Genomic DNA, 57,671 nt, shown 5'->3' with positions numbered 1-57,671 from the left:
GATTATCTTATATACCCGGCTACATGAACGCGTTCATGCTGTCCAGCTTGTTGATCGACCGGCAGCCGAAGGCGAAGCATTCGAATCCGTACGACGCGATAACGGTTCTGATCGCTTGCTACAACGAAGAGGAGGGCATCGCGGAGACGTTGGGTTACATCGCTAAGCAAGATTACGACGGACAGATTCGCGTAATCGTCGTCGACAACCAGTCGACCGATCGCACCGCCGAAGCCGCTCAGGCAGCGGGCAAGCGTCTCGGGTTGCGGTTGAACGTGCTGCGCGAGCCGAGACCGGGGAAGAATCATGCGCTCAACGCCGCGCTGCGGCATGTCGGAACACCGCTCATGCTGACGTTGGACGCGGACACGGCCATGCATCGGTCGGCGCTTCGGCACATCGTCGCAAGAATGAAGTCGGCTCCGTCCGACGTATGCGCGGTGGCCGGTGCCGTATTGGTGCGCAACAGCCGGAGGGAGCTGCTCGGGAGAATTCAGGAATGGGACTATTTTCTGGGTATCGCCAGCATTAAGAGGTTGCAGGGGCTGTTCCAGGGGACGCTCGTCGCGCAAGGGGCGTTCTCGCTCTATCGCACGGAAGCCGTCAAGCAAGTCGGGGGGTGGCCGGATGCGATCGGGGAAGACATCGTGCTCACCTGGCGGTTTCTCTCGAATGGATGGAAAGTGTACTTCGAGCCGCTTGCCGTCGCTTTCACGGTCGTTCCCGTCAGCCTGAAGCACTTCATGAGGCAGCGCAGCCGGTGGGCGAGAGGCATGATCGAGGCTCTTAAGGTCGTGAAGCCTTGGCAACAGCCTTCTCCTTATGCGAGGTATCTGACGTTCTGCAATCTCGTCATGCCTTACTTGGACTTCGCTTACACGTTCTTCTGGATCCCCGGTCTAGTCGCGGCGATGTGCGGCTACTATTACATCGTCGGGATAACGACGTTGCTCGTGCTGCCGTTGACGATCGGCGTCAATCTCGTGCTGTACCAATACCAGAAGCGGGTGTTCAGGTCGCTCGGCCTGCGCATCCGCCGCAATTATATCGGTTTCGTCGCTTACGTGTTCTTCTACCAAATGCTCATGAGCCCCGTCTCCGTATGGGGGTACGTCCAAGAGGCGTTCAAGCTGAGGCGCGTCTGGAAGTAACGGATTTACGGCTAATGAGGAAAAGGGTTCGCGGCGGATGGACTTGGTTACAATGGTAAGGCATTCGATCAAGACTATCCGGGAGGAACGCCCATGTCCGAGCATAACCATGTCGTCGAGAAGGACGGAGATATACACCCCGACCGGGTCGAGCGCGCGATCGCGAGCATCGACGCGGACGAGAGGGAGCGGATTCTGCGGAACTTCGAGGCGTTCAAAGGCTACCTGAACGAGCGGATCAAGATGGCGCGGAGCATCGGCTTGACCGAGGAGCAGATCGCCGTCATCGCGCAGGAGGTCGCCGAATATCTAGCCGATCACGAGGAGGCGCGCAACAGCGAGGAGAAGCTGCTGAAGGAGCTATGGCGGAGCGGCACGGAGGACGAGCGCCATATGCTCGCCCATATGCTCGTCCGCATGGCTCAGTCGCGTAGTTCGCATTGAAAGAGAAGGGCGTTCCGGGCCGGTACGATCGGCGGAGGGCGCCCTTCTTCGCGTTTGAAGTGCGGTTCGCAAGGTGAATAGAACGTAAATCGCATCGTTGGAGGAGGATGGACATGAATCGTCTGAATCGATGGTTGAACGTACTCGGGCTCGCGTTCGCGCTAGGGGTGAACGGGCTCGCGGTCATGGGCAGGCTCGGGGGCGCGACGACGGAGGAGCTGTCGGAGAAGCATCCGTCGATGGTCGCTCCGGCGGATTACGCGTTCTCGATCTGGTCGTTGATCTATGCGCTCTCGATCGGCTTCGTCGTCTATTCGTTCACGGACGCGGGCAAACGAAGCAACGCCGTGCAAGCGATCGGAAGCTGCTTCTTCTTGAGCTGCCTGTTGAACGGCAGTTGGCTCGTCGCTTGGCATTACGAAGAGTTGTACGTCAGCCTCGCGATCATGCTTGCGCTGCTGTTGGCCGTCGGGACGACGTACGCGATCGCGAAGTCGCGGGACAACGGGGCGCTGACGACGGGGGAACGATGGTGGGTCGTGCTGCCGTTCAGCGTCTACCTCGGTTGGTTGTGCGTCGCGGCGACCGTGAACTTGGATATCGTGCTCCGGGCCGCGGAATGGGATAGATTCGGTTTGTACGAGACGTCTTGGTCGATCGTTCTGCTAATCGCGGCGGCGTTGGCGGGCTTGCAGATCGGCAGAAGGTATGCCGACGCGCCGCTTCTGCTCGCCGTCGTCTGGGCGCTCGCGGCCGTCTATGTCAGCCAACGGGAGCTCGAGGCGACGGTGTCGAATACGGCGCTCGCCTGCGCGGCGGTGCTGTTCCTGTGCGCGGTGTTGCTCCTGCTTCGTACGGGACGGAAGAGACATTCGGTTCACATAGCGTGAATCCGAGCTAGTCTGCGGGCGAGTGAACATGGACCTAAGCGAATCGCCGGATTCGACGGCAAACTCCCGTCCCTGCGCCGCATTGACCGCGCTTGGAACGACCTCTCATAATGATAAGCGTGTTACAAGAATTTACAGTTAGGAGCGTGTTCGATGTCCAAGCGGGTGCTGATTGTTACGGGAGACGGAGCGGAGGTACTGGAGGTCTATTATCCGCTGTTCCGTGTGAAGGAAGAGGGCTACGAGGCGGTCATCGCCGCGCCGAGGCTGAAGACGCTCTATACGGTGTGCCACGACTTCGTCGACGGATGGGATACGTATACGGAGAAGCCAGCACACCAACTGGCAGCGGACATCGCGTTCGCGGACGTCGCGCCGGGCGACTATGACGCTCTGATCATCCCGGGCGGCAGAGCGCCGGAATTCATTCGCAACGATCCGGACTTGCCTCGCATCGTCCAGCATTTTCTCGACGCGGATAAGCCCGTCGGCGTCATCTGCCATGGGGCGCAAGTATTCCTGGCGCTGCCGAACCGCTCCTACTTTGCCGGCAAGACGGTCAGCGCGTACAACGCGTGCAAGCTGGACGTCGAATCGCTCGGCGCGCGCTACGCGGACGGGACGCTGCAGGTGGACGGCAAGCTTGTCAGCGGCCATGCGTGGCCCGATCTGCCCGGCTTCATGCGCGAGTTCTTGAATTTGCTGGGGCGCGCGTCGCACAAAGAAGTGTCCGCTGCCGCAAACTGATTCATAGGGCGATTATGCAAGGGCTGTCCCAGGGTCGATTGACGACCGGAGGGACAGCCCTTCGTGCGTGTGTTATTGGTCTTGGTTCGGCGGCCTGTTGCGGGTGCAATAACGGCCCCTCGCTCCGCTAACTCGGTCGTAGCTTAGGGATTGCTCGCAATAACGTCCTCACGCTCCACTAACTCGGTCGCAGCTTAGAGATTGCTCGCAATAACGGCCCCGCGCTCCACTAACTCGGTCTCAGCTCAGAGATTGCTCGCAATAACGGCCCCTCGCTCCGCTAACTCGGTCGTAGCTTAGGGATTGCTCGCAATAACGTCCCCACGCTCCACTAACTCGGTCGCAGCTTAGAGATTGCTCGCAATAACGGCCCCGCGCTCCACTAACTCGGTCTCAGCTCAGAGATTGCTCGCAATAACGTCCCCACGCTCCACTAACTCCGTCGCAACTCAGAGATTGCTAACGTCCCCACGCATACTACGTCGCAGACGCCTCGGGCAGCACCGCTTTAGCCTCCTGCCTTGGGAACATCGTGAGCGCCAGATGCAGGCTGCGCGAGATGAGGTCGGCCATTCGCGTCACAAGATAGAGTCGCGTGCTCTGGAGCAGGACGAGCTCCATGAAGCCGCCGAGGTTGACGACGCCGGACAGGTGGATGTCCCCGACCGGCGTCAGCTTCTTGCCCACGCCGGAGCCTGGACGCAGCGGCCCTTCGGCGACGATGACCGAGCCGACGCTGCCGCTCATGCCGAGGCAAGCGTCGATGGCGATGACGAACGGTCGCTCGGTCGAAGCGTACAGCCGGTCCAACGTAACGTCGAGGTTCATCGCGTGCACCGGCTCTTCGAGCGTGCCGTACACGTCGAAGTCGGGACTGCGGAATTTGCGAAGCGAAGAGCCGACGAGCGGACCTAGAGAGTCGCCTGTCGATCGGTCGGTGCCGACGCAGACGATCGCGATCCGATTGCCCGGCGGAAGTCGCTTCATATAGTCTCGAAGCTGCGTGGCGAGCCGGATCGTAGCTCCAGGGTCGGTCACTGCGATGCGGTAAGGCCATGCAAAATAATGTTCCATCGTATCACTTCCCGAATATGGAGCATAACTGTGCGCGGAAGCTCCTTTTCCTCAATGATACGAAATGTATCTCAAAAACGTTGTCGGAATTTAGGCTGCACCGCAAAAAAAAAGAAAACACCGCTTCGGACCTCTGCTCTGTTCAGAGAATGTCCAACGAGAGATGTTACTCTCTTAAAAGAATAAACTTACACCGAAGAGGTCGAAAACGTGAAGACGCAAATCTTAATCGTGAGAGATAGAGAGTCGTGCGCGTCCGAGACTCTCGAGTCGATTCAAGCCGAGCAGGATATGGAAGTCGTCGCCGTCGTGGACCATGCACTCAAAGCCGTCGAATACATGTGGCAGCGGCACCCGGTTCATCTGATCTTGCTGGATCATGTGATGCCGGAGCAGAAGGGCGTCTCGTTCATTCAGTCCATCCGAAGAATCCGTCCGGGCATGCCCGTGTTGGTTATGTCGACGTTCGAAGACGAGGATACGATCGTCCGATATCTCGCCCATGGCGCGAACGGGTATTTGGTGAAGAATCGGAACTTCTCCAACCTGGCGCAGACAATTCGGGACATTCTCAAGGGACAGCACGTATACCCCGATAATGTGGCAGCCCTGCTGTCGCAGTATTTGTTGCGCCAACTGAGCGGCACTCCCGGCAGCAATCAACTTCCGTCCGAGATGGCCGATCGATTCACGGTCAGAGAGAAGCAGATCATCGATCTGTTGGTACAGCGGATAAGCAATCAGGAGATTGCGGAAACCCTGTTCCTGTCGGAGGGCACGGTCAAAAACCATTTAACGCAAATTTTCGCCAAAATTCCGGCTAAAAACCGCCGGGAAGCGATCAGAATATTGTCGCAATCCGTTGAACATCCTCCGCTTAAACGGGGTGGATTGTAAAATCATGACGAAAAGTCACTTCTGATTCTGGTTCTTTTCGCTTATATTGGAGCTTGAGTATGCTGGGGCGATATTACTATTTTATGGAGATTAATCTAGGTATTAAGTTCTAGATAATCTAATCGTCCGAGTAGATTCAATTACATTCCAGGACGGTGATCGTAACAGATGAAGAAGAAAAATTGGCTGATCTTGTTCGTGGCATTCTTGCTGCTGACCACGCAAGCGCAGCTGGTATCCGCGCTCGCGCCTGTTGCCGAGGTGTACTACAATCCCGGAGCGAGTACTTACAACTCCAGCAATTTCGAAGCGAAGCTGACCGCAGCGATCAAGACGAAGCTGACTGCCGCGGGCATTAATCCGAAATATGCGTCGATCATGGACGCAAGTGCCAACAAGGCTAGCGTTACGGATGCGACTTACGTGCATCAAGGTAACGATAGCTGGTATGGCTTTGGTTTCACGCCGGAGGTAGTGACGGCCGACGAAAGCCACGTTCAACTGCTGAACGAAGGAAAAACGGTCGCGTTTTACGGCTACACTAAGCCCGGCTATAACGATTTCATGCTGACGAGCGGCAACCCGACCGGCAAGAAGATCATTACATTCGATATGGACGAGTCCAAAGTCGATTATCATAGTATGGAGGGCGGAGGATTCCTCTTCAACTCCAAGATCGATGCTACGGGAAAATTGAGCGGTAATGCGATTTTGTACGTGTCTAACGGTATCAGGGTTTTTAGGATCGATAACGTGGACGCAAACATGTTCCATAATGAAACAAATTATGCTTCATTGGACCTGATTCCAGGCGTAAAGTTATTAAAATCTTTTACCAAAAGCGATAATGCCCAACAACATGCGATTAAAATCATCGCAACTTATGAGGAATTAAACATGTGGGACAATGGGGCCCATATTATTGAAAATTTGGATCTAAAAAAAGATGTAACTAATGCACCTGTAACACCTATTACCGGAGAAGAATTCGGACCGATTGTCAGTCATATAAACCATGGTTGCCAGATCATCTCGATCTTCACGTACGACAACATGAAGCTGTACTCGACTTCCAGCAAGGAGATCGGCGAAGCTGCGGAAGAAATCATCTGGGAATCTACGTCTCCTTATCGCTATGTGGTAGACTTCAACGATGACCAAGACGATTACTTGGACGGCGGAACGAACCAAGAGGATTTGACGGAATCGCTCAATGATAATTCCGCGTACTATTTCGGGGTAACGGACTCGGTGTATAATGCCGTTTATAATCCCAATACCATTCCATTCCTCGGCGGATTGAACCCAGGCGGTATTCTCGTCAATTCGAGCCAATCCGAGGACGATATTATTAATCAAATTGCTACCAAAATCGCAGATGATATCATCAGCAAGAAGCCTGCCATCGATGCCATCGAAGCGGCAGAAGCGATTACGGAAATCGAGTATACACCCGGCGACACCAAGAACTCGGTTAAGAACAATGTTATCTTGAAAAATAGCGATAACGTAACGACCGTATGGTCCTCCGATCAACCGACCATAATCAAGCCAGACGGTACGGTGACTAGGCCGTTCAACTCGCAAGGCGGCACTTATGTGACGCTGAAAGCGACCATTACGCAAGATGCACTCGTCAGCGAGAAGACCTTTACGGTGTTCGTACCCGCTGTCGCTTTGTCGGCAGAGGCCGGGGACGAGAAAGTGACATTGAACTTCCCGGCTAAGACGGGGGCTAGCAGCGTTGTTGTTGAAGTCTCGACGGACGGCATCACGTTCGTACCTGCTACAACGACTGAGACGCTGGATGCAACTTCCACGAGCGCAACGGTAACCGGCTTGACGAATGGAACAACATACTATTTCCAATTAAAAGTCGTAGGTGGAACGTCCGCAGGAACTTCGGATGAGGTTCAAGCAACCCCGTCCAAACCTGTATCCGATCTAACCGCAACCGCGGGCAACAGCAAAGTTACCTTGAACTTCCCGGCGCTGACGGGCGCCGACGACGAAGATATCGTCGTCGAAGTATCGACGGACGGTACTACGTTCACGCCTGCCACGACGACGGCAGCGCTGGACGCGACGTCCACGAGCGCGACGGTTGACAACTTGACGAACGGCACGACCTACTACTTCCGCTTGAACGTCGATTCGGGCGCGCGCGCCGGCTTGTCCAACGTGGTAGAAGTCAAACCGAGGGCTCCTTCGGCTCCGCCGGTTGAGACCATGGACACGAAGGTTACCGTAACGCACAAGTCGAACGGCGAAGAGGTCGTTCAGGATAAGATCACCAAGATCGTCGGAGAAGACCTCAAGGTATCCGGCAAAATCTTATCGGCCGACGGCAAGGTGCTGGATCTGCCGGCAATCGAAATGAACGCGGACGGCTCCTTCAAGCTACCGAAGCTGCCGACGGGCGAATACACCGTGTCCTTGAACGTCTTCGCTCCGAACGGAGAGAAGCTCGCGGGACCGGTAGGCAAGCTTAAGGTAGACGGCAGCGGAGTCGCCAGCATGGAAGTCGAATTGGTCGACCCGTACGGAACCATCGTGGATACGTTGACGGGGCAACCGTTGAAGGACGCAACGATGAAGCTGTACTGGGCGGACACGGAGCTGAACCGCTCCAAAGGCAAAGTACCGGGAACGCTGGTCGAGCTCCCTGAGCTGCCGAAGTTCCCGCCGAACAAAAACCATAATCCGCAAATCAGCACGGAAACGGGCGAGTACGGGTGGATGGTATTCGCGGACGGAGATTACTACTTCACGTCCGAGAAAGACGGATACGTCATCTTCGACAGCCGCAACGATACCCGCGAAGAGAAATTCGGACCGGACAGCTACATTCGCAACGGCGTGATCCACGTCGGTCAGACCATCGTGCAGTTCAGCTTCCCGCTGCAGGCGAAGGTCGTTTCATCCGGCGAGCACAGCCCGTACATGTTGGGATATCCGGACGGCAACTTCCATCCGGAGTACGGCATTACCCGCGCGGAAGTCGCGGCGATTCTCCAACGGTTGTACGCGGCAGGCAAGACCGCTACGGCGTCCTATGCCGACGTGAACGCGAAGCATTGGGCTTCCGAAGCCATCGCGGTAGCGACCCGCAACGGTTGGATGATCGGAACCGGCAACGACAAGTTCGAGCCTAGCCGCAAAGTGACTCGCGCGGAATTCGCGCAGATCTTGCTCAACTTGAACAAGTGGAAGACCGCAGGCGCAAGCGGATATTCCGACACCGCGGGACACTGGGCGGACAAAGCGATCGGCGCGGCTAAGCAAGAAGGTCTCCTGTTCGACTTCACGGAAGATACCTTCAGCCCGAACCAAGCGCAAACCCGTCTGGAAGCGATCCGCATCTTCAACAAAATGCTGAATCGCCAACCGTGGGAAGTATCCGTCGCGCAGCGTTGGAAAGACGTGGCGGGCGGCAACGAACACTACGCGGATATTATGGAAGCTTCGGTACCGCACGCATACGACCTGTATACGAACGGATACGAAGCTTGGAAAGACGCTCCGCAAGGTCAATAACCTTCGAGCAGCAAGGGCCGGGAGGTCGCCGATAAGGCGACTGTCCCGGTCTTTTTTTTGCGATCCTAGGTGCGGTAAAACGAATATCGAGGGACAAAATCCGCATCGATTGCCCGCCCCCCGTATCCAACGCGAGGAGCGTTCCTATACACTGGAATCAGGCATAGACGGGAGGACGACGAGTTGAGACACGCACTGTATAAGCGCTCCTTCGGCACGAGAATCTGGCTGTCGTTCCTGTTGCTCATCTCGATCTCGATTCTGGCGACGGGCTGGGCATCCTATCGGATCGCCGCGGACACGCTGAAGAAGAACGCGCTGCAGATGAGCCAGGAATCGGTCAACAAATCCGCGCAGATCCTCGACGAGAAGCTGCAGAAAATCGCGGTGTCGATGATGTCGCTCATGATGAGCGATTCGTTCCACGACGCGATGGACGACGCGAACGCGCGGGACGCGAGCCAATATTACTTGCATCTGTCGAATCTGCAACCGGTATTCTCCCAGCTGCTGTTCAACGAGCCGATCATCCGCAGCTTGCTGCTGTCGACGAGAATCGGCGATTTCTATCCGACGAACAACGTGCGAGTGCCTGGCTATTCGTTCTACGATACGCCGATCTATAAGGAAATGAAGCAGAATCGACGAGCGATATGGCTGGAGGCGCACCAGGACCCGTTCTTCACGGGCAAGGACCGGGTGCTGTCGCTCGTCATGGAAGGCGTCATGAACTACCCGCTGAACGACGTCTACATCATGGTGAACATCAAGGAGAAGGATCTCGTCTCGCTGCTCGAATCGAACCTGTCCCGAGACTCCGGCCCGATCTTCATGCTGAATTCGTCAGGGCAACCGGTCATGAACGCTTCCGTGCCCGGCGGCATCCATTACGCAGACGTGCAGGACGCGCTTGCCCGAACCGATCCGTCCGGCAAAAGCGAGAGCGGCGCGTTCGAATACGACGTCGACGGCGCGACTTACTTGGTCAATTATTACCGATCGCAGCTCGTGCCGGATTGGGTCGTCTACCGGATGCAGTCCGAAGGCGCGCTGTTGTCGCAAGCGACCGCCATCAAGTGGGCGGCGATCACGATCGTGAGCGTGTTCGGCGTCGTGGCGCTCGTGTTCTCCAACGTGCTCGCCCGGTTGCTCACGAGACCGCTCGCCAAGCTGGCGAAGCTCATGACGCGCGTCGAGACGGAGGACGACCTGGGAACGCGTTACCGAAGCCACTCCGACGACGAAGTCGGGATGGCCGGAGTCGCGTTCAACCGGATGCTCGACCGGATCGAGAAGCTGATCGGCGACATGCGGGAAGCCGAGCAATCGAAGCGCAAGGCGGAGATGAAGGCGCTCACCGCCCATATCGATCCGCACTTCTTCTATAACGCGCTGCACACCGTCTATTGCAAGTCGGTGCTCGGGGAGAACGAGCAAGTGAACCGGATGATCATCGCGCTGTCCGACATGTTCCGGCTCGGATTGAACAACGGGGAGGACATGACGACGCTGGAGGCGGAGCTCGAACACGTTCGGCAATATTTGACGATCCAGCAGGGCTGTTACGAAGAGTTGTTCGAATACGAGATCGAGGCCGCTCCGAACGTACCGCTGCAGCATCCGGTGCTGAAGCTCGTGCTTCAACCGCTCGTGGAGAATAGCATTCTGCACGGCTTCCGCGAGCGCACCGAAGGCGGATTCATCCGCGTCGAGGCGACGGCGGACGAGCGCTTCCTCTATCTCATCGTCGCGGATAATGGAGACGGCTTCGATCCGGCGGCGAAGGCGCAAGAGAGCTCGGAGCAGGAGCCCAAGCGCAGCGGCGGCTACGCGCTCCGGAACATCGCCGAGCGGCTAGCGCTGTACGAGGACAAGCAAGCCGGCCTGCTCGTGGAGAGCACGCCGGGACGAGGGACGACGGTTACCGTTACGATACCGCGAGAGGGAGGCGTATGGGCATGACTGCGACAGCCACCATGGTCGTCATCGACGACATCCGCAGCGTCGTGGAGATGATCGCGACGAAGATCGATTGGGAGAGCCACGGCATCGAGGTCGTCGGCCGAGCGGGGGACGGCGAACAAGGCTTCGCGCTCGTCGAGAGTCTGCGGCCGAACATCGTGCTGACGGATATTCGGATGCCGAAGCTGGACGGCTTGCGGATGACGGAGCGCATTATGCAGGTCTTACCCGACTGCAAAGTCATCATACTTAGCGGGTATACCGACTTCGAATACGCGAGGCAGGCAGTGCGGCTCGGCGCGCTCGACTTCGTCAAGAAGCCGTTCACCGTTCGGGAGATCGAGGGCGCCGTCCTGAAGGCGAAAGAAGCGTGGATGGAGGAGGAACGGCAGCGGGCATCGGTCGACCGGCTGAACCGGCAAGTCAAGGAGAGCATGCCGGCGCTGCGGCAGGAGCATCTGAACATGCTCGTGCAATCGCAATCGTCGCCCGCGAAGGCGAGCGAGCTATGGCGGTTCCTCGAGCTCGGATTCGAACCGGAAGGCGTCGCGGTCGCGGTCGCCGAGATCGACGACTACGAGCGCAAGTACGCCGGCCAATCGGCGCACGTCATCGAGCTCGTCCGCTTCTCGCTGCAGAACGTGCTCGAGGAGACGATCGGCGGACGCGCGCGGGGGACGCTGTTCCGGGAGTCCCGGAGCCGGTTCGTGTTGCTGCTGAGCGCCGGCTCCGCGGAGGAGGCGCTGTCGATCGCGGAAGCCTGCTGCGCCAACATCGAGCGGTTCACGAAGTTTACGGTGTCGATCGGCGTAGGCGGGGCGACGGAGACAATCGGGGATTTGCCGGACCGGTATCGCCAAGCATGCGCGGCGCTGTCCTACCACTTCTACACCGGCGGCAACGCCGTATTCCACTACGAGGCGATCGAGCGCAAGGAAATCGCGCGACCAGCCTATTCGTTCAAGACGGAGGAGAAGCTCGTGTTTGCGCTTCAATCGGGCAACGCCGCGATGGTGTTAGACACGCTCGACGGCCTGATCGGCGAGCTGAAGGAACAGCGGCCGCTGCCCGATCCGGGGCAGGTGAGCGGCTTGTTCCAGCTATGGGCGTCGGTCGTCTACCGGACGCTGCTCGAGATCGTTCCTTCCGGGCTGCTCTCGCCGGTCGAAGAGCGGCTGTTGCCGATCCGCACGCGGTCCGACTTGCCGTTGCACGAGCTGCGGTCGCTTATCCGGGAGGCGGCGTCCGAAGGGTGCCGGCTCGTGCTGGAGGAGCGGCGCAACGAATCCGGGAAGCAGATCGGGAAGGCGATCGCCTACATCCGGGGCCATCTCGGCGAGGAGCTGACCGTCGACCGCTGCGCGAAGGTCGTTAACCTAAGCGGAGGCTACTTCGCGAACTTGTTCAAGAAGGAGACCGGCATGACCGTCGTTCAGTTCGTGACGCAGGAGCGAATCGAGCAAGCGAAGAAGTTGCTCGCCCTGGACGTGCCCGTCCAGAACATCGCACAGCAGCTCGGCTACGAGCACCGGCGATACTTCAGCGACGTGTTCAAGAAGCACACGGGCATGACGCCGAGCGAATTCAAGGACCACTACCGGTTCGGATGAACGGATGCCGCAATCGATTCGGATTTCTGCCCTAGTCGTCGGGATCGCCACATTATGTAGCGGCGCGATGCCTTATATACTGAACTTGCAAGCGAATCCTGACGGACCAGACAAGGGGAGGAAGACGACAATGAATCGCAATCGCAAAGTAATCGGACTCGCGCTCGGACTCGCGCTTACGCTGCCGCTCGCGGCGTGCGGCAACAACAACGGCAACAACGGAGAAGCAGGGGCATCCAGTCCCGCAAGCTCGTCGGCCGCTCCTTCGGCAAGCGCGCCGGCATCCCAGCCGAGCGGCGAGAAGACGAAGCTGACGTACATGACCGGCGACCGCCACGACGCGGATTACATCAAGGGCGTCATCGAGAAGTTCAACCAGACGAACCAAGACAACATCGAGGTCGAGCTCGTCGTGAAGACGGAAGAATACGACCAGGCGATCGACATCTCGTTCGTGAGCAACCAGGCTCCGGATATTTTCCGCGCTAAGGAGAACACGATCCAGACTTACTATAAGAAAAACTATATCGAGCCGCTCGACGCGTACTTGACCGACGACCTGAAGGGCAAGTTCCCGCAGTTGGACCAGTTCAACACCTTCGACGGCAAAATGTACAGCCTGCCGAACTACGGCTCGACGATGCGCCTCGTATACAACAAAGACCTGTTCGCCAAGGCGGGCATCGCGGAACCGCCGAAGACGATCCAAGAGATGGTCGACGCGGCCAAGGCGATCACGGCCGTCGGCAAGGCAGACGGTGCGTACGGCTTCGCGCTTAACTTCAAGAGCCCGGGCAGCGCGCTCGGCCGTTCCGCCCGCGTCATCGCGGAAGTGAGCGGCATCGGCGGCTTCGGCTACGACTTCAAGACGGGACGCTACGACTTCTCCGGCTTCAAGCCGATCATGGACGCGTTCAAGCAGATGAAAGACGACGGCAGCATGCTGCCGGGCGTCGAATCGCTCGACATTGATCCGCTTCGCGCCCAATTCGCGGAAGGCAAGATCGGCATGTACCTGAGCTTCTCGTCCGAGCCGGGCGTGTACAAGAACCAGTTCCCTGCGAAGATGGAATGGGCGGCGGCGCCGGCTCCGACGATCGACGGCACGGTCAAGGGCGCTTCCGGCTTCCTCGGCGGCCAATGGCTCGTCATGAGCGCGCAATCGAAGAATAAGGACGCGGCGTGGAAGTTCATGCAGTACATGTACAGCGACGAAGTGCTGACCGGGTACCACGAAGGCGGCTTCGGCATCTCGATGGTACCGCATATCGCCAAAGTCGCGAAGGCTCCGGAGATTAACGGCATCGAAGGCTTCCTGCCGACGAAGATCGACGGCATCTGGCCGCTCTACCCGGCGGTTACGGTCGAGGGTGCGACCCACAACGACGAGTTCTTCAAGTACATGATGCAAGGCGGTGACTTCGACGCGCTCGCCAAGAAGCTGAACGACCTGTACAACGCGGCGCTCGACAAGGCGAAGGCGAACGGCGAAGTGAAAGCCGAGCCGATGCCGGACTTCGATCCTGCCCAACTGCTAGGCCAATTCGGCGAATAAGCTTCACCGGAAGAGGAGGGACCGGCAAGGTCCCTTCTTCCGTCTCATCGCACGACAGCATGTCAGCATGACAACCGTCTGAAGGAGTGAACCGGAATGAATCGCATGCAACGGCTTACGAACGGATACGGCTTCATCCTGCCGAGTCTGATTCTCACCCTTGCGCTGGGCGTCTACCCGATCTTGTGGGCGTTCCGGTATATGTTCTTCGATTACAAAGGATACGGCGTCGCCCGCTACGTCGGACTGGACAACTTCGAGCGGCTGTGGCGCGACGAGCAGTTCTGGAACGCGGTGCAGAATACGTTCGTCTACGCCGGCGGCAAGCTGCTGATCACGATTCCGCTCGCGCTCGTGCTCGCCGTCGTGCTCAATCGCAAGTTGCCTGGACGAGGCCTGCTGCGGGCGATCTACTTCATGCCGACCGTCATCAGCACGGCCGTCATCGCGGTCGTCTTCTTCCTCATTTTCAACTCGTATAACGGCATCCTTAACCAGATGCTGCTCAAGTCGGGCATCGTCTCGGAGTCCGTCGACTGGCTCGGCGTCGATCTCGCGATGCCGACGATGATCCTGATCGCCGCTTGGGGCGCGTTCGGCAACTATATGCTGCTGTTCCTCGCGGGGCTGCAGAGCATCCCGGAAGATATGTACGAAAGCGCCTCGCTGGACGGCGCGACCGCCGTTCAGCAGTTCCGATACATTACGGTGCCGATGCTCGGTCCCGTCATGCAGATGATCGTCATGCTCGCCATCATCAACTCTCTCAAAGGCTACGAGAGCATCATGGTTCTCACCGAGGGAGGGCCGATCGGCAAGACGGACGTCATGTTCCTGTACGTCTACAAGCTGCTGTTCCCGGTATCGACCGGCTCGGTCGTCGAGCAGCAGATCGGCTACGGCAGCGCGGTCGGCTTCGCCAGCGCCATTATCGTCGGGCTGATCACGATCGTCTACTTCCGGCTGTCGAAGCGGCTTCAACAAGTTTACTAGGAGGTTGACCGATGTCCTACCCAACAACAGCGACCGTTCCATCGACCGCGCGGGCGACAAGCGCCGTCGCCTCCGTCAGGCGGGCCGTCTCTAGAGTCGTCATCTGGGCGCTGCTGATCGCGACCGCGCTGCTCGTGCTGTTCCCCGTCGTCATCGCGCTGCTCGGCTCGTTCAAGACGAACGCGGAGCTGACGGCGGGCGCCACGCTGCTGCCTTCCGATTGGCAACTCGAGAACTACGCGCACGCGTGGAAGGAAGCGAACTTCGCCCGCTATACGTGGAACAGCACGTTCGTCTCCGTCGCGACGACCGTCATGACGCTGCTCGTCGCCTCGATGGCGGCGGTCGCGGTGGACCGATTGCATTTTCCCGGCAAAAAAATATTCGTCGCGATCCAGGCGGCCACGATGTTCGTGTCCGTTGGAGCCGTCGTGCTTCGTCCGCAGTTCGAGCTGATGGTCGACTTGAAGCTTCACACGTCGCTATGGGGCGTCATTCTCATTCTCATCAGCGCGCACGCGGCGGCCTTCTTCATGCTGCTGAGCTTCATGAAGGCGATCCCGCGCGACCTCGACGAGGCGGCGATGATCGACGGCGCCAGCTTCGCGCGCACGTACCGGTCGGTATTGCTGCCGTTGCTGCTGCCGGGCCTCGGCGTCGCCGGACTGTTCGCGTTCCGCGGCGCTTGGAACGAGTTCATCCTGCCGCAGGTGTTCACGCTGAACTCTCCGGAGCTGCAGACGCTGACGGTCGGCCTGGCCGCGCTTCGCTACGGCTCGTCCGCCGCGACCCAGACCCATCTCATGATGGCGGGAGCCAGCTTGTCGATGCTTCCGCTGCTGCTGCTCTACGCGCTCGCCAATCGCACGTTCATGCAAGTTACCGCAGGTTCAGTCAAAGGATAGGAGAGATCGTACATGAGTCAACTTCCATCGCGAGTCGGGCCGCTATCTTCCAGTCCCGTCGTTCATCGTCACCCCGCCAATCCGATTCTGACGCCTTCCCAAGTGCCGTACAATCCGGCGCTCGTCTTCAACGCAGGCGTCTGCAAGTTCCAAGGCCGCTACGTTATGGTGTTCCGCAACGATTACGGCGACGCGGGTGCGTATACGCTCGAACCGCATCATACGACCGACCTCGGCCTCGCGTTTAGCGACGACGGCATCCATTGGAATGTCGAGCCGGAGCCGTGCTTGAAGCTGCGCGACGAGGAGATCGTGCGCGTGTACGACCCGCGTCTTACGGTCATCGACGGGCGCTGTTACCTGTGCTTCGCGGTAGATACGAAGCACGGCATCCGCGGAGGCATCGCCGTCACGGACGACTTCCGCAGCTTCGAGGTGCTCAGCTTGTCGCTGCCGGATAACCGCAACATGGTGCTGCTGCCGGAGAAGGTGAACGGCAACTTCGTCCGTCTGGAGCGTCCGTTCACCGTCTATAGCCGGGGCGGCGTCGACCGGTTCGACATGTGGCTGTCCGAATCGCCCGACCTCGTCTACTGGGGCAAATCCCGTCTCGTGCTCGCGGTCGAGCAAGTGCCGTTCGCGAACGACAAGATCGGCCCGGCCGCGCCGCCCGTCAAGACGAAGCACGGCTGGCTGACGACGTTCCACGCGGTCGACCGCGACGAGACGCGGGGCAAGAACGGCTGGGAAGACAGCTGGAAGAAACGGTATACGGCAGGCATCATGCTGCTGGATTTGCACGAACCGCATAAGGTGATCGGCATGTGCGAGACGCCGCTGTTGGCGCCTGAGGCTCCGTACGAAGTGGATGGCGGCTTCCGGGACCACGTGATTTTCCCGGGCGGCATGGTACTCGAGGAGAACGGCGAGGTCAAGCTATACTACGGGGCCGGCGATGCGGTCGAATGCTTGGCGACGGCTCACGTGGACGAACTGGTCGCCCTCTGCCTGAAGGGCGAATAGGGGGCTTGGCCGATATGGGATCGCGATTGGAGTTGGAGCAAGCGTTCCGCGAGCCGCCGGCTTCTCACCGGCCGCCCGCGTTCTGGGTATGGAACGACGACATGAACGAAGCGCTCATTCGGGAGCAACTGGAGCAGTTGAAGTCTCACGGCTTCGGCGGCGCGTTCGTTCATCCGCGGCCGGGACTCGTCACCGAGTATCTCGGCGACGAATGGTTCGCCTTATGGCGGTTCGCGCTGGAGGAGGCCGAGCGGATCGGCATGCCGCTATACATCTACGACGAGAACTCGTATCCGTCCGGCTTCGCCGGCGGGCACGTGCCCGCGGAGCTGCCGGATTGCCTCGCGAACGCCGTGATCATGAAGGAACTGTCGCTCTCGGAGCTTGCGGCGTCGTTGCCGGCGGCTTCCGGGACGCTCAACCGGCCGGGCCATCCGATTCGCGCTTTCGCGATTACAAGGGATGGCGGGGGCGTAGGTGGCGTTGGCGGCGCGACGACGGTCGTCCGAGACGTGACCGACTTGCCGTTCGCTGAGTGGAGCGCCTATTCGGACAGGTTCCTGCTGTACGAGATCGGGTTCCCGGAGACGAACTCGTGGCTCGGCGGGTTCGCCTATACGGACCTGCTGCGTCCGGAAGTGGCGGAGCTGTTCCTGAAGACGACGTACGACGCGTACCGGGAGCGGTTCGGCGACAAGTTCGGCGATCGAATCCCTGCGATCTTCACGGACGAACCGGAGATCTCTCCGGGGAACCTGTTCCAGATGGCGGGGGCGAACTTCCTGCCTTTCAGCTATTGGTTCGGAGGGGAATTCCAGGCTCGCAACGGGTACGATGTGAAGGATTACTTCCCATGCCTGTTCGTCGACGTGACGGAAGGCTCGTTCGACCGCGATCCGCGCAAAGTCCGCTACGACTTCTACGATACGGTGCGCGAGCTGTGGACGAACAACTTCCTGCGGCCGATCTCGGCCTGGTGCGACAAGCACGGCATCGCGTGGACCGGCCATTACCTGGAGCACAACTGGCCATACCCGTGGGGCCGGACGTCGCCGTCGGTCATGTCGCTGTACGAGTACATGCAATGGCCCGCGATCGATATCCTGCGTTCGAACATGTTGCGGCAGCCGGGCTTCGAAGGGACGGAGATGCTGACGCTCGCCGTTCGCGAGGCGCATAGCGCCGCCAACCAGTTCGGACGGGAGCGGGTGCTGTGCGAGGCGTACGGCGCGGGCGGCTGGGACTCGGACTTCCGCGACTACAAGCGGATGGGCGACTGGCTGTTCGCGCACGGCATCAACTGCCTGACGCCGCACCTGACGCTCGGCACGATCGTCGGCGCGCGCAAGCGGGACCATCCGCAGTCGTTCGATTGGCGCCAGCCGTGGTGGGACGAGTATGCGCGGCTGAACGGCTACTTCGGACGGCTGTCCGCCACGCTGTCGCAAGGGAAGACGAATAACGCGGTGCTGCTGCTGAATCCGAGCACGAGCGGCTATTTGGAGACGCCGTCCTCGCAGAGCGGAGAGCTGCGGACGAACGATCCGCCGAAGCATCCGGACATGGGGCGGTACTTGCATACCGCGCTGGCGTTGTGCGACGGCCTGGTTAATTACGACTTGGGCGACGAGTTCATCATGGAGCGGCACGGCGACGTCGAAGGGCGCCTTATGGTCGTCGGCGAAGGCCGCTACGACGTGGTTATCTATCCGGATCGGATGGATACGATGAAGGCGTCTACGCTGCGGCTGCTGGAGCGGTTCCTGCAAGCCGGCGGCACGGTACTGGCGATGGGCGAGCCGAGCGTGCGCGTGGACGGCGAGAAGAGCTTGGCAGGCGCGGCGCTAACCGACTATGCGGGCTGGGAGCGCATCGCGGACGCGGAGACGCTGATCGGCCGCGTGCGCGAGCTCGTGCCTTCGCGGCTTGCTTGGCGGGACGGCGCGGCGGTGCCGCGGGGCGTCCATTACTTGCGGCGCGATCTGCCGGAAGGCGGCGCGATGGTGTTCGTCGCCAACAGCGCGCCGAGCCCGGTCCGCGAGAAGCTCCTCGTGCGCGGTTCTCGCCTCGAGCTGTGGGATCCGTGGACGGGCTCGGCGAGGGAGACGGCGTGCCGGGTAAACGGAGAGTGGCTAGAGCTGGACGTCGATCTGTCGGAGGAGGGCTCGTTGCTGCTTCGGGTGTACGAAGACGGGGAAGCGGCGGTCGAGAGCGTTCCGGCGGTTGTTATAACTGATTCTGTTCGCCGCCAACTCCCGCTGACCGGACCGACCGTCGCTACCGCCGAGCAAGACAACATGCTCGTCATCGATTATTGCGACGTATCCGTAGGCGGCAAGCGGTACGAAGGCATTCACGTGCTCCAAGCCCAACACAAAATCTACGAAGCCCACGGCTTCGACAACAACCCGTGGGACAACGCCATCCAGTTCAAGCGCCGATTGGTCGATCGCAACCGGTTTGCCGCGGGAAGCGGGTTCGAAGCGACGTTCCGGTTCGCGGTCGACGCAGACGCGGCGCCGGAGCGGCTCGTGCTGTGGGTGGAGCGGGGCGACCTTTACCGGCTCGAGGTGAACGGCCAGCAGGCGGAGTGGTCCGCCGGGCTGCGTTCGTCGCTCGACCACCATCTCGTCGGCGCGGATATCGCGAAGTTCGCCGTTCCCGGGGACAATGAAGTCACGTTGCGCGCGCAACCTTTCGACCTCTTCATGGAGCTGGAGGAAGTGCGGCTCGAGGGTTCTTTCTCCGTCAACGCGCGGGCGGGGCGGTGGACGATCGGGCGCGAACAGCCGCTCGCCATAGGCTCATGGTTGGCGCAAGGCCGGCCGTTCTACGGCGGCGGCGCGACATTCGAGGCGCGGGTGCGCATCGAGGATGTCGCGGCGGGCGGTTATGCGGTCCGGCTACCGAGCTGGGCAGGAACGGTCGCCTCGCTGCACGTCAACGGCGCGTACGTTGGACTGTTCGGAGCCGGCCAAGGAGACGAGCTAGACTTCACGAGGTTCGCCATCGCGGGCGATAATGGCATTCGGGTGCGGCTCAGTGGGAGCTTCCGCAACGTGCTCGGGCCGTTCCACGATCCGCTCCGCACGCGCAAGACGGCATGGCCGAGCAACTGGAAGAAGGGGCCGGCGTTCGGGCCGCCTCCGGCGGAAGCGTATGACTTGCTGGACTATGGGTTGTTCGGCGAGATCGAGGTTATCGCGAGGAATCGGGAATAGCATATAGGCACGAATGAGGCCGGCCGTCGAGAGACGGGCCGGCCCTGTTGTCTTCCCGCCCCGGGATGTCTTATGATTAGACCATTATGGCGGAGGAGGAATCGCGCGATGCAACAGATTGATAGGGAAGAACTGGCGAAGGCGCTGGCCGAGTATCGCGGGCAGGACGCCTATATTCATAGCGAAGCGACGTCGTTCGTGTTCGTGCGCAACTTCCGCATCCGGATCTCGGATACCGCGGTCGCGGGAGAGGGCCCGTACCGGGTCGCGATTCGATTCGACGGCCATGGTTGGCTGCGCACGGAGGCGCTAACCCATTTCGAGATCGACGCGCAGGGCCGGCTATTGCTAGCCGGATTCGACGAGCAAGGCCGAATGCATGTCGCCTTGGAGCTCGGAAGGGAGTCGTTCCCGGAATGAGTACAACGACGACTAGAAAAATATTGGCGGTATTCGCGCACCCCGACGACGAGTCGTTCATCTGCGGCGGTACGCTGGCGAAGTACGCGAGCGAAGGCGTGGACATTACGCTCGTCAGCGCGACGAGAGGCGAGATGGGGCGCCGGATGGGCAATCCCCCGTACGTGAACCGGGAGACGATGCCGGCGGTGCGGGAGCAGGAGCTTCTCGCCGCTTGCGAGGCGCTCGGCGTGAATCGGCTTCTCTTCTTCGACATTCGCGACAAGACGGTCGAGTTCGTCGACCAAGAGGCGCTGACGGACAGAGTCGTCGCGCTTATCGAAGAGACGAAGCCCGACGTCATCTTGACGTTCCACGAAGTGCTCGGCGGCCATCCCGACCATTGCGCCATCGGCAAAGTCACGACCGCCGCGCACGAGCGGACGAAAGCGAGCAGCGGCGCGGAGCTGTTCTTCATCACGTTCGGAGACCGATTGGCGGATGCCGAAGCGAGGTTCGGTTACGCATACCCGAACCCGATCGTGAAGGTCGACATCTCGAAGCATCATCGGGAGAAGCTGGCGTCGTTCCGCGCGCATCGGTGCCAGACCGAGATCGATCCGTGGGTATGGCTACCGGATGACCAGGCCCTCTCGCGATTCGGCAAGCACGAATACTTCATCGCGGGAGACAAGGCGAAGCGGCCTGCCCCGGGTGACGATCTGTTCCCGCCGGCCAAACGCAAATAAGCCCCGATCAAGGAGCCTTCACAACGAAAACATTCAGAAAATGTAGTTGATTATTCGAATAGAATTTTCTGTAACTGGCGTCATTCGCGATATCTGTATGAAATATAGAATATAAATTCAGGAAATAGACTTTCATCGCGAATTCTGTATGAATTATCGAATAGAATCGATTGTTCTGGTGTATATGCCTCTCATGTATATGAAAAATCGTATATGTTAAAACAGCGTCCTCGCCGCCCCGATCAATCCGGGCAGCGAGGACGCTGTCTGTTTACCCCTGCTCCCGAAGCGCTTCGCCCGCGAGCATCTGCAACACCGTATTGTCCATCGGCGGATTGTGCAAGCCGGCGCGCACGTCGCGGTAGTAGCGCTCGAGCGGCGAGCTCTTCGCCAGGCTGGCGCCGCCGACGATGCGCATTGCCTGGTCGACGATCGCGATGGCGTTGTTCGTCGCGACGTACTTGGCGAGCCCCAACTCGGCCTTCAGGCTCGGCCGCTCTTCCTCCCCCATGCGATCCCAACGGTCCGCGGCCGAGTACAGCAGGCTGCGGGCCGTTCGTATGTCCGCTTCCATCTTGCCGAGCGATTGCTGAACCGTCGCCAGCTCCCCGATCGGCCCCTGCAAATGATTCGGGCGATACGTCTTCGCGAACTTCGCCGCATAATCCCGTGCCGCGATGGCGATGCCGATATAGCAAGCCGGAATATGAAGCAGCCAGCCGCCGCCGTCATCGATTCCCTTAGCCGCGATACGGGCGTCCGCCGCCGCGAACGCTCCGCTCAGCACGACGTCGTGGCTGCCGGTCGCGCGCATGCCGAGCGTGTCCCACGTCTCGACGATCGATACGCCGTCCCCCGACCGCACGAGAAATTCGCTGACGCCATCTTCCTCCGGCACGTAAGCCGACACGACGAACCGGTCGAGAATCGGCGATAGCGTGCTGAACGTCTTGCGGCCGGTCAGCCGCCAACCGCCGTCCGCGCGGACCGCCGTCGTCTCGGGCTTGCCGCCGCGGCTCGGACTGCCCGACGTCGCCTCGCTGGCGAAAGTGTTAATCATCGCGCCGTCCCGGACGACTTCGCGGCATAGCTCGGCGAATAGCGCCTCGGGCCACTTGCCGCACGTCCGGAGATGCAGCAATTGGCCGATATGCCAGCCGGCGGCGAGCCCGGTCGAACCGTCTCCGTAAGCGATCCGCTCCTGCACGGCGACCATCTCGTACAGCGAGATTTCGTCTCCTCCGAACTCCCGCGGCGCCGTGAGCTTCATGTAGCCGGCGTCCCGCAGATCGGCGAAGTTATCGAACGGGAACGAGCCTTCCCGGTCGTGCTTGGCGGCGCGCTCCGCGAAGCGCCCGGCCAGCTCCTCGAACCGGACTGCCCTCTCGCGCTCCGCTTTGTTGCGTATATATTGGTCGATCATTCGCGACATGAGTCATCACTCTCCTTATTCGAGAGTATAGGAGATAAGGCAAACTTTCAACTCGCGAAGCGAAGTGGATTCGGCCAACCGAAAGGTTTACAATGTCGATAGTTACATATGCGCGTTAATCGCAAGGGAGGAATGGCCGATGCCGATGCCGATATCGTCCATCGGGCTCGTATTGGAAGGCGGGGGCATGCGCGGCGTATATACCGCGGGCGTGCTGGAATATTTCTCGGAGCAGAATTTGTATTTTCCGTATACGGTCGGCGTGTCGGCGGGCGCCTGCATGGCGGCCAGCTACTTGTCCCGGCAACGCGGGCGTAACCGAACCGTCAACGTCGAATGGGTGAGCGATCCCCGCTACATTTCTTGGAGCAATTTTTGGCGGCGAAGAGAGCTGTTCGGCATGGACTTTATTTTCGACGAAATCCCGAACGTGCACGTGCCCTTCGACTACGACGCGTTCTTCGCTTCCAAAGAGGAATTCGTCATCGGGACGACCGACTGCCATACCGGCCAGCCGGTCTACTATAAGAAGAGCGAAATCGGACGTGACGTGCTGCAGGTGCTTCGCGCCTCGAGCTCGCTGCCGTTCATCGCGCCGATCGTGCCGTACGGCGGCCGCGAGCTGCTCGACGGCGGCATCTCGGATCCGATACCGCTCCGACAGGCGGAGAGCGACGGCTATAAGCGCAACGTTCTCATCCTGACCCGCAACGCGGACTACCGCAAATCGCGCAACCGGTTCTCTTGGATCGTCCGGAAGGCGTACGGCCGGTATCCGGCGTTCGTGGACACGATGATGCGGCGGCACGATATCTACAACGGTACGCTGCGTTATATCGAGGAGCAGGAGAGAAGCGGCAACGCGTTCGTCATCCGCCCTACCCGGCCGATCGACGTCGGACGGATGGAGCGCAAGCCCGAGAAGCTGGACGCCCTATACATGCAGGGGTACGAGGACGCGAAGGCGAGCATGGCCGCGCTCAGGAACTGGGCGGAAGCGGGGGCTGGCCGATGAGTACGCTGTACGTGTCGGACTTGGACGGGACGCTGCTGAACGACGAGCAGCGGATTAACCCGTTGTCCGTCCAACTATTGAACGCTTTGATCGGCCGAGGATTGAACTTCACGATCGCGACAGCCAGATCCTACGAATCGACCCGGGCGCTGTTGGAAGGCTTGAACTTGAAGTTGCCGGGCGTGTTCATGAACGGCGTGTTCACGACGGAATTGGGAACCGGAAGGCCGTTGGAGTCGCATTTCTTGGATAACGGGCTGGGAAGGGAGATCGTGTCGTTATACGCGGGCGAGGGATTGAATCCCGTCGTGTACACGATCGACCGGCAAGGGAGTCCGCGCGTCTACTACCGCGGAGTGTTCAACCCGAGCGAGGAGCATTATTTCGGGGCGAGGCTGAAGCACGAATCCGATCGGTTCCGTCGCATCGATGCCTTCGATGCTTGCTTGGACGAGCAACTCATCGCCGTCAACGCGATCGAGGTGCCGGAGCGGCTGGAAGCCGTATACGGGGAACTATCTAAGCGGGTAGGCTGCGTCTGCCATTACGGCCCGGACATCTACGCGCCGGGTTACCATTGGCTCGAGGTGTCGAGCGATCTGGCGACGAAGCGCCAAGGCGTGGAGAGGCTGAAGGAGCGGTTCGGCTTCGAGAAACTCGTCTGCTTCGGGGACAACCTCAACGATCTGTCGATGTTCGGCGCGGCCGACGAATGCTACGCGGTGGAGAACGCGCACGAAGCGGTCAAGCTAGCCGCCACGGGCGTTATCGGCGGCAACGACGACGACGGGGTTGCGAGGTTCATCGCGGAGCACGCGGGCAAGAACGGATTGGGAGGGATCGCGATATGGCTACCGGAGAAGGCAAAGGAATAGAGGAGTTCTCGATCAACGCGTGGCCGTCTCTGCAGACGGTGCTGCTGGACGGCTGGCTGCTGCGGTTCGCGGACGGCTACACGAAGCGTTCGAACTCGATCAGCGCGCTGTACGAGGGCGGCCTCCAAGAGCTAGGCGACAAAATCTCGATCAGCGAGGAAGTATATGCCCAAGCGGGACAGCCCGCGATTTTCAAAATCACGCCGTTCATCCATCCCGAGCTTGAGCGTCTGTTGGAGGAGCGGGGGTACGCGTCGATCGAGCCTTCGCTCGTCATGGAATTGGACGACCTGTCCGCGGTGCCGGAGCCGACCCGTTACGAGATCCGGATGGAGCCGTCGGTTACCCGGGAATGGGTCGAACGGCTTGGCACGATCGGCGGATTGTCCGCGCGCGACCGCTACACGACGATGAAGCTGTTCGAGAGGCCGCTCATGCGGACGGGCTTCTTCACGCTGTACGACGGCAACGACGCGGTCGCTTGCGGGCTCGGCGTGGCGAACGAAGAATACGTCGGCCTGTTCGATATCGCGACTCGTCCGGACCGTCGCGGTCAAGGCTGCGGGGAGCAATTGCTTCGAGCGATTCTAGGGTGGGCGAGAGAAGGCGGCACGAAGAAGAGCTGCCTGATGGTGCTGCGGGACAATCCGCCGGCCCGTCGGCTCTATGAGAAGCTCGGCTATCGCGTCGCCTATGCATACAGCTATCGTAAACGGAATTAATGGTTAACGATCATAACGAAGTTACGGCGTAAATAAACAAGCGCATGGCCGGGATCCCGCGAAGGGTTCGGGCCATGCGCTTTGCTTTTCCTTACAGCTTCTTGTTCAGCGCGAAGTTCCATCCGCCTTTGACCGGCGTATTCAAGCTTCCGTCCGGCTTCTGCGACGCGTAGCCGATGACGATCGAATCGTAGTAAAGCTCGATCGTCTCGTAGCCGTTGCCGGCGCTGTACGAAGAGATGAGAACGTTGGCGAGTTCGTAGGAGAGCACCGTCGCCGGAGGCTGGCCCGGTCTGACGAAGGCGATCGTGCCTTTGGGGATGTGCTTTCCGGATGCGGCCGCAATGAACAGCGGCACGGTCGCCGCGTCGGCGCTTTTCGTGATGACGATGGGAGAAGGTGTGATTCTGCCGGCCGCGATGCCTCCGCCGGCGGTGGTGGTCCTGCTCACGACATCGTTCGCGATGCCGAATTGCACGCTGGAGAGGGCGATCCATTTCTCGTACCCTCTGACGGTGGAATCGCCTTCGATCCCGTCGAGCTTTAAGTAGACGTCGAAGTTGTGCTCGACCGGCGCCGCCGAGCCGCCGAGCGAGCCGAAGCCGAGCGCGAATGCACAGGCGATGATGAGCGCGAATAACTGCTTTTTACGGTTTCTGATAGAATATCACTCCTTGGATAGATAGCATCGTAGAAGTATATTCGGTGTTTGGGCGGAGTAGAACCGTTCGTTTAAAATATTTGTTTACGCAGCCGCGCGGGAATCTATCATTCGATTCGGCAGGGCGCGCAGAACGATCGCGGCGAGCGCCTGCATCGCGATCTTCGCGACGATCTGCCCGGCGATCGCGTAGCCGACCAGGTCCCAAGGCAAGAAGCCCGCGCCGAGCGGAGACAAGCCGACGATGACGAAAATAACGCTGTCGACGGCGCCCCCGAAGATGCCGCTATAGAGCACTTTGTAGGTCATCGGCAGCCTGAGCCGCGTGTAAATCTCGGTGTCCGTCGTTTCCGAGAAGAGGAAGGCGATTGCCGAAGCCGCGACGATCCACAGCGTGTCTCCGAGCATCGACGAGGACGCCGCCGAGACAATCATCGCTACGGCGATCGTCGCGTACGTAAGACGGCGGCCGACCGCGTTCTGCACGAGATCGCGGAAGACGAACGTGGCTCCGATCAGGAACGAGCCGGCCGGAATCAAGAGCGAGCCGAGCTGGATCGGCATGTAGGAAGCGGTCAACACGTTGGCCGCGACGATGGACAGCAGGTACAGCGCGATGCAGAGAATTTTCCTATTCATGTTCCGGTCGTCCCCCTTATCGATTGTCGACTTTCTCGGGATACAGATCATGGTTCAGGAGTCGGTGCTCCGCCATCCGCTCGTACTTGGTTCCGGGCTTGCCCCAATTGCAATAAGGGTCGATGGAGATGCCGCCGCGCGGCGTGAACTTGCCCCACACCTCGATATAACGCGGCTCCATAAGCGAGATCAGGTCGTTCATGATGATGTTCATGCAGTCCTCGTGGAAGTCGCCGTGGTTGCGGAAGCTGAACAAGTACAGCTTGAGCGACTTGCTCTCGACCATTCGCTTGTCGGGGATATAGGAGATGTACAGCGTGGCGAAATCCGGCTGTCCCGTCATCGGGCATAGGCTGGTGAACTCCGGACAGTTGAACTTGACGAAGTAATCGCGGCCGGGATGGAGATTGTCGAACGCCTCCAGAACCCCCGGATTGTACGCGGTATCGTACTTCGTGCCTTGGCTTCCGAGCTGCGTGACGTCTTGCATTTGATCTTTGGTGCGCATGGCGAATAACCCCTTTCCGAATGGAAGAAGGAGGCGGCGGAACTGCTGCTCTATCCACTAAAGAGCGCCCGAAGGCAGAAAAAACGCGACCTGCTCCCAGGCCGATCGAAGGTCGAATGGCAAGCTTCGGCTCCGGCGACGAGAGACGCGTGCGTTTTCCTTAGTTTTTTATAGAGGGAGTTCGCGAACCTCTCCCGAGACGGCCCTATCGGCTTCGCTCGGACTTTTCTTCTTTAGTTACATGCGTACTATAGCACAATAAACCCGGGCAGCCAATGCCCGGGTTTAACGTTCATCAGCGGAAGCGCGCGCCGAGACCGGATTGACGCCGGGCGATTCGTCCGCGACGCCGTCTGCCCGCGGCCGTCTTCAACCCTCGCCTGCTCCTTCTCTTCAGGCCGCGCCTTAACCGGCGCCGCCTGCGACGACGCTTCGGCTTCGCCGCCGTCGGTGCCTCTTGAGGAGGAGGTGCCGCCCCGGTCGTTAACCGCGTCAGCTCTTGCTTGAGCGCGTTCTTCGCTTCCAAGTAAGCGGGCGACTGCGGAGAGTCGACGAACAGCCGCGCCACGCGGGCGATGTCGGCCGTCAGCCTCGCCGCGAGAGCGCGGCCTGCGGCGCTCGTGCTGCCTCTGAGGGCGTGAAGCAGCCGCAGCGAGTTTTTATATACGAAGATGTCCTCGGCAGGAGAGCAGACCGCGAACATGGACAGCTCCGGATCGTCTACTCCGTGCATGCGGAAGCCCATCCGCAGGTTATCCCCGTTCACGTCGGTGTTCCGGAACGCCGAAGGATGCTGCTGGTGATAGCCGATCTCCTCGTCGATGCAGACGTACGGGCAGCCCATGCGATGAAGGCGGTAGCCGAGCTCCCAGTCTTCGAAGCCGTACATCTTGAACGGTTCGTGGAAGCCGCCGGCGCGCGCGAACATCTCCCTGGTCATCGACATCGAACGGGTCACGCAGAGCAGCCACGGCGCGACGTCGGTCGTCGTGTATTGATGAAGCACCTCGGCGGAAGCTTCTTGAGGTCTGATCATGCGGGCGATCGTATCCGACTGCCGGCGCACGTCGTCCTGCGTGACGATCTCGACGATGCGGCCTTGTTCTTGAATCGCTTCGCTCCATAATCCGTTATGCCGCATGACGTCCGACACGGCCCCGCGTTCTTCTTCCGAGAAGTCGGGGAAGTACTGCGCGTAGATGTTCTTCCACATATGCGGGACGCCGCTGATAACCGTATTCGGGAACCGTGCCAAGTAGTCGGCGTGCACTTTGAGGAAGCGGGGGGTCACGAGATAGTCCGGATCGCAGAAAATCAGGTTGTCCCCTTGCGCCGCGGCGACTCCGGCATTGCGCGCCGCGGATCTTCCCTGGGTACCGTGCAGCGAGACGATGACGAGGCGGTAAGGCTTGCGGCATTGGAGCAGTTGCTCCAACGTATCGTCCGTGGAGCCGTCATTCACGACGACGACTTCGAAGGCGTCCATCGGGAACGACTGCATCTCGAACGCGGTCAACGTTAACAGCGCTTGAACGGAGCGGTTGTACGTCGGTATGATGACGCTATATCTCATGGGGAATCACCTCGCGGAATTAGATGTTCGTACACTCTATGCTTGGACGGGCACCGGGCGAAAGGGACAATAATCCAGAGCTTGCGAACGCGAGCGCGGAGCGTGAATTCACGCATAATTAATTAGTTATATGAATGAGGCGCATGTCGGGAGGAATCGACCTTGACATCTCCATTGATTATGTCATAATGACAATATAAAAACGGAAGGCAGGTGCTCCTTGTGATCGCATCAACGGACGAAGCGGCGGGCTACTCTCCTAAGCGGTACCGAACGCCGGACGGCGCGCCGGCGGACATCGTAATCTTCACGATCACGTCCGCCTCCCGTAACACTCCGAAGAAGTCGCTCCCGGAGAGGCGGCTCGAGGTGCTGCTCATTCAGCGCAAAGGCTGGCCCTACGAAGGGCAGTGGGCATTGCCTGGCGGATTCTCGAAGGATTCGGAGACGATTCTCGAGAGCGCGAAGCGGGAGCTCGAGGAAGAGACGGCCGTCGCCGACGTTCACATCGAATACTACAACGTGTACAGCGAACCGGGACGGGATCCCCGCGGGTGGATTATCTCCCATGCGTTCCTGGCTCTCGTGAACGAGCGCTACCTGGCGAATCGCAAGGCGGCGGACGATGCGGCGGACGTGCGGCTGTTCCCGGTCGAAGAAGCGCTGCGCATGAACTTGGCGTTCGATCATAACGTCATGCTGTCCGACGCGCTCGAGAGGATTCGCGAGAAGATGCTGACGACGACGATCGCGAAGGAATTTCTGCCCGAGACGTTCACGATCGGCGAATTGTACCAGGTCATTCAAGCGGTCGTGCCATCGTTCGAGGAGAAGAACTTCATCCGCAAGATCACGTCGACGCAAAGCCGCAAAGGCATTATCGAAGAGGCGACGGACCGGCTGGGCGAGCCGATCGTGTCCAATCGCTACTCCCAGCGGGCGGCGCAGCTATACCGGTTCACGGATTACGTGCCCCGGCTTTCCATCTACGGCTAGGCAACAATTGGGAGGTTGATTCTAATGGCAAAACGCGCATTGATCGTCATCGATTACACCGTAGACTTCGTCGTCGGCAAGCTGCCATGCGGACAGCCGGCGATCGATATCGAGGACCGGATCGCGGAATTGGCCGCCGGGTTCGCCGAAGCCGGGGACTTCGTGGTCATGGCCGTCGACTTGCACGACGAGACGGATACGCTGCACCCCGAGCATAAGCTGTTCCCGCCGCACAATATCAGGGATACGGACGGCCGCAAGCTGTACGGCAAGCTGGAAGAAGCGTACGAGGCTCATAAGGATGCCATCCATTGGATGGACAAAACGAGGTACAGCGCGTTCTGCGGAACGGATCTGGAGCTGCGGCTTCGGACGAGAGGCATCGAAGAGCTGCATCTGGTCGGCGTATGCACCGACATCTGCGTGTTGCATACGGCGGTAGACGCGTACAACAAAGGTTATCGGATTACGGTCCATGCCGACGCCGTGGCTAGCTTCAATCCACAAGGACACGAGTGGGCGTTGGAACATTATCGCAACACGCTAGGCGCGCAAGTGATAACCGGCGGACGATAAAAAACAGATAGAGGAGAGAAACGTTATGACAACCGTACTGCAAAACCGTATTATCGAGGAATTGCGCGTGAAGCCCGTAATCGATGTACAGGAGGAAATTCGGCGCCGCGTCGACTTTCTGAAGGAATACTTGGCGTTCACCGGCGCGCGCGGGTACGTGCTCGGCCTGTCGGGAGGGCAAGACTCGACGCTGACGGGCAAGCTGGCGCAGCTCGCCGTGAACGAATGGAACGCGGAGCATGCGGACGATCGGCAAGTCGCGTTCGTCGGCGTCCGGCTGCCGTACGGCGTGCAAGCGGACGAAGCCGATTGTCAGGACGCGATCGCGTTCATCGAGCCTTCGCGCGTCATTACGGTGAACATCAAGCCGGCGGTGGACGCGGCGGTCGCTTCGTTCGAGGCGGCGACCGGCGAGCGGCTGGGCGACTTCCACAAAGGGAACGTCAAGGCGCGGGAGCGGATGAAGGCGCAGTACGATCTCGGCGCGCATTACGGTATGCTCGTCATCGGTACCGACCACGCGGCCGAGGCGATCACGGGGTTCTTCACGAAGCACGGGGACGGCGCGTGCGACCTGACGCCGATCTACGGGCTGAACAAGCGGCAAGGCAAAGCGCTGCTACAGGCATTAGGCTGTCCCGCGCACCTATACTTGAAGAAGCCGACCGCCGATCTAGAGGATAACAAGCCGGGCTTGCCGGACGAGGTGGCGCTCGGATTAACCTACGAACAATTGGACGATTACTTGGAAGGGAAGGATGTGCCGGCCGATAAGGCCGCGCTCATCGAGAAGCGGTTCATCGCGACGGAGCACAAGCGCCGCGGGCCGGTAACGATCTACGATGCGTGGTGGAAGGAGCGGTAGGCATGAGCTACGACAATCTGACGCTGCATACGGACAAATATCAGATCAACATGATGTACGCGCATTGGGTCCAAGGCTCGAAGGACGACAAAGCGGTGTTCGAGGTGTTCTTCCGCAAGCTGCCGTTCGGCAACGGGTACGCGGTGTTCGCGGGGTTGGAGCGGGTCGCGAATTATATTCGCGGCTTGCGGTTCTCCGAGGAGGAGATCGCCTACTTGCGGACGCAAGAAGAGAATTACGAAGAAGCCTTCCTCGATGAGCTGCGCGCGTTCCGGTTCACCGGACGGCTGGACGCGGTGCCGGAAGGGACGATCGTCTTCCCTAACGTAGCGCTCATCCGCGTGGAAGCGAGAGTGTTCGAAGCGCAGCTCGTCGAGACGGCGATGCTGAATTTCGTCAACTACCAGACGCTGATCGCGACGAAGGCTTCGCGGATCAAGCAGGTCGCGGGCGAGGACGGCTTGCTGGAGTTCGGCACGCGCCGTGCGCAAGAAGCGGATGCCGCCGTATGGGGCGCGCGGGCCGCGTACATCTCGGGCTTCCACGCGACGTCGAACTTGCGTGCGGGCATGCTGTTCGGGATCCCGACCAAAGGAACGCACGCCCACGCTTGGGTGCAAGGGCACGACACCGAGGAGGAGGCGTTCCGCAAGTACGCCGAGGCGCTGCCGGATCAGGTGACGCTGCTCGTCGACACGTACGACACGCTGAAGAGCGGCGTGCCGGCGGCGATCCGGGTCGCGAAGCTGCTCGAGAGCAAGGGCAAGCGGATGCAGGGCATTCGTCTCGACAGCGGAGATTTGACCTACTTGTCGCGGGAAGCGCGCAGGATGCTCGACGACGCCGGCTTGCCGTACGTGGGGATCGTCGCGTCGAACGACTTGGACGAGAACATTATTTTCAACCTGAAGGCGCAAGGGGCCAAGATCGATACGTGGGGCGTCGGCACGCAGCTGATCACGGCCGGCGACCAGCCGTCGCTCGGCGGCGTCTACAAGCTGGTCGCCCGCGAGAAGGACGGCGCCTACGTGCCGGTCATCAAGATCTCGGGCAACCCGGAGAAGGTGACGACGCCCGGCTTCAAGACGGTATACCGCATCGTGAGCCGCGAGACGGGGAAGGCGGCGGGCGATTACGTCGCGTTGCAGCACGAGCAGTTGGATACGGCCGAACCGCTGAAGCTGTTCGATCCGGTTCACCCGTACATCAACAAGACGATCGAGCGTTATGACGCCGTACCGCTGCTGCGGCCGGTGTTCGAGAACGGGACGCTCGTCTACGAGCTGCCCGGGCTGGAGGCGATCCAGCACTATCATCGGGAGCAACTGGCATTGTTCTGGCCGGAGCAGCTGCGCAAGCTGAATCCGGAGCCGTACCGCGTCAGTCTGAGCGCCGAGGCTTGGCAGTTGAAGATGGATCTGATCGCGAAGATGCGGGGATAGGACGGCGCAGGCAGAGAAACATGGGGGACGGAACGGGGGCTGCAGGCCGATGAAAGTCATTCACTACGACGCGTTCGCGGACGTGCCGAATCTAGGGAATCCGGCAGGTATCGTGCTTGACGCCGACGAGCTTGGCCATGAAGAGATGCAAGCGATCGCGCGGCGGGTCGGCTTCAACGAGACGGTGTTCGTTCGTCGCTCCGGAGTTGCGGAAGCGAAGCTGACTTATTACACGCCGGGACACGAGATCAACCTATGCGGCCACGCGACGATCGCTTCGCTATCTTGTCTGAGGGATCGCGGCATGATCGATACGAGCAGGTCGCTGACGATAGAGACGAACGTCGGCATTCTGCCGATCTCGTTCGAAGGGGAGCGCGGGGAGTTCGTCCGAATGAAGCAGGATGTTCCTCGGTTCGTTCCGTTCTCCGGCGATGCCGATCGGCTCATGCGCGCGATGGGCTTGCGACCGGAGGAACGGGACGACCGGTATCCGATCGTCTACGGAAGCACGGGGACATGGACATTGCTCGTTCCGGTGAGAAGTCTGGAAGCGTTCGCTCGAATGAAGCCGGCCAATCGGGATTTTCCCGATATTCTGGTCGAGAATCCCAAGGCGTCGGTGCATCCGTTCGGCATGGAGACGTTGAACGCGGAGGCGCTTATGCACGCCAGACACTTCTCGTCGCCGTACTCGGGGACGGTAGAAGATCCGGTGACGGGCACGGCATCCGGCGTCATGGGCGCGTATTATCTGACCTACATGCAGCCGGATCTCGCGTCCGCGGCCTTCGTCGTGGAGCAAGGCCAGGAGATCGGCCGGGACGGCCGCGTTCGCGTCGAAGCGTACAAGCGCGAGGGGCAGGGGATGGACGTTTACGTTGCCGGAACGGCCGTGTTCGTCAAGGAGATGGAAGTTTAAGCGAGGGAGCCGCGTAATGAGCGGCTTTTTTCATGCCGAAATTAAGGTTGACGATGGGTGCCGGGTGCGTGCTATGATGACAACCATATGAGAAATTTTTCCATACATTGGACTGGGGGATAGGCATGACGGCGAGAGTTTTGAAGGCGTGCGTCTGGGTTCTTTTCCTCCTCTACCTGCTCGTATTATTTCAATACCTGGTGATGGATCGGTATCAGTACACGCGGATGAGAAGCTACAACTTGATTCCGTTCGATTCCATTCGTTCGTATATTGAACATAAGGAAAGCTATAACTACCGCACCTGGTGGATGAACCTGTTCGGCAATCTGGTCATGCTCGTACCGTTCGGCGTGCTTCTGCCGCTCGTAATCGCCAAGCTGCGCAAGACCTGGGCGTTCGTAGTCGCGCTGCTCGCGTTCAACCTCGGCATCGAGATCATGCAATTTGGCTTCCGGTTAGGCAGCTTCGACGTGGACGATCTCCTGCTGAATAGCTCGGGGGCATTGATCGCGTACGCGTTCATACGGGTCGTGTTGACTGTAGCGCGAAAACCATCTACTTGATCGGAGGCGCAAGCGATGGAGAGAAGGCGCAAGGTCTTGTTCGGCGCGGTACTGGTCGCACTGGCCGTGTCGGTTGCCGGGTTGTTGCATGGCCGGCTGGAAGCGGCTCGACCGGTCTATGAGCAGATCGAGTCGGCGGTGCGGGATTCCGATCGCGATTACAAGCAACTGTTGCACGTCCACGTGGATGCCGAGCATACGCTCGTATTTTACGAGACGCTTAAGGAAGAGTTGTCGGTCGTCACGCTCGACAAGAGCGCGACGGGATTCAAGTTGCGCGAATATATTAATAAGCAACCGATGTATACGGATAAGGATATCAGTTGGACTGGCACGCAGAGACCGGACGACATCTACTTGCTGTTCGGCACCGTCCTTAATCCGCTGGTGACGCAAGTGATCGTCGTCAGCGAGGGCGGGCAACCGGCTCGCATTGCGGAGCAGGGCGGCCGCAAGATCTGGTATTACAAGGCGGACGGTCATCTTCAGGCTCCGATTACGCTGAGGGCATTCGACAAGGACGGCAATAGGCTATACGAGTGGGGAGATCCGGCGTATTGGGAAGACGCCGGGAACTAGGAGAAGCATAGAGTAAGGCTTACGACCGTCAGGGATATCCTGGCGGTTTTATTGCGTTCGGCCGGAGAGGCCGGTCGCGGCGCCGAGATTTCACGTTCCGCGGACGATCCTCGAAGACGGCGTTGATCCGGGATTGCGCCGCTTCGGAGATAAGTACACGCGGGCGGTGTTATTTCCTCTTGAGGAGAGATTGCCGCGCTTCCATACTGTAGGGTGTGAAACGAATGCCTGGCACGATACGAGCCAACACAAGGGGGAACCGCCATGGCGGCATTTGACGGACTACATGTGCATTTGGGCAATTTATCGCGGTTATCGTCGGCGCGCACTCGCTCCATCAGCGCGGAGAACAAGGACGGAGCCAAGGGCAAGGGCGGCATGGCGACGACGGGAACGGGCGAGGGACCGGCCAGGGAGCTGGGCATCGGTTGGAAAGTATCCCCTTCCGTCATCGTCCCCAAAGGCGGTACGATCACGCTTGCCGAGATCGAGGGGCCGGGGGCGATCCAGCATATTTGGTTGACTTGTCATCCCGGTCTGTGGCGCAAGCTCGTGCTTCGCATGTATTGGGACGGCGAGGAGACGCCCTCCGTGGAGGCGCCGCTCGGCGACTTCTTCTGCAACGGCTGGTGCGAACGGGCGGACGTCAACTCGATTCCGGTATCCGTCAATCCGGCGGGGGGCTTCAATAGCTACTGGCTGATGCCGTTCCAAAGATCGGCGCGCATCACGGTGGAGAGCTTGGCGAACGAAGACGAGGTGCTGTTCTATCAGATCGATTATACGCTTACGGACGTCGGGGAAGACGAAGCTTACTTCCACGCGCAATTCCGTCGGAGCAACCCGCTCGCTTACCAGGACGTGCACACGATTCTCGACGGGGTCGCGGGACGCGGGCACTACGTTGGCATCTACTTGGCATGGCAGTCCAATAACGCCGGCTGGTGGGGAGAAGGCGAGATTAAGTTCTACATGGACGGCGACGGCGAGTTCCCGACGATCTGCGGCACGGGAACGGAGGATTACGTCGGCGGAGCCTGGTGCTTCGAACAGCCGCAGGGCCGCTACGCCACGTACTCGACGCCGTACCTCGGCTTCCATCAGGTACTGCAGCCCGACGGATTCTACCGCAGCCAAACCCGGTTCGGGATGTACCGCTGGCACGTGCAGGACCCGATCCGGTTCGAAAGCGATCTGCGGGTGACCATTCAGGCGCTCGGCTGGCGTTCGGAAGGCAGGTACTTGCCGCTGCAGGACGATATCGCGTCTACCGCGTTCTGGTACCAGGCGGAGCCGCACGCGCGGTTCCCGGCGTTACCTGGCCGCAACGGCCTTGAAGTGATATGAGCCTAACGGAGGAGAGATCGAACATGAGCAACGCTTATACGTTGGAGGCGGGACGTCTCCTGCTCGAGGCGAATTCGAATACGGGAATCTTGACGCTGCGCGACGCGGCGAGCGGCGAGCGGCTGCTCGTCGTGCCGGACAAGGGCGTGTTCGTGCCCTCGTTCGAGGGCAGGCGTCCGGACGTCCGGCTGACCGGCATCGGGCGGACAGAGAACGGCAACGGTCTCGTGCTGTCCTACGCGGGAGACGGACTGGAGCGGCTGGACGTCATCTGGGAGGCGCGAATCGAAGGGCTGACGGTGCGCTGCGCCTTCGCGCCGTCGTCGGAATCGTCCTTGGGCGCAATCGAACTGTTCCCGGCCGGTACGAAGATCAACATGTACGACCTGATCAATTTCCGCAACCGCCATCATACGCCGCATACGTGGCCGGAGCTCAACTTCGGCATGACGATCGATACGACCACGTACTCGAACGATTGGCAATTCGCGCCGCATCCTTCGATGTTCGTGCTCCGCAAGGACCGGATCGCGCTCGTCTTCGGGGCGCTGAGCTTGTCCGAGACGTTCGGCATGTCCCTGTCGGCGGAGGATTTCCTGCTTCGAGACTGGCGTCTCGACTACGGCGGGGAGCAATGGGGCTTGCAGGTCGCGGCCGGGCAGACGTTCGAATCGCCGGTATTCTGCTTGTTCTCGGCCGACGCGGGCGGCGGCGACGTATACTCCGCAGTGAAGGAGTACGCCGACGCGCTCGTGCGCGGGCGGTGGATTCCGGATCCCGCGGACAAGCCTCGGATCGCTTGGCATAGGGACAACCTGTACTGCACGTGGCACGACCAAGGCTACCGTTCCTCCGTCTACATGCCGACCAGCCTCGAGGAGCAGAGCGTGGCCGGTTCGCTCGACGAAGGCGCGGCTGCATTGAACGAGCGGCTCGTGCTGGACGCGGTGGAGACGATCGAGCGGGAACGGCTGCCGTTCCGCACGATATTGATCGACGCGGGATGGGCCAAGGTGTCCGGGGAGTGGGTACCGCATCCCGAGCGATTCCCCGACTTCAGAGGATTGGTCGATCGCTTGCATGCCAAGGGGTTCAAGGTCATCGTCTGGTGGAATTGGGCCGAGCTATACGACGAAGCGTTCGCCGAGACGCGCCATCTGATCGCCGGCGGCAAGAAGAACCGCCACGGCCGCCGGATGCGCGACTATTCGCACCCGGCGACTCAATCGGAATACTTGCTGCCGCTGCTGGAGAAGATGCTGTCTTCCGCGCCCGGTTGCTATGACGTCGACGGCGTCAAGACCGATTTTCTCGCGGACAAGGTGCATGCCGACATGCCGATACACGATCCGGCGTGGCGCGGAGAGGAGAACTACTTCTACCGCGTCTACAAGCTGTTCTACGGCGAGATGAAACGGATCAAGCCCGATTCGTGCCATATCGGCTGCGCGGGCCACCCGTACTTAGCCGAATTCACCGACATTAACCGGACGTACGACATCTTCAGCTCCGATCCCCGCGAGCATCTGGAGCGGGCGCGGATGCTTCAATGCACGTCGCCGGGAACGCCGGTGGCGTTCGACTTCCATTGTTACGCCGAGCGGCACGAGCGTTACTTCGACCTGGCGCTGGAGGCGGATTGCTCCGTGCAGATCGGCAACGTCCTCGCGATGAGACGAGACTACTTCTCGCCATGGGAGCCGGCGGACGCCGCCTATTACGGCATGCTGCGCGCCGGGCTCGAACGTCACGCGGGCAGGTTCGGCGGAGCGGAAGAGCGTTGAGAGAGGAGCGGATTCGGTTGACGACGGGAGAACGCTGGGCCGAGAGCCTGCGAACGAAGCTGAACGCCGCGTTCAGACTAGAGCTGCGAAGCTACGAGGGTAGCCGGCCGACCGCGTCGTTGCCGCTGTCGGCATGGGGCTCCGCCGACGCATCAGAGGAGCCGATCGCGTTCGCGGGAGCGACATGGCGAACGCGGGTCGAGGTCCTCCCCGTGCCGGGGGAGGAGGCGACGGACGTGCGCGTCGCGGTGCGCGCGGAAGCCGGCTCTGCCGGGCAGGTGGCCGTGGCCGCCGGATTCGAGCTGTCGGGCTGGACGAGAGACGCGTACGTGCTGATCCCGGGGGCCGTCTACAACGGCAACCGGTACCGCTCGCGCGAGGCGGGCTACCCGCCGATCTTCGAGCTGCCGGAGGATCTCTCGCCGGATATTCCGGTAACGATCACGGACGTGCCCCGGCTGAACGACGGAGCCGGTCCTTCGCGGCTGGAGCAGACGTCGGAGGACGCGGCGACGCCCGGCATCGGCGCTTACTTGCCGGAGCTCGGCCAGGGGCTGTGGCTGCTGACCGGCCAGCAGACCGAAGCCGGCCCGATCGGATTGACGGTAGAGGAGGACGAATCGCGGTCCCAGGGCCGGATCATGCTGTCGCTGCCTTCCATGCGCGAAGACGGACGGAAGGGAGACAGGGCGCCGGATTGGGGGCCGGGCGACGAGGCCGAGCTGCGGTTCCGCGTCTACGCGTTCCCTTGCGCCGAGCCGCAAGGACTGTTCAATCGGCTGGCGGATATCCGCAAGGCCGTCGTCGGCAGTCCGGAAGAGGCCGGCCGCGCGGGCGATCTGCCGATGTCGGCGGCCTGCGACATTCTGGAGCGAAAGTTCAATCGGGACAACTGGGAGCCGGGAAGAGGCTATTACGCCGTCGGCGTCCGGGACAACCGGTACCAGGATTGGCAGCCCGGATGGGTAGGCGGCGGCATGTCGACGCTGCCGTTGTCGATGCTCGGCTCCGCGCTTTCGCGCGAGCGCGCGCGGAGCACGCTCGATTACTTATTCTCCCGGCAAGCGCCGTCCGGCCTGTTCCACGGCGTCGAGCATGAAGGCGTCTCTTACGGAGACGGGTTCCACCGGGTCGATTCGCCGCGGTGGCATCTAGTGCGCAAGAGCGCGGACGCCCTCTACTTCGCGATGAAGCAGATCGAGCTGGCGGAGCGGCAGGACGGCAGGGAGGCGCCGGCGCATTGGCTGGCGGGAGCACGGGCCGCTGCCGACGCCTTCGTCCGGCTGTGGCGGACGTACGGCCAATTCGGCCAGTTCGCGGACGTCGATACGGGGGAGCTGCTCGTCGGCGGATCGACCGGTCCGGCCATCGCTTCGGCCGGCTTGGCGCTGGCGGCCGTCCGGTTCCGTGAGCCCGCGTACTTGCGAATCGCGGAGGAGGCGGCCGTCCGTTACGACGAAGGGGACGCGCGCCGCTGCGTGACGACCGGCGGTCCGGGCGAGATTCTGCAGTGCCCGGACAGCGAGTCCGCGTTCGGCTTGCTGGAGTCGTTCGTCGCGCTGTACGAGGCGACGGGCGGCTCGGGCTGGGCGGAGCGCGCGGCCCGCTTGGCGAAGCAATGCATGTCGTGGGTCGTCTCGTACGACTATCGCTGGCCGCCGGGCTCGGAATTCGGACGTCTCGGCATCCGCTCGAAAGGCTCGGTCATCGCCAACGTCCAGAACAAGCATAGCGCGCCCGGCATCTGCACGCTGTCCGGCGACGCGCTGCTGAAGCTGTACCGGGCGACGGGAGACGAATCGTTCCTGGAGCTGCTGGAGGACATCGCGCGCGGCTTGCCGCAGTACTTGTCCCGCGCGGACCGGCCGGTCCGCTCCTGGGATCCCGGCAAGCCGGAGTTGCCGGAGGGCTGGATGTGCGAACGGGTCAACCTAAGCGACTGGGAAGGTCGAGACAAGATCGGCGAGGTGTTCCGCGGCACGTGCTGGTGCGAGACGTCGCTCATGCTGACGATCGCCGAAGTGCCGGGGTTGTACGTGCAGCCGGATACCGGAGTGTACCGCGTCTTCGACGCGCTCGAAGCGGAGGTGCTAGCGCACGATGCGGAAAGCGGCGCGTTGACGCTCCAGCTTCGCAACCCGACCGCGTACGCCGCGCGAACGACCGTGCTGGCCGAGACGAGCTCCCGCGCCGGAACGCAGCCTCTCGGTCCGCTGCCCCTGTGGGGATGCGGGACGATCGCGCTCGCGCCGGGCGAGACGACCGTCATGACCTGGCAAGCGTAGCGCGAATAACAACGAATCGACAGTTATTATGCTGAAGAAAGGAGCGGTCCTATGTTCTGGGAAATCGAGAAGCTGGCGGCAAGAATCAAAGAGCTGGGGCCGTTGCGTTACCGGGAGGAGCGGTCGCTTCTTCCGCTGCGCGCGATGGAGGACGCCGCCGGAGAGAACGGCGCTCGGCCGCCGGAGGGCTGGGCTTCGTGGCCGGCCGTCGGCGAAGGCTTCCGCTGGAAGGCGCGCGATCGCTATCTGTGGTTGTGCCGCGAGATCGCCGTTCCCGAGGAATGGCCGGAAGGGCGCGAGGCGCTCGTCCGGTTCAACTTCGGCCGGCTGACGCCGCTCACCGAGGAAGGCTTCGAATCGCTGCTGTACGTCGACGGCAAGCCATATCAAGGCGTGGACGCGAACCACGAGGAAATCTTCCTCCCCGCCGGCCCTCCTGGCCGCAGGCACCTGCTGCAATTCCGGCTATGGTCGGGCTTGGAGTTCGGGGGTCGGCCGGAGGAGCAGGAGCGGGAGCTGCGGCTGTTCTCCCTCTGCTGGCTGGACCCGGCCGCGGACGATCTGTACTACACGGCGACCGCCGCGCTGGACGCCGTGCGCGTGCTGGAGGAGCGGGATCCTCGGAGGAGGGAGCTGTTGACGGCGCTCGACCGCGCGTTCCGTCTGTTAGATTGGTCGCGTCCGGGCAGCGAGGCGTTCTACGCCTCCGTCCGGGAGGCGGCGGAACGGCTGCGGACCGGCGTGGAGGCGATCGCCGAAGGCGAGAATTCGTCCGTCGTCGTGCGAGCCATCGGTCATACGCATATCGACGTTGCCTGGCTATGGCGTCTGCGGCATACCCGGGAGAAGGCGGCGCGGTCGTTCTCGACGGTGCTGCGGCTCATGGAGAAGTATCCGGATTACGTGTTCCTCCAGTCGATGCCCCAGCTCTACGCTTACGTGCGGGAAGATTATCCGGACGTGTATGCCCAGATCCGCGAACGGGTCCGCGAAGGGCGCTGGGAAGCGGGCGGGGCAATGTGGCTCGAGGCCGACTGCAATCTGCCGTCCGGCGAATCGCTCGTGCGGCAGATCGCGGCGGGCACCCGCTTCTTCCGCGATGAGTTCGGGACGGAATGCGAGTATCTGTGGCTGCCGGACGTGTTCGGCTATTGCGCGCAGCTGCCGCAAATTCTGAGCAAGTCCGGCATCCGCGTCATGATGACGACCAAGATCAGCTGGAACCAGTACAACCGGATTCCGCACGATACGTTCCTATGGCGCGCGCCGGACGGCACGGACATCGTCGCGCACTTCATGACGACGCCGATGAAGGAGGAGGAGAGCGGCGACTACTACACGTACAACGGGCATCTGACGCCGCGCACGGTCGACGGAGCCTGGCGGAACTATCGCGACAAGGACGTCAATCAAGAGCTGATCCTGGCCTACGGTTACGGAGACGGCGGCGGGGGAGTCAACCGGGATATGCTGGAGCTTCGCCGGAGACTCGCGCGCATGCCGGGTCTGCCCCGGGTCGAGACCGGACGGGCGGACGACTACTTCCGCGGGCTTGAGCGGCGCGTGCGGGAATCCGACAGGTACGTTCACGAGTGGATCGGAGAGCTGTACTTGGAATACCACCGGGGAACCTATACGAGCCAAGCGGCCCTGAAGAGGGAGAACAGGCGGCTGGAGCTGAGGCTGCGCCGCGCGGAGTGGCTGCTGTCCTGGCTGTCGTGCTCCGGCAAGGCGGCGGCGACCGAGGAAGCGGCCGAGCGGATCGGGTCGTCTTGGACGATCTTGCTGCGCAACCAGTTCCACGACATTCTGCCCGGCTCCTGCACGGCGGAAGTCGCGGTCGACGCGATGGCCGAGTATGCCGAAGCCCGAGGCTATCTGGATCACGCGGAAAAGCTGTTGCTCGGCGGACTCGTCGGCTCCGCGAACGACGGCGCGGCGGCTGCGTCCGGAGGCGGCACGCCTTACATCCTGTTCAACGCGGCGGCTTGGCCGAACCGGGAACCGGTCCTCTTGCCGGGGAACGGACCGGACGGCGGGCGCCTCGCGTTCCGCGATGCCGGCGGCGAGACGTTGGCTTCGCAGCGGACCGCGGACGGATGGCTCGTCGTTCCGCCGGAGGTTCCGGCGTTCGGAACGGCGGAATTCGAAGCCGTCGTCGATGCATCGCGGACCGATGAACGCCGAGAGGACCCGTTCCGCTACGCTGAAGGGTCGTTGGACACGCCGTTCTACGACATCCGGTGGAACGAGCACGGCCAGCTGACTCGGCTGTACGACAAGACGTTCCGCCGGGAAGCGCTCCTTCCCGGCGAGAGAGGCAACGTTCTGCAAGCGTTCGAGGACAAGCCGCTTCAATTCGACGCGTGGGACATCGACATTTTCTATGGGGAGAAGCGTTCGGAGATTCGCGACCTGAAGGGTGTTCGCCTGGAGGAGTCGGGGCCGGTGCGCGCGGTCGTCCGGTTCGAATGGACGTACGGGGATTCCGTCATCGCGCAGAGGTTGATCGCGTACGCGCGAGGACGCAGGATCGACTTCGCGACGGAGATCGACTGGCAGGAGTCGCAGCAGTTGCTGAAGGCAGCCTTCCACGTGAACGTCCGCGCGCCCGAGGCGACCTACGACATGCCGTTCGGCCCGACGAAACGGCCGACCCATTGGAACACGAGCTGGGACTACGCCCGGTTCGAATCCGCCGGCCATCAATGGGCTGACTTGTCGGAGCGGGGCTACGGCATCAGCCTGCTGAACGATTGCAAGTACGGGTACGACGTCAAGGATCGGACGATGCGGCTGTCGCTGATCAAGTCCGGCATCTATCCCGATCCCGAGGCGGACCGCGGGCAGCATCGCTTCACGTATGCGCTGCTCCCGCATGGCGGCGATTGGGTCGAGGGAGAGACGGCGCCGGAAGCGTGGCGGCTTAACGATCCGATGCTGGCCGTGCAAGGCCGACGGTTAGGCCCGCCCTCGCCGATCGCCGTCGAGGCGCCGCCGACCGTTCAGGTCGACGCCGTCAAGCCGGCGGAGGACGGCCGCGGCCTGATCGTCCGCCTGCACGAATACGGAGGCGGACAAGCGACCGTGCGCCTCGGTTACCTCGACGGCGTCGCCGCCTGCGAAGAAACCGATCTTCTCGAGCGGCCGCTCGGAGCCGCGGCGCGGGAGGGCGAATCGTTCGCTATCGCGCTCGCGCCGCACGAGATCCGAACGGTGAGGCTCATTCCGCAGGCGAAGGCGTAGTCTCGCCGTCGCCGTCGTCCGACGGCTGGGGAGGCAACGGCAGCGTCACGATCGCCGTCATGCCGCCCCAGCCGTTATTGTCGTAACGCAAGCCGAAGCGGGGGCCGTAGAGCAAGCGGATGCGGCCGTCCACGTTGCGGATGCCGTACCCGCCTTTCGTCTGAGGCAAGCTGGCGCGGCCTTCGAGATGCGCGTTGATGAGCGCGGCGTCCGCGGTGCCGTCGCCGGAGTTGTCGATCTCCAGCGCGACGGACTGTCCGCTCGCGGCGCCTCGGATGCGCAGCCGAGCGGCGTTCTTCGCCTTCTCGATGCCGTACTGGTAGGCGTTCTCCACGAGAGGTTGGAGCGTAAGCTTCGGCATCGGCACGCGGAGGATGGCGGGATCGACGTCGTATTCCGGCTCGAAGGCGAGATCGTAGCAGAGCGATTGCACGTTGACGTAATGCTTGACCTGTTCGAGCTCCTCTGCGACGGTGACTCCGACGTTCGGATCCTTGATGCTGTAACGCAAAATATTCGCTAGAGACGAGACGATGCTCGAGATCCGGTCGGCGCCGACGCCGAGCGCGATCCAGTTGACCGAATCGAGCGTGTTGTAGAGGAAGTGGGGATTGATTTGCGCTTGCAGCGCCTTCAGCTCCGCTTCCTTTTCTTTGATTCCGCTCAGGTAGACGTCCTCCATCAGCTCCTGCATCCGCTTCATGAGCCGGTTGAAGTTCAGGTAGAGCACGCCCACCTCGTCGTTGGCCGGAGGATCGACGGATACCTGCATCTTCTGCGGGTTATGAATGCCTCCCATCGTGCCCGCGAGCCGGCGGATCGGCCGGGCGATCCGGTTGGACAAGTACAGCGACACGGCCACGGCGAGCACGATGGCGAGCACGGAGGTCGTGACGATCATCTTGGTGACGACGACTAGGCTGTCCGCGATATCCGAGCGGGGCAGCAAGGCGATCAGCTGCCACCCGTTGGCCGCGGTATGGCGCTCGTACATATAGGCTTTATCGTTGTACTTAATCTCGCCGTCCGCCTGGGACTTCTCGTCGAGGGCGCCCGCGGTCTTCATCCGCTGCAGCATTCCGTCCGCCGAGCCGTCGTCGTTGCCGAACAACACCGAGCCGTCCCGGTCGAGCAGCAGCAGCCGGGTGTGCTTGGTCAGCTTCGTCGATTCGATCTGCCGCTTGATCTGCTCCGTATCGAAGTTCAGCACGACGATGCCGAGCGTCTGGCGCTCCTCCGCCTCGATGACTTGATAGTTATAGGAAGGGTTGTAGATGATCAGCCTGGATACGTGCATCCGGTTGCGGTCGTCGTCGTCGCGGAACCAGTGCATCGCGCCGTCGGCCTCGACCGTGCGCCGATACCACTCGCTGTCCTTGACGTCGGCGTCGTTGAAGATGCCGCGAATCGTCAGATCGGCCGACCGGAGCGTCGCGGAGAACGGCATGCTCGGATCGGCGAAGAACGAGATTTCGTAATTCGTCAGCGTGTTGTTCAGCGGAATGTAGATGTACTTGATCAATTGCTCGTTGATCTGGTCCTTCATCTTGTTGTTCTCGTAGTCCGACGGCTCCCGCGCGAGAATGCTCATGACGGTGCGGTCGGCATAGAGCAGCATCGTCGCCTGGTCGATGCTGTTGATCAGGTTGTTCAGGTGGTTGCGGTTCTGCACCATCACCTGCCGCTGGTCGTCGAGAATCTGATTCCGGTAGATCGTGCCGAATTGAACGTACAGCGTCATGCTGGCCGCCAGCAGCGTACCCGCGAGCAGGACGATGAACATGACCGCGATCTTGACGTTCAGGCTGACGAACCGCGGCTTGCGGCGGCTCATCCTTCCCTCCCGGCGCCGAGCAGGAGATTGCGGTAATGGGTGGGGGTAATGTTCTCGGACTTCTTGAACGCCTTGGCGAAGTAATGGGGATCGGCGTAGCCGGTCAATCTCGCGATGTCGTTGATCATGAACTGGGGCTGGGCCAGCAGCTCTTTCGCCTTGGCCATGCGCAGCGACGTCAAGTACGTGCTGATGTTCGTGCCGGTTACCTGACGGAAAATCACGCTCGTATAGTTGGCCGACAAGCCGTTCTCCGAGGCCATCGTATAGACGGACAGGTTGGGGTCGTCGAAGTGGTTGTCCAGATAATGCTTCAGATGCTCGACGATCGCCTCGCTGGTCGAGCTCTTGCGGCTTTGGAGCATGCGCGCCGCAGACGAGTAGAGAGACTCCGTGAGCGCCTTCATCGACGTCTTCGTCTTGCAAGCGAGCAATTCGCGCCACGCCTCTTCCTTGTCCGCGCCGAGCTGCTCCGGCTGGACGCCCATCAGCTGAAGCGTGTCGAAGAACAGAGCGGTCAGCTTGACGCACAGCTCCTTCGCGGAATGAGAATGGATGTCTTCGAGCGCGGGGAAGTCTTCGCGGAAGAAGTCCGCCAAGCCGCCGGCGTCGGTCGTCTTGAGCAGCAGGGCGGCTTTGTGCTCGAGGCGGGAGTCGTACAGCAGCGAATAATGGCGCCGGCGTTCCTCGATCAGTTCGGCCGTACGGGACAGAATCTCGGAGATTCGCTCGATTTTGTCGCGGTCGATCGGTTTGAGAATATAATCCGTGACGCCGTAGCGCAACGCGTTCTGCGCGTAAGAGAATTCGTCGTAGGCGCTCAGAATGACGATCCGGGTGTCCGGAAGGAGCTCGTTGATCCGCCGGGACAGCTCCAATCCGTCCATATGGGGCATGCGCACGTCCGTGATGACGACGTCCGGCTGCTTCTCCACGGCCATCGCCCAGGCTTCCCGCCCGTCCCCCGCTTGGCCGACGATCGCGGCGCCGATGCGCTCCCACGGAATCATCTTCCGGAGCCCTTCGCACACGGCCGGCCGATCGTCCACTACCATTACGCTGATCATAGCCGGTACCACTCCTCGAACCGTTGTGGTGCCATTATAGTACGTACGGGAAAAACCGGTCAAACAAGTTTTGTCCACTCCACGCATTATATTTACCCTTGTGAAAGCGCTGCAGCGGTCTCTATGATGAATACAAGCGAGACAGCTCCGGAATGTCCGCTGCGATTGGCGATAGACGCGATGAACAGAGGTTAACAAAGGGAGGAACAACAGTGAACGTTCGCAAGGGGTACGCCAAAAAAACGCTGCTGCTGGCAGCGGCTTCGACGTTAGTGCTTACGCTTGCCGCATGCTCCGGCAGCAACAATAACAACAACGCGGAACCGTCGGGCAGCGCCGCTTCGCCGAGCGCCGGCGCCAGCCCCGCGGCGAGCGGTTCGATTCCGTCGGACAAGGAATTCGAGATCGCCGTCATGAGCTGGCAGGATCCGAAGAGCAAGTACGGCATGGCTTACGATTACGCGTTCCAAGAATACATGAAGCTGCACCCGAACGTGAAGATCAAGAACATTTTCCAGCCGAACAACGGCTACGACACTTTGCTGGACACGCAATACGTCGCCCACAAGGCGCCGGACGCGGCCCAGATGTTCGCGCCTTGGATCAACAAATACGCGGACCAGGACTACCTGCTCCGGCTCGACTCGGCCATGCACGAGGAATCGCCTTACAATACGGGCAAGCCGTGGGTAGATACGTTCATCAAGGGAGAAAGCTCGTTCAGCGGGATGAAGTCCCGCAATAAGTACGGGGCCATCACGTTCGTGCCCGTGGACGGCGGCATCGGCCAATCCCCGATTTTCCCGTTCTACTACAACAAGAGCATGCTCGACAAAGCGGGCGTCGCGGCGCTCCCGACCACGTGGGCGGAGTTCATCGAAGCGCTGAAAAAGGTGAAAGAAGCCGGCTTCATCCCGGTCGCGGTCGACAATAACCGGTTCTTGAACTGGACGTTCTCCTGGGTCGGCTCGCAGCTGGGCGAGAACTACCTCGACCAATTCTTCGACGCCAAGTACGCCGGCAAGCAGCTGTACGAGGAGAAGGCTCTCGCGGCGCTGCTGACGGGCAAGATCGGACCTCAGGATCCGGCCATCAACTCGGTCATCGACATCATGAAGGACTTCTCCCAGTATTGGCAGGAGGGATGGGCCGGCGCGACCGAGCAAGAATCGCAGCAGATGTTCGTCTACAACAAAGCCGCCTTCATCCTCGACGGCAACTGGATGCTCGGTTATTACAACGACAACGTGAAAGACTTCGAAGTCGGCGTCATGCCGTTCCCGCTCGTCACGAAGGAGACGTCCCCGTTCGCCGAGGAAGCGATGCCGGCGCCGGGCGATCAAGTCGACTACGGTTGGGGGCTGAACAAGGACCTGGAGAAGGATCCGGACAAAATGAAGGTCGTCGTCGATCTGTTCCGGTTCATCACGAGCAAGGACGTCCAAGCGAAGATGGCCGAGATGGCGGTCTGGGCGCCGGTCACGGCCGACGTCGCCGCTCCGGAGCCGATGGTGCCGTTCCTGGCGACGGACAAAAACACGCTCAAGAACCCGCTCGACAACCCGTTGTACAACTACGCCGGAGACGCGGTCGCGATCAGCCAGGTGTGGCTGACGGGCAAAGCCGACAAGGCGGAGTACTTGTCCAAGATGTCCGCCGACAACCTCAAGCTCGCGACGCAGCGCATCAAGGACGCGCTCGACGACAAGATCGGGCTTCCGAACCAAATCGCGGAGCTCGAGAAGCAGTCGGCCGACCAGAAGGCCGCCGGCAGTCCGGAAGTGGTCGTCAAGGCGACGGAAGACAGCCTGGCGCTGGCCAAGCTGAAGCTGGAGTTCTATAAGCAATACGCCGAGCCCGCGCTGAAGTAAGCCGGACGGCGACAGTTGGCGGGGAGACGCTCCGACAGCGTGCCAGAAGCGGCGCGCGGACGTTCTCCCCGTTCGTTTACTCTGATTAAGGAGGCGGGACGTCATGGCTCAACCCTCAATACCCGCGCCGCCGCGAAGCGGCCGCAGCCGTTCGGCGCGCGCCTGGCTGATGGCTTACGCGTTCGTGCTTCCCGCGCTGGGATTCACGATCCTGTTCGAATACGTGCCGATGCTCGACGGCATCTACCACTCGTTCTTCCGCTGGAACGGCGCGAACCTGGAACGGTTCGTCGGGTTCGACAACTTCAGGGAGATTATCCGGGACGATCTGTTCTGGGAATCCGTGCGGAACATGCTGTTCTTCCTGTTCTTCAATCTCGTGCTGATGGTTCCGACGATCGTGGCCTGCATCGCGCTCGTCCGCATCAAGAATCAGAAGGCCCAATACGCGTACCGGATTCTCTACTGCTTGCCGATGATCATTCCGATGATCGTCACGCTGCTGCTCTGGCAGTTCATGTACAACCCGCAATACGGCTTCTTCAATCAGTTCCTGACGTCGATCGGCCTGGAGGAATGGACGCAGCTATGGCTCGGAGATCCGAACCTGGCGAAGTGGTGCATTCTCTTCCTTAATTTCCCGTGGATCGTGACCGTGCACGCGCTCATCTACTTGGGCGGCCTGCAGAGCGTCGACACCAGCATCTGGGACGCCGCCAGCATCGACGGCGTAGGCCCGGTGAGGCGGGCGTTCTCCCTCGAGCTTCCGCTGATCAAGGGCCAGTTCAAGCTGAACGTGATCGGCGTGCTCGCGGGCACGATTACCGGATACAGCACGCAGTTGATTCTGACGAACGGCGGGCCCGGCTACGCCACCATGGTGCCCGGACTGTACATGTATCAGAAGGCGTTCGGCAAGCAGGTCGACTTCGGCTACGCTTCGGCGGTCGGCTTGATGCTGTTCGCGATCGCCCTCCTGATCTCGATCGTCACGATGAAGTATATAAGGAGTGAGGACTGATGGCATCCGCAGGCGCGGAAATCCGCGAAGGCGGCGCAAGCCGCGCGCGCCGCAAACGATCGTCGCCGGCCGAGTGGCTGAAGCACGGCTTCATCATCGCCACGTGCGTGCTGATCTTCTACCCGTTCGTGCTAATGGTGCAGACGTCCTTGAAGGACACGGGACAGATCATGTTCGAGTTCTTCTCCTTGAAGGGCCCGTACCATTGGGACAACTATACGTTCGCGTGGGAGATGGTATCCCCGCTCGTCTGGAACAGCCTGATCATGGCCGGAGGAAGCGCCCTCCTCGGCTGCCTGATCGCGGCGCTCGCCGGTTACGCGTTCGCGAAGCTGAAATTCCCGTTCAAGGAAGCGCTGTTCTGGGTCATCTTCGCGAAAATGCTGCTGCCCGCCGTACTCAATCTGATTCCTTCGTTCGTGCTGGCGTGGCGCATGGGCCTGCTCGACACGTACTGGGTCGTCATCCTGTTCGCCGTCGGCGGCGCGCAGCCGTTCTGGGTGTTCGTCATGCGCACGTTCGTCAGCCAGCAGCCTCACGAGCTGTTCGAGAGCGCCCGCATCGACGGGGCAAGCGAGTTCCAGACGTTCCGTCACTTGGCGCTGCCGCTGCTGAAGCCGATGCTCGCGCTATCCGGCATCCAGGTGTTCCTCGGGGTATGGAACGATTACATCTGGCCGCTCGTGACGATCCAGACGCAAGAGATGAGACCGATCACGACCGGCCTCGCGTACTTGACGACCGGTTATCCGGGAGATTACGGCCCGCTGATGGCCGGCTACACGCTGGCCAGTATCCCGCTGCTCCTGTTGTTCTCGCTCGGCATGAAGCAGTTCGTTCAGGGGCTGACCGGAGGGGCGATCAAGCTGTAAGGCGGCTCCGCGCGAGCCGCGATCGAAGGGGAGGAATACGGAATCATGACACGATCCGCGAACAAGCAAGACCGGGCGGACATCATCGGGTACGCTTTAAGGGAGCTCGTGGCTTTCGCGGCGGCGATGACGGTAGAAGAAGTATGGATCGAAGGCTCCGCGGTATGCTGGGGCCGTCAGGCGGACGGGGCGCGCTTCCGCGCGACGTTGTCGCTGAACCCGGAGCTCGGGCCCGGAGAGATCTCGCTCATCTCGGACGAGCGCGGCGCGCGGGTCGAAGGAGGCAGTCCGGCCGCGGTGCTTCATGCGGTCTACGAATGGCTGGAACGTCTCGGGGTTCTCTTCGAGGCGAGCGGGGAACGGACTCCTCCGCCGGTCGCGCGCCTAGATCCGCCTATGCTGCGGGTGCGGCACTCGCCGTCCGTGGAGGAACGCGGCATTCGCATGCATCTGAATTTCGTGCAGGACCAGTCGTTCTTCAGCGAGGACGGATTCGCGGCGTTCGTCGACCGAACGGCCAGATTGAAGCTGAATTCGCTGATCTACCATATGTACACGCCGCAGCAATGGTTTCCGTTCGAATACCGGGGCGTGCGGCATCTGGATCTGAGTCTCGGCAACCTGGACCGGAAGCCGATCGATCCCGGCATGATCGGCCGGGACCGGGTGAAGGTCAAGGAGCATTGGTTCCCTCGGGAATTCGAGGACATCCGGGATCCGGAGGCGTTGCTGGCGGCCGTGCACGGCCGGTTGGCGCGGATGATGGCCCGCGCCGGCGCGAGGGGCATCCGCAACACGTTGTCGTTCGAGCCGGAATCGGTTCCGCCTGGCGTGCTGGACGCGCTCTCCGCTAACGGCGGCGCCGGCGATGGAGCGGGTCTGGCGCTGCCGGAAGATTGGCAGACCGGCTGGTCGGGCCAACGGCTCGGCGCGCTCGACGCCCGCGATCCGCTGCTGCTGGACATTACCGCGGAGCGCTGCTTGCAGGCGGCCGCCGCGTTCCCGGACTTGAACGAGCTGCAGCTCATTTCCCGCGAGGGAACGGCATGGCATCCCGGTCCGGGAGAGAGCTACGAGTCGGAGATTGCCAGGCTGAGCGAGCGCTTCGGGCTGGACGAGTCGCTCTTCGACCTGAAGGCGCTGGGGCGGATCGTCCCGCCGAACGAAGGGCCGGAGATGAACCCTAAGGCGCATCCGTATTGGACCGTATTGCCCGGCAACGACTATTACCCGACGGTCGTCGGCTCTCTGCGGTTCGTCGAGTTGGCGCTCGACGCGCTCGCGGATTCCCGCGTGCGCGCCATGCTGGCGGAGCGGGAGATGACGGCGTCGATCGCCGTGTACAGTCCGAACCCGGAGACGGTGCGGCTGATGATGCCGGCGATCGCGGCCATGCTGCCGGCGGGTACTCGGTTCCACTGCCTGGCCGATTATAGCGCGGGCGACATCGCGAACAGCTTGCCCGACTGGCGCCCGCTGGCGGACGCCGGCCATCGCGTCGGCGTCTTCTCGTGGCTGGAGTTCGACGGCATCATGATGCTCGCACAGAACTGGACGTCTTCGCTTCGGGATAACGTGCGTGCGGCGATGCGGCTGGGCGCCCGGTCGATGTCGTTCAATCATTGGCGGGTCCGCTCGCTCGAAGCGAACTTCGCGGCGGCCGCATCGCTATGTTGGAACGCGGACGAAGAAGGCCGGGAGCGGCGGTACGCGGCGTCTCGATACGGCGCGGGGCAAGCGGAGCAGGCAATCCGCGCATATGCGCTTCTGGAAGAAGCTTCGGCCTACGCCAAGCGGCGCAATTACAACATCGGCTTCACCTCCGATTGGGTCATCGTCCATTCGACCGGCGAGCCCGGTTATTCGTGGCGGGTGCTCGAAGGCTCGGCGAGGCGTTACGCCGCGGCGGCGGCCGCGTTCAGCGAGTTGGCGGACGCCTGCCGCGCTTCGGCCGACGGATGGCTCGGCGGAGCGGAGCAGGCGGCTTACCTGGCCGACTTGTGCGCGATGAGCGAGTGGCACGTCCGGGCGGTCGGCCGGCTCCAGAACGCGAAGCTTCCGCTGATCGGCTATAAGGCTTGGCCGATCGGCAACCCGCATGCGGCTTGGCCGGCACCGGGGCTGCTCGCGGGACTGCTCGCCGAAGCCGAAGCCGCGTTGGAGCTGGAGCGGCGGTACATGGACGTCTACGCTCCATGGGTATCGACTTGCGACGAGCAAGGTCAGCTCGTCATGCACCACCAAGGCGTCATCGAGCCGCTGGAGGCGTTCGCCGCGGAGCTGCGCGCGCGCTTGGCGGAGGAGACGGCCTGGAGAGAGGAGGACGGGGCATGAGCGCGACGACCGACGGGATCTATACGCGAGAAGAGCTGTTCGGCCAAGCGGCGGCGGGCATCCGGCTCGAGGGAGGCGCGTCCGATCGGGCCGGCGCCGGGTTAAGCCGGCGTTCTTTCGACGGGACGGCCAAGGAAGCGGCCTTCCCTCTCGGGGGCATCGGAACGGGGAACGTGTCTCTCGGCAGCCGCGGAGAGCTGCGGGATTGGGAGATTCAGAACCGTCCCGGCAAGCGGAACAGGCTGCCCAATTCGTTCTTCGCCGTCTGGGCGAAGAAGGAGGGCGGCGAGCCGGTCGCCCGCGTGCTGGAATCGCGGCTGACGCCGCCTTACGGCGCGGCGAACGGTTATCCGCCCGAGACGGCGGCGGGGTTGCCGCGCCTCGCGGGCTCCCGGCTGATCGGAGAATATCCGATCGCCCGCATCGTCTTCGAAGATGACTGCTTACCGGTGCAGATCGAACTGACGGCCTACACGCCGATGATTCCGGGCGACATGGAAGACTCCGCGATCCCCGGCGCTTACTTCGTGTATCGCGCGACGAACGCAGGCGACGCGCCGGTCGACGTCACGATCGCGGGATCGCTGGGCAATCCGGTCGGTCTGTCCTGCGACGGCTACGGTACGCTCGATTACGACGGCACGGGCGGGCATGTCCACGAGCTGCGCAAAGACGGGGATCGCGCGGGATTGTTCCTGCATTCGCGCAAGTACGGCGAGGGCGAGCTTCGGTACGGCAGCGTCGCAATTGCGACGGACGCGGAGGAGACGACGGCGAAGCCGGTGTGGCTTCGCGGCTCCTGGTTCGACTTCCTGCAGGAATTCTGGGACGACTTCGCCGCCGACGGGCGGCTCGACGATCTCGGCTATGAGGAGCCTTCCGCCGACGGCCGCATGGACAGCGGCACGCTCGGAGCCTGCGCCCGGATCGCCCCTGGAGAGACGAAGACGTTCCGCTTCGCGCTGGCTTGGCATTTTCCGAACCGGATCAACGGATGGAACGACCGTGCCCGCATCTCGGACCCGGACAGGGCGGTCGCGCGCAACGCGTACGCCTTGCGGTTCAAGGACGCTTGGGATGCGGCCGATTACCTGCTGCGGCACCGCGAGAGATTGGAGCGGGATACGTACGCCTTCCACGGCGCGCTGTTCGGCTCGTCCATGCCCGCCTACGTGCTGGACGCCGCGTCGGCCAACTTGGCGGCGCTCCGGAGCACGACCTGCTTCCGCCTGGAGGACGGTCTGCTGCTCGCGTTCGAGGGCAGCCTCGACACGGAGGGCTCCTGCGAAGGGAACTGCACGCACGTGTGGAACTATGCGCAAGGCGCGGCGTTCCTGTACCCTTCGCTCGAGCGGGGGACGAGACGGACCGAGTTCTTCGAGGAGACCGAGGCCGACGGCAAAATGAACTTCCGCGCGTATAAGCGGTTCGAGTATAACTGGACCTGGTTCGATCAGGACGAGGCGCCTCCGGCGGCCGACGGGCAGCTCGGGTCGGTCATGCGGGTATACCGGGAATGGAAGCTCAGCGGCGACCGTCCGTTCCTCGAGGAGCTGTGGCCGCAAGTGCGCCGGTCGCTGGCCTTCGCGGCGCGGCATTGGGATCCCGACGGGGACGGCGTATTGGAGGGCGTGCAGCACGTAACGTACGACATCGAGTTCCACGGGTGGAACCCGTTAGCGGGCGTCATCTATCTGGGCGCGCTGAAGGCCGCCGCGGAGATGGCGCGGGCGCTCGGAGACGTCGGGGCAGCCGACGAGTACGAAGGCTTGTACCGCCACGGTTCTGAATTGCTGAACGAGCGGCTATGGAACGGCGAGTATTACGAGCAGCGGATCGACGACGTCAACGCCTTCAAGTACCAGCACGGAACGGGTTGCTTGTCCGACCAGCTGTTCGGCCAGCAGCTCGCGCATCTGTACGGGCTCGGTTATCTGCTGCCTCCGGAGAGGGTGCGCGGCGCGCTCCGCGCCGTGTACGCCCGCAACTTCCGCACCGACTTCTCCCGCCACGCGAATTGCCAGCGGTCCTACGTCTTCAACGACGAGAAGGGACTCGTGCTGTGCTCCTGGCCGCGCGGCGGACGTCCCAAGCTTCCGTTCATCTATTCGGACGAAGTATGGACGGGCGTTGAATACCAGGTGGCGGTCGGGATGATCTGCGAAGGGCTGCTCGAGGAAGGATTGACGCTCGCGCGAGCCGTATGGGAGAGGCACGACGGCTATCGCCGCAACCCGTGGGACGAAGCCGAATGCGGCTATCATTACGCTCGCTCGCTAGCGAGCTGGGGACTGCTGCTGTCGCTCGGCGGCTTCCGCTTCGATATGGACCGGAGAGAGATCGGCTTCGAGCCGCGGCTGTCGGCCGAACGGTTCCGGACGTTCTGGAGCGTCGGACCGGGTTGGGGAACGTACGAGCAATCGCTCGGCGAAGACGGCGTCTGGCGGGCGGAGCTGCGCGTATTAGCCGGGGATATGGAAGGCGTTAAGGTCGCCGCGTGCGGGACGACCGGCGTCATCCGGGACGGAGCGATGGTCTTGACCGCGACGGCCGCAAGCTCGATTACGGATCGGGAAGACGATGAAGGGAAGGACGATGCTTAGCCATGAAGGCAATTAGAGCGAATGCCGAGCCGATAACGCTCGGGCACGACGAATTAACGTTCGACCTGCTGTCGCATCCCGAAGGCTGGTCGGTCTCGTTCGGCCTTCCGGGCTCGGGCGGGTTGGAGTGGACTTCGGTCGACGTCGCGTCGGGACTATTCGGCATCCTCGCCGATGAAAGGCGGTTGAGCGCGTCTTCTCGCGAATGCGAGCTTGTCGACGTCCTTCGCGATACGGCACCCGACGGAACCCGGCAAGCCGTCCTGCGGTTCCGTCTGCCGGAAGCGAAGCTGGAGGTCGACTATCGCGTCGCTTGTTATCCGGGCTTGCCGGTCTTGGAGACCGGGATGACCGTGCGCAACGCCGGCGAGAAGACGGTCGCGATCGACCGACTGGATTCGCTGGCTCTCGTCCTTCGGCCGGACGACTGCGGGCTGCGTTACTTCGCGAGCGGATGGGGCCAGGAATTCGAGCCCGTCCGGCAACCGCTGGACCGGCAAGGCGGATTCACGCTGGAAACCCGCCAAGGCCGGTCTTCGAGCGACCGGCATCCTTGGCTTACGCTCGATCGGCCGGACGGGGCGTTGCTGACCGTCTGCCCCGCTTGGCCGGGCAATTGGATCATTCGGCTAGAGCCGGGTGACGAAGACGGCTCCGTTCTCGGCGCGGGCATGAACGGCTGGGGATTCTCGGCGAAGCTCGGGCCGGGAGAATCCTTGGACGGTCCGCCGGTCGTTCTGGCGCTCGGCAGCGGCGGGGATCTCGATTCGACGGCCGTGCCGCTCGCGAGGGCGGGCAGGCGCCATTGGTATCCCCGGACGAAGGAAGCGCTGGCGCTGCCGGTCGAGTGGAACCACTGGTTCAGCTACGAGGACAAGGCGATCGACGAGACGGCGTTCCGCCGCAACGTGGACGAAGCCGCGCGGCTCGGCTTCGAGATCGCCGTGCTGGACGCGGGGTGGTTCGGGCGGTCCGAAGCGCAGGCGAACTGGTACGAATCGCGAGGCGACTGGGACAGGGTCAACGCGCTGCGCTTCCCATCCGGCATTCGGGCGCTATCCGATTATACCCGCGCCAAGGGGCTGCGGTTCGGCCTCTGGTGCGAGATCGAGGCGCTCGGCTCCGAAGCGCGGCTGGGCGAGGATCATCCGGGCTTCGCGGCGACTCGGAACGGGGAGCCCGTCGGCTATGTATGCCTGGGCAATCCAGATGCGCGGCAATGGGCGTTCGATATGCTGGACCGGCTGATCACCGACTACCGGTGCGACTGGATCAAGCTGGACTACAATCTCGATCCCGGGGCGGGGTGCGACCGCGCGGATCACGGTCACGGCGACGGCGACGGGCTGTACCGGCACATGGAAGGGTACTTCGAGGTGCTGGGCCGCATTCGCGACAAGCATCCGGACGTCGTGCTGGAGAATTGCGCTTCCGGAGGTTTGCGCATCGATCTGGGCATCCTCCGGCATACGCACGCGACGTTCCTGAGCGATCCGGATTGGCCGGAGCACAGCTTGCAGACGTTCTGGGGGGCGACGACGATGCTCGCCCCGGACGCGACGCTGCGCTTCACGTTCAGCGAATGGATGGGCAAAAAACCGCCGCAGTCGTTCGATCCGCATGATCCTGCGCTTCGACCCGGACAATTCGATTATTACACCCGGATCGGCATGCTGGGCGGACTCGGGTATTCCCAGCGCTTGCCGGAGCTGCCCGCCTGGATGGCGGAGCGCGTCGCCTTCCATAACGACTTGTATAAGCGGGTCGTCCGCCGGTTCGTTCGGGAGGCCGACCTGTATCGCTTGACGGAGCAGCCTGTGCGCGGCGGGAAGGGAGACCGTTGGACGGCGTTCCAATACGCCATGCCCGACGGATCGGAGCATCTGCTGTTCGCGTTCCGCCTGATCGGAGGGGAAGACGGCCGGCGGCTTACGCTTAAGGCGTTGAGTCCGGAGAGGGTCTATAAGGTAGAGACGCTGACCGGAGAAGGAGACGCGGTACCGTACAATATCGCCGGTGCCCGGCTCATGCGGGAAGGTCTCGTCATTCCGGGGCTGCGTGACGAAGAAGCGGCGATCGTCAGAATCTCGTAACTCGAAGAAGAGGCTTTGTCCGTGGGATTGCCGCGGATATCGCCTCTTTTTTGCCGCTGTGCCGGCGTTTTTTTGTTCTTTTTGTCGATTTTACCGCTATTTTACCTACCGATGGTAAATTGGATCGCAAAAGCGTAAGGGAGTGTTCCATCGTTGATGCATCGAATCGTTAAGATCACACTGGCTACGGCGGTAATCTTGTCGGGGTTCTTGGGGGCGGGCATACAAAGAACGTCCGCATCTTCGCCGTCCGATATCGCCGATCATTGGGCGAAAGAGACGATCTCCGCATGGATCGAGCGCGGACTGATCGATGGCTATGCGGACGGCAGCTTCAGGCCGGACGATGCCGTGAAGAGAGCCGAGGCCGCCGCGCTGATTAACCGATCGTTCGGGTTGGGCGGCGCGGAGGCGATCGGTTATTCGGACGTAAACGCCTCCGATTGGTATTACGAAGCCGTAGGAACGGCGAATTCGCAGAAATATATGTCCGGCTATCCGGATGGAACGTTTAAACCGAACGGGCTCGTCACCCGTCAGGAATTGGCCGTCATTTTATCCCGATTGTTGGTATTGCCGGTCTCGAATTCGTACGGCGGATTCGAGGATACGAAGAATAGACCCGGATGGAGCAAAGGCGCAATCGGCGCGGTCGTCGAGGCGCGACTCATGAGCGGCTATCCGGATCGCACGTTCCGGCCGGACAGACCGGTTAGCCGAGCGGAAGTGGTCGCGACGTTAGACCGGGCGCTCAAGTCGAGAGCGAGCGCAGTCGTTCGATATGCA

Annotated in this window: 44 protein-coding genes and 1 riboswitch (2 of these 45 running past the window's edge); of the genes, 36 read left to right on the top strand and 8 right to left on the bottom strand. The window is 61.5% G+C overall.

All coding sequences use genetic code 11. The features are described from left to right. The 4 genes from ACFQZG_RS20395 to ACFQZG_RS20380 all read left to right on the top strand — a co-directional run. A protein-coding gene (locus ACFQZG_RS20395) for a glycosyltransferase family 2 protein (protein WP_378155850.1) crosses the window boundary here: on the top strand, positions 1-1,151 show its 3' portion. The gene continues 172 nt to the left of window position 1, outside the view; 1,151 of the gene's 1,323 nt are visible here — the last part of the coding sequence; its start codon lies beyond the left edge, outside the window; it ends in the stop codon at positions 1,149-1,151. A gap of 93 nt (positions 1,152-1,244) precedes the next feature. Next, on the top strand, positions 1,245-1,595 hold the full coding sequence (locus ACFQZG_RS20390) for a DUF3243 domain-containing protein (protein ID WP_378155848.1): 351 nt from the start codon (positions 1,245-1,247) through the stop codon (positions 1,593-1,595). Between the two features lie 113 nt (positions 1,596-1,708). Further along, on the top strand, positions 1,709-2,485 hold the full coding sequence (locus ACFQZG_RS20385; protein WP_378155846.1) for a tryptophan-rich sensory protein: 777 nt from the start codon (positions 1,709-1,711) through the stop codon (positions 2,483-2,485). A 153-nt stretch (positions 2,486-2,638) separates the two neighbouring features. Further along, complete coding sequence (locus ACFQZG_RS20380) at positions 2,639-3,232, top strand: DJ-1/PfpI family protein (RefSeq protein WP_378155844.1); 594 nt, start codon at positions 2,639-2,641, stop codon at positions 3,230-3,232. Positions 3,233-3,709: 477 nt separating this feature from the next. Here ACFQZG_RS20380 and yyaC read toward each other — a convergent pair whose 3' ends face one another. Further along, entirely contained in the window at positions 3,710-4,306 is a 597-nt protein-coding gene (gene yyaC / locus ACFQZG_RS20375; protein ID WP_378155842.1) for a spore protease YyaC, read from the bottom strand. Positions 4,307-4,516: 210 nt separating this feature from the next. On the opposite strand from yyaC, the gene ACFQZG_RS20370 reads away from it, so the two are divergent. The 11 genes from ACFQZG_RS20370 to ACFQZG_RS20320 all read left to right on the top strand — a co-directional run bounded on the left by ACFQZG_RS20370 (position 4,517) and on the right by ACFQZG_RS20320 (position 21,157). Beyond that, complete coding sequence (locus ACFQZG_RS20370) at positions 4,517-5,203, top strand: response regulator (RefSeq protein ID WP_378155840.1); 687 nt, start codon at positions 4,517-4,519, stop codon at positions 5,201-5,203. A 168-nt stretch (positions 5,204-5,371) separates the two neighbouring features. Then, positions 5,372-8,740: an S-layer homology domain-containing protein gene (locus tag ACFQZG_RS20365; RefSeq protein WP_378155838.1), complete on the top strand. Its 3,369-nt coding sequence runs from the start codon at positions 5,372-5,374 to the stop codon at positions 8,738-8,740. 183 nt (positions 8,741-8,923) lie between these two features. Continuing rightward, positions 8,924-10,702: a cache domain-containing sensor histidine kinase gene (locus ACFQZG_RS20360; RefSeq protein WP_378155836.1), complete on the top strand. Its 1,779-nt coding sequence runs from the start codon at positions 8,924-8,926 to the stop codon at positions 10,700-10,702. Next, a complete protein-coding gene (locus ACFQZG_RS20355; RefSeq protein ID WP_378155834.1) occupies positions 10,699-12,312 on the top strand; it encodes a response regulator in 1,614 nt (537 codons plus the stop codon). The genes ACFQZG_RS20360 and ACFQZG_RS20355 overlap by 4 nt, the downstream gene beginning before the upstream one ends. A gap of 130 nt (positions 12,313-12,442) precedes the next feature. Continuing rightward, positions 12,443-13,867, top strand: a complete 1,425-nt coding sequence (locus tag ACFQZG_RS20350) for an ABC transporter substrate-binding protein (RefSeq protein WP_378155832.1) — start codon at positions 12,443-12,445, stop codon at positions 13,865-13,867. Between the two features lie 96 nt (positions 13,868-13,963). Further along, positions 13,964-14,860: a carbohydrate ABC transporter permease gene (locus tag ACFQZG_RS20345; protein WP_378155830.1), complete on the top strand. Its 897-nt coding sequence runs from the start codon at positions 13,964-13,966 to the stop codon at positions 14,858-14,860. Positions 14,861-14,871: 11 nt separating this feature from the next. Beyond that, a complete protein-coding gene (locus tag ACFQZG_RS20340) occupies positions 14,872-15,765 on the top strand; it encodes a carbohydrate ABC transporter permease (RefSeq protein WP_378155828.1) in 894 nt (297 codons plus the stop codon). Between the two features lie 12 nt (positions 15,766-15,777). Next, positions 15,778-16,788, top strand: coding sequence for a glycoside hydrolase family 130 protein (locus ACFQZG_RS20335; protein WP_378155826.1), 1,011 nt, complete (start codon positions 15,778-15,780; stop codon positions 16,786-16,788). A gap of 14 nt (positions 16,789-16,802) precedes the next feature. Beyond that, entirely contained in the window at positions 16,803-20,009 is a 3,207-nt protein-coding gene (locus ACFQZG_RS20330; RefSeq protein WP_378155824.1) for a glycosyl hydrolase, read from the top strand. 108 nt (positions 20,010-20,117) lie between these two features. Next, entirely contained in the window at positions 20,118-20,429 is a 312-nt protein-coding gene (locus tag ACFQZG_RS20325; protein WP_378155822.1) for a DUF1806 family protein, read from the top strand. Then, entirely contained in the window at positions 20,426-21,157 is a 732-nt protein-coding gene (locus tag ACFQZG_RS20320; protein ID WP_378155820.1) for a PIG-L family deacetylase, read from the top strand. The genes ACFQZG_RS20325 and ACFQZG_RS20320 overlap by 4 nt, the downstream gene beginning before the upstream one ends. 271 nt (positions 21,158-21,428) lie before the next feature. Here ACFQZG_RS20320 and ACFQZG_RS20315 read toward each other — a convergent pair whose 3' ends face one another. Continuing rightward, positions 21,429-22,589 carry an acyl-CoA dehydrogenase family protein gene (locus ACFQZG_RS20315; protein ID WP_378155818.1) on the bottom strand — a complete coding sequence of 387 codons (1,161 nt, stop codon included), beginning with the start codon at positions 22,587-22,589 and terminating at the stop codon, positions 21,429-21,431. A gap of 145 nt (positions 22,590-22,734) precedes the next feature. Here ACFQZG_RS20315 and ACFQZG_RS20310 point away from each other — a divergent pair, with 145 nt between their 5' ends. From ACFQZG_RS20310 to ACFQZG_RS20300, 3 genes are read left to right on the top strand one after another with little or no spacing between them, the layout of a single operon-like run. Then, positions 22,735-23,604, top strand: a complete 870-nt coding sequence (locus ACFQZG_RS20310; RefSeq protein WP_378155899.1) for a patatin-like phospholipase family protein — start codon at positions 22,735-22,737, stop codon at positions 23,602-23,604. Next, entirely contained in the window at positions 23,601-24,479 is an 879-nt protein-coding gene (locus ACFQZG_RS20305) for an HAD hydrolase family protein (RefSeq protein ID WP_378155816.1), read from the top strand. The genes ACFQZG_RS20310 and ACFQZG_RS20305 overlap by 4 nt, the downstream gene beginning before the upstream one ends. After that, positions 24,452-25,201 carry a GNAT family N-acetyltransferase gene (locus ACFQZG_RS20300; protein WP_378155814.1) on the top strand — a complete coding sequence of 250 codons (750 nt, stop codon included), beginning with the start codon at positions 24,452-24,454 and terminating at the stop codon, positions 25,199-25,201. The genes ACFQZG_RS20305 and ACFQZG_RS20300 overlap by 28 nt, the downstream gene beginning before the upstream one ends. Positions 25,202-25,292: 91 nt before the next feature. On the opposite strand, the gene ACFQZG_RS20295 is transcribed toward ACFQZG_RS20300, so the two are convergent. The 4 genes from ACFQZG_RS20295 to ACFQZG_RS20280 form a co-directional block, all read right to left on the bottom strand. Then, entirely contained in the window at positions 25,293-25,826 is a 534-nt protein-coding gene (locus ACFQZG_RS20295) for an Hcp family type VI secretion system effector (RefSeq protein ID WP_378155897.1), read from the bottom strand. A 120-nt stretch (positions 25,827-25,946) separates the two neighbouring features. Further along, the gene (locus ACFQZG_RS20290; protein ID WP_378155812.1) at positions 25,947-26,501 is read right to left on the bottom strand and encodes a VUT family protein; all 555 of its coding nucleotides are present in this window, start codon (positions 26,499-26,501) and stop codon (positions 25,947-25,949) included. 16 nt (positions 26,502-26,517) lie between these two features. Then, positions 26,518-27,009, bottom strand: coding sequence for a preQ(1) synthase (gene queF, locus ACFQZG_RS20285; protein ID WP_378155811.1), 492 nt, complete (start codon positions 27,007-27,009; stop codon positions 26,518-26,520). A gap of 154 nt (positions 27,010-27,163) precedes the next feature. After that, positions 27,164-27,207, bottom strand: a riboswitch (PreQ1 riboswitch). A 97-nt stretch (positions 27,208-27,304) separates the two neighbouring features. Beyond that, positions 27,305-28,582 (bottom strand): glycosyltransferase family 2 protein, encoded by a 1,278-nt coding sequence (locus ACFQZG_RS20280; protein WP_378155809.1) that lies wholly within the window; start codon positions 28,580-28,582, stop codon positions 27,305-27,307. A gap of 225 nt (positions 28,583-28,807) precedes the next feature. On the opposite strand from ACFQZG_RS20280, the gene ACFQZG_RS20275 reads away from it, so the two are divergent. The 11 genes from ACFQZG_RS20275 (at position 28,808) to ACFQZG_RS20225 (ending at position 43,190) form a co-directional block, all read left to right on the top strand. Then, positions 28,808-29,578, top strand: a complete 771-nt coding sequence (locus ACFQZG_RS20275; protein WP_378155895.1) for an NUDIX domain-containing protein — start codon at positions 28,808-28,810, stop codon at positions 29,576-29,578. Between the two features lie 24 nt (positions 29,579-29,602). Beyond that, positions 29,603-30,154, top strand: a complete 552-nt coding sequence (locus ACFQZG_RS20270; RefSeq protein ID WP_378155807.1) for a cysteine hydrolase family protein — start codon at positions 29,603-29,605, stop codon at positions 30,152-30,154. Positions 30,155-30,179: 25 nt separating this feature from the next. Further along, positions 30,180-31,019 (top strand): ammonia-dependent NAD(+) synthetase, encoded by an 840-nt coding sequence (gene nadE / locus ACFQZG_RS20265; RefSeq protein WP_378155805.1) that lies wholly within the window; start codon positions 30,180-30,182, stop codon positions 31,017-31,019. 2 nt (positions 31,020-31,021) lie between these two features. Next, positions 31,022-32,461, top strand: coding sequence for a nicotinate phosphoribosyltransferase (locus tag ACFQZG_RS20260; protein ID WP_378155803.1), 1,440 nt, complete (start codon positions 31,022-31,024; stop codon positions 32,459-32,461). Between the two features lie 49 nt (positions 32,462-32,510). Further along, entirely contained in the window at positions 32,511-33,383 is an 873-nt protein-coding gene (locus tag ACFQZG_RS20255) for a PhzF family phenazine biosynthesis protein (RefSeq protein ID WP_378155801.1), read from the top strand. Between the two features lie 125 nt (positions 33,384-33,508). Then, entirely contained in the window at positions 33,509-33,949 is a 441-nt protein-coding gene (locus tag ACFQZG_RS20250; protein WP_378155799.1) for a VanZ family protein, read from the top strand. Between the two features lie 15 nt (positions 33,950-33,964). Then, the gene (locus ACFQZG_RS20245; protein ID WP_378155798.1) at positions 33,965-34,528 is read left to right on the top strand and encodes a hypothetical protein; all 564 of its coding nucleotides are present in this window, start codon (positions 33,965-33,967) and stop codon (positions 34,526-34,528) included. 264 nt (positions 34,529-34,792) lie between these two features. Further along, positions 34,793-35,875, top strand: a complete 1,083-nt coding sequence (locus tag ACFQZG_RS20240) for a glycoside hydrolase family 172 protein (RefSeq protein WP_378155796.1) — start codon at positions 34,793-34,795, stop codon at positions 35,873-35,875. Between the two features lie 23 nt (positions 35,876-35,898). After that, positions 35,899-37,659 (top strand): TIM-barrel domain-containing protein, encoded by a 1,761-nt coding sequence (locus tag ACFQZG_RS20235; RefSeq protein WP_378155794.1) that lies wholly within the window; start codon positions 35,899-35,901, stop codon positions 37,657-37,659. Beyond that, positions 37,656-39,944, top strand: coding sequence for a YyaL domain-containing protein (locus tag ACFQZG_RS20230; protein WP_378155792.1), 2,289 nt, complete (start codon positions 37,656-37,658; stop codon positions 39,942-39,944). Before ACFQZG_RS20235 ends, ACFQZG_RS20230 begins: the two co-directional genes overlap by 4 nt. A gap of 51 nt (positions 39,945-39,995) precedes the next feature. Beyond that, on the top strand, positions 39,996-43,190 hold the full coding sequence (locus ACFQZG_RS20225) for an alpha-mannosidase (RefSeq protein WP_378155790.1): 3,195 nt from the start codon (positions 39,996-39,998) through the stop codon (positions 43,188-43,190). On the opposite strand, the gene ACFQZG_RS20220 is transcribed toward ACFQZG_RS20225, so the two are convergent. Beyond that, the gene (locus tag ACFQZG_RS20220) at positions 43,168-45,024 is read right to left on the bottom strand and encodes a sensor histidine kinase (protein WP_378155788.1); all 1,857 of its coding nucleotides are present in this window, start codon (positions 45,022-45,024) and stop codon (positions 43,168-43,170) included. The two genes, ACFQZG_RS20225 and ACFQZG_RS20220, sit on opposite strands and share 23 nt — an antisense overlap. Next, entirely contained in the window at positions 45,021-46,091 is a 1,071-nt protein-coding gene (locus ACFQZG_RS20215; RefSeq protein ID WP_378155786.1) for a response regulator transcription factor, read from the bottom strand. Before ACFQZG_RS20215 ends, ACFQZG_RS20220 begins: the two co-directional genes overlap by 4 nt. 212 nt (positions 46,092-46,303) lie before the next feature. Between ACFQZG_RS20215 and ACFQZG_RS20210 the strand changes: the two genes are divergently transcribed. The 7 genes from ACFQZG_RS20210 to ACFQZG_RS20180 form a co-directional block, all read left to right on the top strand. Next, on the top strand, positions 46,304-47,962 hold the full coding sequence (locus ACFQZG_RS20210) for an ABC transporter substrate-binding protein (protein WP_378155784.1): 1,659 nt from the start codon (positions 46,304-46,306) through the stop codon (positions 47,960-47,962). 103 nt (positions 47,963-48,065) lie between these two features. Beyond that, entirely contained in the window at positions 48,066-48,983 is a 918-nt protein-coding gene (locus tag ACFQZG_RS20205; RefSeq protein ID WP_378155782.1) for a carbohydrate ABC transporter permease, read from the top strand. Next, positions 48,983-49,855 carry a carbohydrate ABC transporter permease gene (locus ACFQZG_RS20200; RefSeq protein ID WP_378155780.1) on the top strand — a complete coding sequence of 291 codons (873 nt, stop codon included), beginning with the start codon at positions 48,983-48,985 and terminating at the stop codon, positions 49,853-49,855. The genes ACFQZG_RS20205 and ACFQZG_RS20200 overlap by 1 nt, the downstream gene beginning before the upstream one ends. A 45-nt stretch (positions 49,856-49,900) precedes the next feature. Further along, complete coding sequence (locus tag ACFQZG_RS20195; RefSeq protein ID WP_378155778.1) at positions 49,901-52,189, top strand: hypothetical protein; 2,289 nt, start codon at positions 49,901-49,903, stop codon at positions 52,187-52,189. After that, positions 52,186-54,792, top strand: a complete 2,607-nt coding sequence (locus ACFQZG_RS20190) for a GH116 family glycosyl-hydrolase (RefSeq protein WP_378155776.1) — start codon at positions 52,186-52,188, stop codon at positions 54,790-54,792. The genes ACFQZG_RS20195 and ACFQZG_RS20190 overlap by 4 nt, the downstream gene beginning before the upstream one ends. Before the next feature lie 2 nt (positions 54,793-54,794). Next, positions 54,795-56,885 carry an alpha-galactosidase gene (locus ACFQZG_RS20185; protein WP_378155774.1) on the top strand — a complete coding sequence of 697 codons (2,091 nt, stop codon included), beginning with the start codon at positions 54,795-54,797 and terminating at the stop codon, positions 56,883-56,885. Positions 56,886-57,041: 156 nt separating this feature from the next. Beyond that, positions 57,042-57,671, top strand: partial view of an S-layer homology domain-containing protein gene (locus tag ACFQZG_RS20180; RefSeq protein ID WP_378155772.1) — the beginning only. The gene runs 3,342 nt beyond the window's last position; the window shows 630 of its 3,972 coding nt (coding positions 1-630); its start codon is at positions 57,042-57,044; its stop codon lies beyond the right edge, outside the window.

The organism is Cohnella sp. GCM10027633 (assembly GCF_042675445.1).
Classification (GTDB): Bacteria; Bacillota; Bacilli; order Paenibacillales; family Paenibacillaceae; genus Cohnella.
The sequence above is the reverse complement of the archived record's forward strand: the minus strand, read 5'-3'. Positions and strand labels throughout refer to the sequence as shown.

Bases quoted from the DNA above. Each gene is read 5' to 3' on its own strand.
- ACFQZG_RS20240 (WP_378155796.1), top strand. From the start codon at position 34,793: ATGGCGGCATTTGACGGACTACATGTGCATTTGGGCAATTTATCGCGG.
- ACFQZG_RS20200 (WP_378155780.1), top strand. From the start codon at position 48,983: ATGGCATCCGCAGGCGCGGAAATCCGCGAAGGCGGCGCAAGCCGCGCG.
- ACFQZG_RS20195 (WP_378155778.1), top strand. From the start codon at position 49,901: ATGACACGATCCGCGAACAAGCAAGACCGGGCGGACATCATCGGGTAC.
- ACFQZG_RS20190 (WP_378155776.1), top strand. From the start codon at position 52,186: ATGAGCGCGACGACCGACGGGATCTATACGCGAGAAGAGCTGTTCGGC.
- ACFQZG_RS20205 (WP_378155782.1), top strand. From the start codon at position 48,066: ATGGCTCAACCCTCAATACCCGCGCCGCCGCGAAGCGGCCGCAGCCGT.
- ACFQZG_RS20270 (WP_378155807.1), top strand. From the start codon at position 29,603: ATGGCAAAACGCGCATTGATCGTCATCGATTACACCGTAGACTTCGTC.
- ACFQZG_RS20330 (WP_378155824.1), top strand. From the start codon at position 16,803: ATGGGATCGCGATTGGAGTTGGAGCAAGCGTTCCGCGAGCCGCCGGCT.
- ACFQZG_RS20310 (WP_378155899.1), top strand. From the start codon at position 22,735: ATGCCGATATCGTCCATCGGGCTCGTATTGGAAGGCGGGGGCATGCGC.
- ACFQZG_RS20260 (WP_378155803.1), top strand. From the start codon at position 31,022: ATGAGCTACGACAATCTGACGCTGCATACGGACAAATATCAGATCAAC.
- ACFQZG_RS20345 (WP_378155830.1), top strand. From the start codon at position 13,964: ATGAATCGCATGCAACGGCTTACGAACGGATACGGCTTCATCCTGCCG.
- ACFQZG_RS20320 (WP_378155820.1), top strand. From the start codon at position 20,426: ATGAGTACAACGACGACTAGAAAAATATTGGCGGTATTCGCGCACCCC.
- ACFQZG_RS20220 (WP_378155788.1), bottom strand. From the start codon at position 45,024: ATGAGCCGCCGCAAGCCGCGGTTCGTCAGCCTGAACGTCAAGATCGCG.
- ACFQZG_RS20380 (WP_378155844.1), top strand. From the start codon at position 2,639: ATGTCCAAGCGGGTGCTGATTGTTACGGGAGACGGAGCGGAGGTACTG.
- queF (WP_378155811.1), bottom strand. From the start codon at position 27,009: ATGCGCACCAAAGATCAAATGCAAGACGTCACGCAGCTCGGAAGCCAA.
- ACFQZG_RS20225 (WP_378155790.1), top strand. From the start codon at position 39,996: ATGTTCTGGGAAATCGAGAAGCTGGCGGCAAGAATCAAAGAGCTGGGG.
- yyaC (WP_378155842.1), bottom strand. From the start codon at position 4,306: ATGGAACATTATTTTGCATGGCCTTACCGCATCGCAGTGACCGACCCT.
- ACFQZG_RS20300 (WP_378155814.1), top strand. From the start codon at position 24,452: ATGGCTACCGGAGAAGGCAAAGGAATAGAGGAGTTCTCGATCAACGCG.
- ACFQZG_RS20385 (WP_378155846.1), top strand. From the start codon at position 1,709: ATGAATCGTCTGAATCGATGGTTGAACGTACTCGGGCTCGCGTTCGCG.
- ACFQZG_RS20315 (WP_378155818.1), bottom strand. From the start codon at position 22,589: ATGTCGCGAATGATCGACCAATATATACGCAACAAAGCGGAGCGCGAG.
- ACFQZG_RS20350 (WP_378155832.1), top strand. From the start codon at position 12,443: ATGAATCGCAATCGCAAAGTAATCGGACTCGCGCTCGGACTCGCGCTT.
- ACFQZG_RS20340 (WP_378155828.1), top strand. From the start codon at position 14,872: ATGTCCTACCCAACAACAGCGACCGTTCCATCGACCGCGCGGGCGACA.
- ACFQZG_RS20280 (WP_378155809.1), bottom strand. From the start codon at position 28,582: ATGAGATATAGCGTCATCATACCGACGTACAACCGCTCCGTTCAAGCG.
- ACFQZG_RS20215 (WP_378155786.1), bottom strand. From the start codon at position 46,091: ATGATCAGCGTAATGGTAGTGGACGATCGGCCGGCCGTGTGCGAAGGG.
- ACFQZG_RS20290 (WP_378155812.1), bottom strand. From the start codon at position 26,501: ATGAATAGGAAAATTCTCTGCATCGCGCTGTACCTGCTGTCCATCGTC.
- ACFQZG_RS20185 (WP_378155774.1), top strand. From the start codon at position 54,795: ATGAAGGCAATTAGAGCGAATGCCGAGCCGATAACGCTCGGGCACGAC.
- ACFQZG_RS20250 (WP_378155799.1), top strand. From the start codon at position 33,509: ATGACGGCGAGAGTTTTGAAGGCGTGCGTCTGGGTTCTTTTCCTCCTC.
- ACFQZG_RS20305 (WP_378155816.1), top strand. From the start codon at position 23,601: ATGAGTACGCTGTACGTGTCGGACTTGGACGGGACGCTGCTGAACGAC.
- ACFQZG_RS20355 (WP_378155834.1), top strand. From the start codon at position 10,699: ATGACTGCGACAGCCACCATGGTCGTCATCGACGACATCCGCAGCGTC.
- nadE (WP_378155805.1), top strand. From the start codon at position 30,180: ATGACAACCGTACTGCAAAACCGTATTATCGAGGAATTGCGCGTGAAG.
- ACFQZG_RS20235 (WP_378155794.1), top strand. From the start codon at position 35,899: ATGAGCAACGCTTATACGTTGGAGGCGGGACGTCTCCTGCTCGAGGCG.
- ACFQZG_RS20365 (WP_378155838.1), top strand. From the start codon at position 5,372: ATGAAGAAGAAAAATTGGCTGATCTTGTTCGTGGCATTCTTGCTGCTG.
- ACFQZG_RS20245 (WP_378155798.1), top strand. From the start codon at position 33,965: ATGGAGAGAAGGCGCAAGGTCTTGTTCGGCGCGGTACTGGTCGCACTG.
- ACFQZG_RS20335 (WP_378155826.1), top strand. From the start codon at position 15,778: ATGAGTCAACTTCCATCGCGAGTCGGGCCGCTATCTTCCAGTCCCGTC.
- ACFQZG_RS20325 (WP_378155822.1), top strand. From the start codon at position 20,118: ATGCAACAGATTGATAGGGAAGAACTGGCGAAGGCGCTGGCCGAGTAT.
- ACFQZG_RS20255 (WP_378155801.1), top strand. From the start codon at position 32,511: ATGAAAGTCATTCACTACGACGCGTTCGCGGACGTGCCGAATCTAGGG.
- ACFQZG_RS20390 (WP_378155848.1), top strand. From the start codon at position 1,245: ATGTCCGAGCATAACCATGTCGTCGAGAAGGACGGAGATATACACCCC.